This is a genomic window from Mesobacillus sp. LC4 (assembly GCF_053543455.1).
This window is the reverse complement of sequence record NZ_JBGCUB010000001.1, coordinates 634,388-690,108: the sequence shown is the minus strand read 5'-3', so window position 1 is coordinate 690,108 and position 55,721 is coordinate 634,388. Positions and strand designations below refer to the sequence as shown.

67 protein-coding genes, 1 tRNA gene and 2 other annotated features (1 of these 70 cut by a window edge) are annotated in these 55,721 nt (G+C 41.6%); of the genes, 12 read left to right on the top strand and 56 right to left on the bottom strand.

The genetic code is table 11. The features are described 5' to 3' along the window. Positions 1-63: 63 nt before the first annotated feature. The 3 genes from AB5I83_RS03580 to AB5I83_RS03570 form a co-directional block, all read right to left on the bottom strand. A complete protein-coding gene (locus tag AB5I83_RS03580) occupies positions 64-300 on the bottom strand; it encodes a hypothetical protein (RefSeq protein ID WP_167833667.1) in 237 nt (78 codons plus the stop codon). A gap of 174 nt (positions 301-474) precedes the next feature. After that, a complete protein-coding gene (gene mnmH / locus AB5I83_RS03575) occupies positions 475-1,533 on the bottom strand; it encodes a tRNA 2-selenouridine(34) synthase MnmH (protein ID WP_448972864.1) in 1,059 nt (352 codons plus the stop codon). Between the two features lie 140 nt (positions 1,534-1,673). Beyond that, positions 1,674-2,252, bottom strand: coding sequence for a hypothetical protein (locus AB5I83_RS03570; RefSeq protein ID WP_448972862.1), 579 nt, complete (start codon positions 2,250-2,252; stop codon positions 1,674-1,676). A 365-nt stretch (positions 2,253-2,617) separates the two neighbouring features. On the opposite strand from AB5I83_RS03570, the gene AB5I83_RS03565 reads away from it, so the two are divergent. After that, a complete protein-coding gene (locus AB5I83_RS03565) occupies positions 2,618-3,217 on the top strand; it encodes a methyltransferase domain-containing protein (protein WP_448972860.1) in 600 nt (199 codons plus the stop codon). Positions 3,218-3,275: 58 nt separating this feature from the next. Here the strand turns inward: AB5I83_RS03565 and trpA are convergent, their stop codons facing one another. The 8 genes from trpA to AB5I83_RS03525 all read right to left on the bottom strand — a co-directional run bounded on the left by trpA (position 3,276) and on the right by AB5I83_RS03525 (position 10,955). Continuing rightward, the gene (gene trpA / locus AB5I83_RS03560) at positions 3,276-4,061 is read right to left on the bottom strand and encodes a tryptophan synthase subunit alpha (protein WP_448972858.1); all 786 of its coding nucleotides are present in this window, start codon (positions 4,059-4,061) and stop codon (positions 3,276-3,278) included. Then, on the bottom strand, positions 4,058-5,263 hold the full coding sequence (gene trpB / locus AB5I83_RS03555; protein ID WP_448972856.1) for a tryptophan synthase subunit beta: 1,206 nt from the start codon (positions 5,261-5,263) through the stop codon (positions 4,058-4,060). The genes trpA and trpB overlap by 4 nt, the downstream gene beginning before the upstream one ends. A 15-nt stretch (positions 5,264-5,278) precedes the next feature. Continuing rightward, entirely contained in the window at positions 5,279-5,881 is a 603-nt protein-coding gene (locus AB5I83_RS03550; protein WP_448972854.1) for a phosphoribosylanthranilate isomerase, read from the bottom strand. Beyond that, a complete protein-coding gene (trpC, locus tag AB5I83_RS03545) occupies positions 5,871-6,665 on the bottom strand; it encodes an indole-3-glycerol phosphate synthase TrpC (protein WP_448972853.1) in 795 nt (264 codons plus the stop codon). Before trpC ends, AB5I83_RS03550 begins: the two co-directional genes overlap by 11 nt. 1 nt (position 6,666) lies before the next feature. After that, entirely contained in the window at positions 6,667-7,692 is a 1,026-nt protein-coding gene (gene trpD, locus AB5I83_RS03540; protein WP_448972851.1) for an anthranilate phosphoribosyltransferase, read from the bottom strand. After that, positions 7,676-8,278, bottom strand: a complete 603-nt coding sequence (locus tag AB5I83_RS03535) for an anthranilate synthase component II (RefSeq protein WP_448972849.1) — start codon at positions 8,276-8,278, stop codon at positions 7,676-7,678. The genes trpD and AB5I83_RS03535 overlap by 17 nt, the downstream gene beginning before the upstream one ends. Next, a complete protein-coding gene (gene trpE, locus AB5I83_RS03530; protein ID WP_448972847.1) occupies positions 8,262-9,656 on the bottom strand; it encodes an anthranilate synthase component I in 1,395 nt (464 codons plus the stop codon). The genes AB5I83_RS03535 and trpE overlap by 17 nt, the downstream gene beginning before the upstream one ends. 59 nt (positions 9,657-9,715) lie before the next feature. Then, positions 9,716-9,971 (bottom strand) — a binding site (T-box leader). 60 nt (positions 9,972-10,031) lie between these two features. Continuing rightward, positions 10,032-10,281 (bottom strand) — a binding site (T-box leader). A 62-nt stretch (positions 10,282-10,343) separates the two neighbouring features. Continuing rightward, positions 10,344-10,955, bottom strand: a complete 612-nt coding sequence (locus AB5I83_RS03525; RefSeq protein WP_448973898.1) for an MOSC domain-containing protein — start codon at positions 10,953-10,955, stop codon at positions 10,344-10,346. 174 nt (positions 10,956-11,129) lie between these two features. Between AB5I83_RS03525 and AB5I83_RS03520 the strand changes: the two genes are divergently transcribed. After that, positions 11,130-12,398: an MFS transporter gene (locus AB5I83_RS03520; RefSeq protein WP_167833677.1), complete on the top strand. Its 1,269-nt coding sequence runs from the start codon at positions 11,130-11,132 to the stop codon at positions 12,396-12,398. Between the two features lie 29 nt (positions 12,399-12,427). Here the strand turns inward: AB5I83_RS03520 and AB5I83_RS03515 are convergent, their stop codons facing one another. From AB5I83_RS03515 to AB5I83_RS03485, 7 genes are all read right to left on the bottom strand, one after another. After that, positions 12,428-13,198, bottom strand: coding sequence for an alpha/beta fold hydrolase (locus AB5I83_RS03515; protein WP_448972845.1), 771 nt, complete (start codon positions 13,196-13,198; stop codon positions 12,428-12,430). A gap of 243 nt (positions 13,199-13,441) precedes the next feature. Then, positions 13,442-13,531: a putative holin-like toxin gene (locus AB5I83_RS03510; RefSeq protein WP_225649917.1), complete on the bottom strand. Its 90-nt coding sequence runs from the start codon at positions 13,529-13,531 to the stop codon at positions 13,442-13,444. A 159-nt stretch (positions 13,532-13,690) separates the two neighbouring features. Next, positions 13,691-14,491, bottom strand: a complete 801-nt coding sequence (locus tag AB5I83_RS03505; RefSeq protein ID WP_448972843.1) for a DUF2935 domain-containing protein — start codon at positions 14,489-14,491, stop codon at positions 13,691-13,693. Between the two features lie 108 nt (positions 14,492-14,599). Further along, on the bottom strand, positions 14,600-16,459 hold the full coding sequence (locus tag AB5I83_RS03500) for a PTS fructose transporter subunit IIABC (protein ID WP_448972841.1): 1,860 nt from the start codon (positions 16,457-16,459) through the stop codon (positions 14,600-14,602). A 15-nt stretch (positions 16,460-16,474) separates the two neighbouring features. After that, positions 16,475-17,386, bottom strand: a complete 912-nt coding sequence (pfkB, locus tag AB5I83_RS03495; RefSeq protein WP_448972839.1) for a 1-phosphofructokinase — start codon at positions 17,384-17,386, stop codon at positions 16,475-16,477. Then, positions 17,383-18,135, bottom strand: a complete 753-nt coding sequence (locus AB5I83_RS03490) for a DeoR/GlpR family DNA-binding transcription regulator (RefSeq protein ID WP_448972838.1) — start codon at positions 18,133-18,135, stop codon at positions 17,383-17,385. Before AB5I83_RS03490 ends, pfkB begins: the two co-directional genes overlap by 4 nt. A gap of 173 nt (positions 18,136-18,308) precedes the next feature. Beyond that, a complete protein-coding gene (locus tag AB5I83_RS03485) occupies positions 18,309-18,941 on the bottom strand; it encodes a LysE family transporter (RefSeq protein ID WP_448972836.1) in 633 nt (210 codons plus the stop codon). 177 nt (positions 18,942-19,118) lie between these two features. On the opposite strand from AB5I83_RS03485, the gene AB5I83_RS03480 reads away from it, so the two are divergent. Next, positions 19,119-19,202, top strand: a tRNA-Leu gene (locus AB5I83_RS03480). Positions 19,203-19,288: 86 nt separating this feature from the next. Here AB5I83_RS03480 and AB5I83_RS03475 read toward each other — a convergent pair. After that, positions 19,289-19,495, bottom strand: coding sequence for a cold-shock protein (locus tag AB5I83_RS03475; RefSeq protein ID WP_448972834.1), 207 nt, complete (start codon positions 19,493-19,495; stop codon positions 19,289-19,291). A 418-nt stretch (positions 19,496-19,913) separates the two neighbouring features. Here AB5I83_RS03475 and AB5I83_RS03470 point away from each other — a divergent pair, with 418 nt between their 5' ends. Further along, entirely contained in the window at positions 19,914-20,534 is a 621-nt protein-coding gene (locus tag AB5I83_RS03470; RefSeq protein WP_448972832.1) for a LysE family transporter, read from the top strand. 118 nt (positions 20,535-20,652) lie between these two features. Continuing rightward, a complete protein-coding gene (locus AB5I83_RS03465) occupies positions 20,653-20,970 on the top strand; it encodes a DUF6509 family protein (protein ID WP_448972830.1) in 318 nt (105 codons plus the stop codon). A 33-nt stretch (positions 20,971-21,003) separates the two neighbouring features. Here the strand turns inward: AB5I83_RS03465 and AB5I83_RS03460 are convergent, their stop codons facing one another. From AB5I83_RS03460 to ku, 5 genes are all read right to left on the bottom strand, one after another. Next, positions 21,004-21,399 carry a cytosolic protein gene (locus AB5I83_RS03460; protein ID WP_226642069.1) on the bottom strand — a complete coding sequence of 132 codons (396 nt, stop codon included), beginning with the start codon at positions 21,397-21,399 and terminating at the stop codon, positions 21,004-21,006. A gap of 27 nt (positions 21,400-21,426) precedes the next feature. Next, positions 21,427-21,912 carry a metallophosphoesterase family protein gene (locus AB5I83_RS03455; RefSeq protein WP_448972828.1) on the bottom strand — a complete coding sequence of 162 codons (486 nt, stop codon included), beginning with the start codon at positions 21,910-21,912 and terminating at the stop codon, positions 21,427-21,429. A 57-nt stretch (positions 21,913-21,969) separates the two neighbouring features. Then, entirely contained in the window at positions 21,970-22,503 is a 534-nt protein-coding gene (locus AB5I83_RS03450; protein ID WP_448972827.1) for a hypothetical protein, read from the bottom strand. A 152-nt stretch (positions 22,504-22,655) separates the two neighbouring features. Then, positions 22,656-23,552: an NAD-dependent epimerase/dehydratase family protein gene (locus tag AB5I83_RS03445; RefSeq protein WP_448972825.1), complete on the bottom strand. Its 897-nt coding sequence runs from the start codon at positions 23,550-23,552 to the stop codon at positions 22,656-22,658. 117 nt (positions 23,553-23,669) lie between these two features. Continuing rightward, positions 23,670-24,524 carry a non-homologous end joining protein Ku gene (gene ku, locus AB5I83_RS03440; protein WP_448972823.1) on the bottom strand — a complete coding sequence of 285 codons (855 nt, stop codon included), beginning with the start codon at positions 24,522-24,524 and terminating at the stop codon, positions 23,670-23,672. Between the two features lie 137 nt (positions 24,525-24,661). On the opposite strand from ku, the gene AB5I83_RS03435 reads away from it, so the two are divergent. Further along, entirely contained in the window at positions 24,662-26,497 is a 1,836-nt protein-coding gene (locus AB5I83_RS03435; RefSeq protein WP_448972821.1) for a DNA ligase D, read from the top strand. A gap of 25 nt (positions 26,498-26,522) precedes the next feature. Here AB5I83_RS03435 and dapF read toward each other — a convergent pair whose 3' ends face one another. The 9 genes from dapF to AB5I83_RS03390 form a co-directional block, all read right to left on the bottom strand. Then, entirely contained in the window at positions 26,523-27,503 is a 981-nt protein-coding gene (dapF, locus tag AB5I83_RS03430; protein WP_448972819.1) for a diaminopimelate epimerase, read from the bottom strand. Positions 27,504-27,664: 161 nt separating this feature from the next. Further along, positions 27,665-27,949 (bottom strand): hypothetical protein, encoded by a 285-nt coding sequence (locus AB5I83_RS03425; RefSeq protein WP_448973944.1) that lies wholly within the window; start codon positions 27,947-27,949, stop codon positions 27,665-27,667. Beyond that, entirely contained in the window at positions 27,831-28,160 is a 330-nt protein-coding gene (locus AB5I83_RS03420) for a four-helix bundle copper-binding protein (RefSeq protein WP_448972817.1), read from the bottom strand. The genes AB5I83_RS03425 and AB5I83_RS03420 overlap by 119 nt, the downstream gene beginning before the upstream one ends. A gap of 87 nt (positions 28,161-28,247) precedes the next feature. Beyond that, complete coding sequence (locus AB5I83_RS03415; protein ID WP_448972815.1) at positions 28,248-29,039, bottom strand: hypothetical protein; 792 nt, start codon at positions 29,037-29,039, stop codon at positions 28,248-28,250. A 123-nt stretch (positions 29,040-29,162) separates the two neighbouring features. Next, a complete protein-coding gene (locus AB5I83_RS03410; protein WP_448972813.1) occupies positions 29,163-30,551 on the bottom strand; it encodes a S8 family peptidase in 1,389 nt (462 codons plus the stop codon). A 263-nt stretch (positions 30,552-30,814) separates the two neighbouring features. Next, positions 30,815-31,594 (bottom strand): ABC transporter permease, encoded by a 780-nt coding sequence (locus tag AB5I83_RS03405; protein WP_448972811.1) that lies wholly within the window; start codon positions 31,592-31,594, stop codon positions 30,815-30,817. Beyond that, positions 31,591-32,499, bottom strand: a complete 909-nt coding sequence (locus AB5I83_RS03400; protein WP_448972809.1) for an ATP-binding cassette domain-containing protein — start codon at positions 32,497-32,499, stop codon at positions 31,591-31,593. The genes AB5I83_RS03405 and AB5I83_RS03400 overlap by 4 nt, the downstream gene beginning before the upstream one ends. Next, positions 32,499-32,699: a PLD nuclease N-terminal domain-containing protein gene (locus tag AB5I83_RS03395; protein WP_167833698.1), complete on the bottom strand. Its 201-nt coding sequence runs from the start codon at positions 32,697-32,699 to the stop codon at positions 32,499-32,501. Before AB5I83_RS03395 ends, AB5I83_RS03400 begins: the two co-directional genes overlap by 1 nt. Before the next feature lie 156 nt (positions 32,700-32,855). Beyond that, positions 32,856-33,176: a DUF4870 domain-containing protein gene (locus AB5I83_RS03390; protein ID WP_311071106.1), complete on the bottom strand. Its 321-nt coding sequence runs from the start codon at positions 33,174-33,176 to the stop codon at positions 32,856-32,858. A gap of 151 nt (positions 33,177-33,327) precedes the next feature. On the opposite strand from AB5I83_RS03390, the gene AB5I83_RS03385 reads away from it, so the two are divergent. Beyond that, positions 33,328-34,452, top strand: a complete 1,125-nt coding sequence (locus AB5I83_RS03385; RefSeq protein WP_448972807.1) for an amidohydrolase — start codon at positions 33,328-33,330, stop codon at positions 34,450-34,452. A 274-nt stretch (positions 34,453-34,726) separates the two neighbouring features. Beyond that, positions 34,727-35,287, top strand: coding sequence for a GNAT family N-acetyltransferase (locus tag AB5I83_RS03380; RefSeq protein ID WP_226642093.1), 561 nt, complete (start codon positions 34,727-34,729; stop codon positions 35,285-35,287). Between the two features lie 44 nt (positions 35,288-35,331). On the opposite strand, the gene AB5I83_RS03375 is transcribed toward AB5I83_RS03380, so the two are convergent. Both AB5I83_RS03375 and AB5I83_RS03370 read right to left on the bottom strand, forming a co-directional pair. Next, positions 35,332-35,496, bottom strand: a complete 165-nt coding sequence (locus tag AB5I83_RS03375) for a hypothetical protein (protein WP_167833641.1) — start codon at positions 35,494-35,496, stop codon at positions 35,332-35,334. 180 nt (positions 35,497-35,676) lie between these two features. Next, positions 35,677-36,456: an SDR family oxidoreductase gene (locus AB5I83_RS03370; protein ID WP_448972805.1), complete on the bottom strand. Its 780-nt coding sequence runs from the start codon at positions 36,454-36,456 to the stop codon at positions 35,677-35,679. A 171-nt stretch (positions 36,457-36,627) separates the two neighbouring features. Here AB5I83_RS03370 and AB5I83_RS03365 point away from each other — a divergent pair, with 171 nt between their 5' ends. After that, positions 36,628-37,101, top strand: a complete 474-nt coding sequence (locus tag AB5I83_RS03365) for an Hsp20/alpha crystallin family protein (protein ID WP_448972803.1) — start codon at positions 36,628-36,630, stop codon at positions 37,099-37,101. Positions 37,102-37,140: 39 nt separating this feature from the next. Here the strand turns inward: AB5I83_RS03365 and AB5I83_RS03360 are convergent, their stop codons facing one another. The 11 genes from AB5I83_RS03360 to AB5I83_RS03310 all read right to left on the bottom strand — a co-directional run bounded on the left by AB5I83_RS03360 (position 37,141) and on the right by AB5I83_RS03310 (position 44,508). Beyond that, positions 37,141-37,863, bottom strand: coding sequence for a CAP domain-containing protein (locus AB5I83_RS03360; protein ID WP_448972801.1), 723 nt, complete (start codon positions 37,861-37,863; stop codon positions 37,141-37,143). Positions 37,864-38,258: 395 nt separating this feature from the next. Next, positions 38,259-38,729: a FixH family protein gene (locus tag AB5I83_RS03355; protein ID WP_448972799.1), complete on the bottom strand. Its 471-nt coding sequence runs from the start codon at positions 38,727-38,729 to the stop codon at positions 38,259-38,261. An 89-nt stretch (positions 38,730-38,818) separates the two neighbouring features. After that, positions 38,819-40,222, bottom strand: a complete 1,404-nt coding sequence (locus AB5I83_RS03350) for a sensor histidine kinase (protein ID WP_448972797.1) — start codon at positions 40,220-40,222, stop codon at positions 38,819-38,821. Beyond that, a complete protein-coding gene (locus AB5I83_RS03345; protein ID WP_448972795.1) occupies positions 40,219-40,899 on the bottom strand; it encodes a response regulator transcription factor in 681 nt (226 codons plus the stop codon). Before AB5I83_RS03345 ends, AB5I83_RS03350 begins: the two co-directional genes overlap by 4 nt. Before the next feature lie 4 nt (positions 40,900-40,903). Beyond that, positions 40,904-41,869 carry a YncE family protein gene (locus tag AB5I83_RS03340; protein WP_448972793.1) on the bottom strand — a complete coding sequence of 322 codons (966 nt, stop codon included), beginning with the start codon at positions 41,867-41,869 and terminating at the stop codon, positions 40,904-40,906. Positions 41,870-42,036: 167 nt separating this feature from the next. After that, the gene (locus AB5I83_RS03335; protein ID WP_448972791.1) at positions 42,037-42,321 is read right to left on the bottom strand and encodes a hypothetical protein; all 285 of its coding nucleotides are present in this window, start codon (positions 42,319-42,321) and stop codon (positions 42,037-42,039) included. Positions 42,322-42,586: 265 nt separating this feature from the next. Further along, positions 42,587-42,880 (bottom strand): rhodanese-like domain-containing protein, encoded by a 294-nt coding sequence (locus tag AB5I83_RS03330; RefSeq protein WP_448972789.1) that lies wholly within the window; start codon positions 42,878-42,880, stop codon positions 42,587-42,589. Positions 42,881-42,911: 31 nt separating this feature from the next. After that, on the bottom strand, positions 42,912-43,277 hold the full coding sequence (locus AB5I83_RS03325; protein ID WP_226642108.1) for a rhodanese-like domain-containing protein: 366 nt from the start codon (positions 43,275-43,277) through the stop codon (positions 42,912-42,914). A gap of 126 nt (positions 43,278-43,403) precedes the next feature. Further along, positions 43,404-43,667 (bottom strand): metal-sensitive transcriptional regulator, encoded by a 264-nt coding sequence (locus AB5I83_RS03320; protein ID WP_167833712.1) that lies wholly within the window; start codon positions 43,665-43,667, stop codon positions 43,404-43,406. A gap of 11 nt (positions 43,668-43,678) precedes the next feature. Further along, positions 43,679-44,005 (bottom strand): hypothetical protein, encoded by a 327-nt coding sequence (locus AB5I83_RS03315; protein ID WP_448972786.1) that lies wholly within the window; start codon positions 44,003-44,005, stop codon positions 43,679-43,681. Positions 44,006-44,223: 218 nt separating this feature from the next. After that, positions 44,224-44,508 (bottom strand): hypothetical protein, encoded by a 285-nt coding sequence (locus AB5I83_RS03310; RefSeq protein WP_448972784.1) that lies wholly within the window; start codon positions 44,506-44,508, stop codon positions 44,224-44,226. A 110-nt stretch (positions 44,509-44,618) separates the two neighbouring features. Between AB5I83_RS03310 and AB5I83_RS03305 the strand changes: the two genes are divergently transcribed. Continuing rightward, on the top strand, positions 44,619-44,858 hold the full coding sequence (locus tag AB5I83_RS03305) for a hypothetical protein (protein ID WP_023627701.1): 240 nt from the start codon (positions 44,619-44,621) through the stop codon (positions 44,856-44,858). A 59-nt stretch (positions 44,859-44,917) separates the two neighbouring features. On the opposite strand, the gene AB5I83_RS03300 is transcribed toward AB5I83_RS03305, so the two are convergent. From AB5I83_RS03300 to deoD, 7 genes are all read right to left on the bottom strand, one after another. After that, entirely contained in the window at positions 44,918-45,754 is an 837-nt protein-coding gene (locus AB5I83_RS03300) for a hypothetical protein (protein WP_448972782.1), read from the bottom strand. 171 nt (positions 45,755-45,925) lie between these two features. After that, on the bottom strand, positions 45,926-46,840 hold the full coding sequence (locus AB5I83_RS03295; RefSeq protein ID WP_448972780.1) for a CobW family GTP-binding protein: 915 nt from the start codon (positions 46,838-46,840) through the stop codon (positions 45,926-45,928). Between the two features lie 65 nt (positions 46,841-46,905). Beyond that, positions 46,906-48,393, bottom strand: a complete 1,488-nt coding sequence (locus AB5I83_RS03290; RefSeq protein WP_448973896.1) for a lmo1851 family serine protease — start codon at positions 48,391-48,393, stop codon at positions 46,906-46,908. A 196-nt stretch (positions 48,394-48,589) separates the two neighbouring features. Next, entirely contained in the window at positions 48,590-48,796 is a 207-nt protein-coding gene (copZ, locus tag AB5I83_RS03285; RefSeq protein ID WP_167833716.1) for a copper chaperone CopZ, read from the bottom strand. A gap of 27 nt (positions 48,797-48,823) precedes the next feature. Beyond that, on the bottom strand, positions 48,824-51,220 hold the full coding sequence (locus AB5I83_RS03280; protein WP_448973894.1) for a heavy metal translocating P-type ATPase: 2,397 nt from the start codon (positions 51,218-51,220) through the stop codon (positions 48,824-48,826). Between the two features lie 280 nt (positions 51,221-51,500). Continuing rightward, positions 51,501-52,352, bottom strand: coding sequence for a M15 family metallopeptidase (locus AB5I83_RS03275; RefSeq protein WP_448972778.1), 852 nt, complete (start codon positions 52,350-52,352; stop codon positions 51,501-51,503). A 315-nt stretch (positions 52,353-52,667) separates the two neighbouring features. Next, entirely contained in the window at positions 52,668-53,372 is a 705-nt protein-coding gene (gene deoD, locus AB5I83_RS03270; protein WP_167833718.1) for a purine-nucleoside phosphorylase, read from the bottom strand. A gap of 182 nt (positions 53,373-53,554) precedes the next feature. Between deoD and AB5I83_RS03265 the strand changes: the two genes are divergently transcribed. After that, a complete protein-coding gene (locus AB5I83_RS03265) occupies positions 53,555-53,686 on the top strand; it encodes a hypothetical protein (RefSeq protein ID WP_264163720.1) in 132 nt (43 codons plus the stop codon). 49 nt (positions 53,687-53,735) lie between these two features. Here the strand turns inward: AB5I83_RS03265 and AB5I83_RS03260 are convergent, their stop codons facing one another. Together AB5I83_RS03260 and AB5I83_RS03255 are read right to left on the bottom strand one after the other, a co-directional pair. Beyond that, the gene (locus tag AB5I83_RS03260; protein ID WP_167833719.1) at positions 53,736-54,506 is read right to left on the bottom strand and encodes a sporulation protein; all 771 of its coding nucleotides are present in this window, start codon (positions 54,504-54,506) and stop codon (positions 53,736-53,738) included. 403 nt (positions 54,507-54,909) lie between these two features. Further along, positions 54,910-55,083, bottom strand: a complete 174-nt coding sequence (locus AB5I83_RS03255) for a YozD family protein (RefSeq protein ID WP_144479852.1) — start codon at positions 55,081-55,083, stop codon at positions 54,910-54,912. Between the two features lie 136 nt (positions 55,084-55,219). Here AB5I83_RS03255 and AB5I83_RS03250 point away from each other — a divergent pair, with 136 nt between their 5' ends. Further along, a complete protein-coding gene (locus tag AB5I83_RS03250; RefSeq protein WP_448972775.1) occupies positions 55,220-55,390 on the top strand; it encodes a hypothetical protein in 171 nt (56 codons plus the stop codon). On the opposite strand, the gene AB5I83_RS03245 is transcribed toward AB5I83_RS03250, so the two are convergent. Beyond that, positions 55,387-55,721: the 3' end of a hypothetical protein gene (locus AB5I83_RS03245; RefSeq protein ID WP_448972774.1), read on the bottom strand. 364 nt of this gene lie beyond the right edge of the window; only the last 335 of its 699 coding nucleotides appear in the window; its start codon lies off the right edge, out of view — the gene reads right to left on this strand; the stop codon is at positions 55,387-55,389. The genes AB5I83_RS03250 and AB5I83_RS03245 overlap by 4 nt on opposite strands.

The following is a 55,721-nucleotide window of genomic DNA, read 5'->3' as shown; positions in this document are numbered from 1 at the left end:
TTCTTTTAAAAAGGACAACAAAAAAACCGGCTAAACCGGTTTTTAAAATTGATTACTTATCATCTATAAATTCATCAAAGTAGCATACATGTTTTTGGGTGCAAAAAGATTATTTCTCTTTTCAATCTGACTAGGCTCAATCATTTCACTATGTTCTACAGGCATTTCAATATGGCCGCATGTGATGCATTTTTGAAACCTTGTTCCTGCTGTGAAAATGTCTACTCCATCATTGGTAGTGAATCCAACATGTTCCTCGTGCAAAGAAAAACGGTGGTGGCAATTTTTCGATTCGCGCATATTCATCCTCCTGTTTGAAGTGTTCCACACTCTAATTATATATCAAATATTCAGAATTTTGCGTGGTGATTCAAGCCTTCAGAAGCAAAATAATTTTAACTAGATCTATTGTCAAAAGGAAAAGGGAAAGCATTTTAATGCCTTCCCTACTTAATTACCTTTTTATATCGATCTTTAAACCGCTGTTAAGCCAGAAAGTGTTTTCTTTATCTCTTTTTCAATATTTGTGATGACGTTTGGGTCGTCTGCATCAATTTCTGTAAAAGGCCCCTTATATTCAAGCAATGCATGGTTGTAACGTGGATCATAATAATGGACAAGCAAAATCTCAATCAGATTTTTATAATTTTTTTCTTCCATAGCAATCGCCAGGGATGGTGAAATTTCATGATTGATGCGCCTGATCAACTTTGTTACCTTCTCCGCAACTTCTTCTTCGAACCAGGCTTGTCCAATAAATGGATGGACATATTCATTGTAAATCCGATCGACCCTTTCAGGTATGGAGCTTTTCACCAGGTAATGGATTCCGTTCAACTTCTTCCGGAGCATCTCCTCAGGCTGTGCTGCCCGGCCGATCCTTTTGCTCTCCGCTTCGATGATAAAGTAAGCGGAACCTTTAATCTCATTTAGCCTATCGAACAATAAAGCGTCAAAGGTTTTTTGATTGTGCGCCTCTCCCTTGCCAATCATGCCAAATATAGACCCTCTATGGTTTGCCATTTTTTCGAGATCAACAACAGGGTATCCCTTTTCCTGAAGAGCCTGCAATAAATCCGTTTTGCCGGTTCCAGTCATTCCATGCAAGACAATAGCCTTTTCGGGCAGCAACTGGGGAATTCTTTCTAAAATGTATTCCCTGTAAGCTTTATATCCGCCAGCCAGCCGCAATGCGGGTATACCTGCGTATTCAAGGAAGGAGGCTACAGACCTGCTTCGCATCCCGCCTCTCCAACAATGGATCACTGGTTCAGCACCAGTCATTTTAAGGTCCTTTATCTCACCCAGCAAGTGTGGGAGCTTCGGAGAAACGATCTCCATGGCCCTCCATTTAGCTACTTCTTCACCGGAACGCTTATAAATAGTGCCAATTTCTTCTCTTTCCTCATCAGTGAATAATGGTATATTGACCGATCCGGGTATTGCCGAATCACGATGCTCGATTGGCGCCCTTACATCGACTGGTATGAATTCTTTTGAGTTGATTAATTCTTGTACTGATATATCTTTCATTTCTCGATTGACCTCCATGGTCGCATGTTTGAAACTACATCTCTATATTGTACCTAAGAAACGCTAATTTTTCACCATTATAACCTTAAATCAACCTAATCCTATCATTTTAAAAAGAAAAAACTGCAGAAGCTCTGCAGTTAACATGAAAATCTTTTGCCCACGAGTATGCTGACAGCCTGGCAGAATTCTTTCCAGTCCTTTGGAAAAGAATCGAGCCCTCTGCTCTCATAGGTCCTGCCTTTTGTTTTTAACGTTACTGACCAGCTGGTACCATCTACTACGATGCCGTCTGTTTGATAATCTTCTTCCCACTCCCATACCTTCAAAGGATACAGCTTCTTTTTAAAATCCTCGACGCTACCAAATGTCCCTATTTGAAGGTGCTGAGAGGCTTTTGAATCAAGATGCCATTCGAAGTACGTGAAGATGTTCCTTTTAAAATCTATCCTCACCCTCATTTCAGGACCTGGATATCCATGTAGAACAACCGTCATGAGGACCGGTTCTTTATCAGGTCTTATTGAAACGATATCATCTTTTATCAGAAATAATTCTTTGTTGCTGCTTACAAGGGTTTTTATATAGGAAGGTTCTATTAGATCCTGTTTATTGCTAATAATGCTTTGACTTTGTTCACTCATTTCCTGGCAAATCACTGGTATCGTCGCATTTCCCTTTTTACCTAAGATGTCGAGAATCGCTTCATACATTTTCATCTCGTTCAACGTCCTTTATTGAAACTGATTAATTCGTAATTTTAAAAATAATGGTCGAAATGTTTATCTAAAGTATAAACAACAAACATTGCATTGTACTGTAACAAATCGCACGCTTTTACTAAAAAAACAGTTATTAAATCTGACAAATTCAGTCATTTTTTTCGCAGACCTCTCATTTAATGTAGGTTATTGTCTTTTTGTGCGCTTTCCCGAGAAATAATTTTCAGAATAGACTGTCTATATTTCCCGAAGTCACCCCACATTTGATTGATATCAGGACAAAAAAGTTTAAAAATAGAGGATTACTGGTATAAAAGAAAAACCAGGATTTATTCTGTGTAAAAAAACCAGGAGTGACAAATATGATCGATTCAATGGCGAAACAGTTCGAGAAGCCAAAAGGCATACTTGGAAAGCTTGCAGGAACTATCATGTATTTTGAGAACAGGAAAATAAATAAATGGAGTATTAACAAACTTCGAGTGAATAAATTTGATAAAATCCTCGAAATTGGCTTCGGTCCGGGGTACGGAATCATGACTATAATGTCAAATTACCGCGGAATTGAAATGGACGGTATTGACTTATCTCCCAAAATGAAGGAGGAAGCAACAAAGAGGAATAAAGAATGGATTGATACAGGGAAAGTTCATTTGACTGTAGGCGATGTTGTCGACTTCAAACCCGACCATCAATACAATAAGATGATCTCTGTAAACAATTATCCACTTTGGGACCAGCCGCTGACTTCCTTAAGGCATCTATTTCAATTGTTGAAACAAGGAGGGAGAATCGTCCTAACGGTACAGCCTCGTGAAGAAGGGTCGACTGCAAATACAGCCAAGCAGTTGGGAGACCGTATGTGTAGAGATTTACTTGATGCAGGATTCAAAAACCCTGAAGTCTCCTACCTTGACGTAAGACCTGTACTCACAGTTTGTGTCACCGCAGAAAAGATATAGCCGCTGCTTGATGGCAGCGGCGACTATTTTTTTGGCGTTTTTTAACGACCACTGATAATCACTTGTAAGTTTGCAGGCCAACCTCTTCAACGGTTGAAATAAGCTGTTTTATTCCAGCTAAATCATTCTGTGTAAATAAATCAATTATTTTACTTCCCACGATTACTCCATCACAATGCTCGCATACTTCTCTTACTTGTTCTGCGCTCGAAACCCCGAACCCTGCCAATACCGGAACTTTACTGGAACTTTTTACCATACTCAAAAAACCGGCAAGTTCCTTGCTGAAATTGTTACGTGCACCCGTGATTCCTGTTACGGTAACAGCATAAATGAACCCTGTTGACATGGATCCGATTTCTCTTATTCTCTCAACTGGTGTTGTAAGCGTCACTAGCCTGATCAGAGTGATTCCCTTCAACTCAAGCGCTGGGAAAATGAACTCTTCCTCCTCAATCGGAACATCAGGAATGATACAGCCTGAAATGCCAGACTCCGCAGCATCCTCAGCAAACTTTTCAATCCCATATGCTACAATCGGATTCAAATAGGTCATCAGAATAAGTGGGATTGAGACTTTAGTTTTGAAGGTTTGAATAGTCTCGAGTACCTTCCGCAATGTCGTCCCATTTCCTAGCGCACGGATGCCAGCTTTCTGGATAGTAGGTCCATCCGCAACCGGATCAGAAAATGGGATGCCAATTTCTATGGCATCTGCACCACATTCCTGTAAATACAGAATCTTTTCTTCCAGAGTCTCTAGTCCGCCATCCCCAGCCATAATATAAGGAATAAATACTTTTTTCCCTTTCTCAGTAAGAGCTTTTTGAATGTTAACCATCATTTCAGTCCTCCCATTCTGTCCTTTATTGTCTGTACATCCTTATCACCACGGCCAGATAGGCAGACGACAATACTTTCAGTTTTACTCATCCCAGCAGCTAGTTTGACTGCATAAGCAATGGCATGGGCACTTTCTAAAGCAGGAATGATGCCTTCTGTTTTTGAGAGCAGCTGAAAGGCATGAAGTGCTTCATCATCCGTCACCGATTCATATGTGATTCTATTAAGGTCATGCAAATAGCTATGTTCTGGGCCAATGCCAGGATAATCCAAGCCAGCTGAAATCGAGTGTGCTTCCTGTATTTGTCCATCCCCATCCTGGAGAAGGTACATCATCGCGCCATGCAGCACTCCAGGTTTGCCTTTAGACAATGATGCTGCATGCTTGCCAGTCTCCAGGCCCAGTCCCGCTGCTTCAACTCCATAAATAGATACGCTTTGATCATCGATGAACGGGTAAAACAAACCAATTGAATTGCTGCCCCCTCCAATACAAGCAACCAGAGCATCGGGGAGTTTTCCTTCCTTTTCGAAAAATTGCTGTTTTGTTTCTTTGCCGATGACACTTTGAAAATCACGGACCATTTTCGGGAAGGGGTGAGGACCCATGACAGACCCAAGGATATAATGAGTATCAACGACGTTTGTAACCCAGTAGCGAAGAGCTTCATTGACCGCGTCCTTCAATGTTCCGCTTCCGGAATCCACGCTGATTACTTTAGCACCAAGAAGTTCCATCCTAAAAACATTTAATTGCTGACGCCTGATATCCTCCTTGCCCATGAAAATCACACATTCCAAATTCAGCAGGGCACAAACTGTGGCAGTAGCAACTCCATGCTGGCCCGCGCCTGTCTCCGCAACGATCTTCCGTTTGCCCATCCTGACTGCAAGCAGGGCCTGACCGACAGTATTGTTGATTTTGTGGGCACCTGTATGGTTGAGGTCCTCCCGCTTAAGGTAGATTTTTGCTCCACCGGCATGCTCAGTGAGATTTCCTGCCAGGTATAATGGCGTTTCCCTGCCAACGTAATCTTTCATCAATTTTTGCAATTCGGTATGGAACTCCTCGTCTTCCAGAGCCCTGTTGTATTCCTTCTCCAATTCCAGTACCGCCTGCATCAATGTTTCTGGTACGAATCTGCCTCCATATTGTCCGAAATGCCCTTTTTCGTCAGGTAAATTATAAGTTATTGAACTCATCCTGCTCTTCCTCCCTCAATTTTTTGCGTTATGGATAAATCCTTTTATTTTCACTGGATCCTTTTCTCCGTTTGTTTCGACCCCGCTGCTGACATCAACCATCAATGGGTTGACCTTGGTGATTGCTTTGCTAACATTTATAGAATCCAACCCACCTGCGAGGATGACGGTTTTGTTTGACTTTCCTATTGCATTTGCCAGATCCCAATCAAAACTCGAACCGTTTCCTCCCCGGTATACCGTTGGAGGACTGTCAAGAAGGATATAATCTGCTGCTATATCTGAAATTCCCTCCAGGTCTCCCGGTGCCTTAACCGAAACTGCCTTTATTAACGGCAGCCCAATTGCTTGATAGGCATCCGGATCCTCATCACCATGAAGTTGAATATGTGTAAGGGCGGCAGTTTCGGCGATTTGTTTTATTGTTGCTGCATCCTCGTTTACAAAAACTCCTACCTTCCAAACATGTGCGGGTACGTTCGCGATAATCTGCTGTGCCTTCAGGACTGATATTTGCCGTTTACTTTCTGCAAATACAAATCCAAGAGCATCAGCACCGTATTCAACAGCTTGACAAGCTGCTTCAACCGTCTTAATGCCGCAAATCTTAACCTTCATACTGTTCACCTACAACCGGAACAGTGAACTCGCTGAATGTATTTTGGAGATCTGATGAAGTCATAAAAGTTTCTCCTATCAATACTCCGCTGGCACCTGCAGCTGCTGCACGAACTATGTCGTCCCTTGTTTTCATGCCGCTTTCGCTGATCAGCATGGCACCTGCTTTTTTGACAAGAGGTCCTAGTCTTTCGGTGTTTTCCAGATTAACCTCGAATGACTTCAAATCTCGATTGTTGATTCCTATGATTTCAGCTTTTATATGGAGTGCCTTTTCCAGATCTGTTTCGTCATGGATTTCAACGAGGCACTCTAGTCCATTTTCAGAGGCATACTCGTATAGCTCTGAAAGTTTTTCCAGAGGCAATGCAGATGCGATGAGCAAAATGACATCTGCTCCTGCAGAACGGGCCTTGTCTATTTGAATTTGATCAACGATAAAATCCTTGCACAGAATTGGAAGGTTAACTGCTTCTCTTACTTTCGTCAAATCCGTAAAAGTTCCTTTAAAGCCTTTTTCATCGGTTAATACCGATATAGCCGATGCACCTGCTCTGGCATAAAGTACTGCCTGCTGTGCAGGATCCAAAGAAAGATTGATATCTCCTTTCGATGGTGAAGCCCTCTTGAATTCTGAAATGATCGCGACATTGTTTGCCTCTCTTAAGGCTTTTAGCAGCGACCGGGGCTTCGAAGAAGTTTCAGGCATTTCCCTGGCTGACTTCCTCAGCTCTTCCACCTCGACTTTTTTTCTTTCTATGATTGAATCAAGTATTGTTCCCATCTTATCCTACCGCCTTTTTGTTTTGATTGCTGATGCTGATTAAATTCTCCAGCTTGGATAGTGCCCTGCCGGTATCGATGCTTTCCGCTGCCAGATTCACTCCCTGCAAGATTGATTCCGCCTTCCCGGCGGTATAAATTCCAAGACCAGCGTTCAGCAGAACGGTATCTCGGTGTGCGCCTTTTTTCCCTTGAAGGACTTGGAGCAATATGTCCGCGTTATCGCGTGCATCTCCACCCGTGATACTGGTATTATCGTATACTGGCAAGTTCACCTCTTCAGGGCTAAGTGTGATTCGCTTGATATTCCCTTCAGAAACGAGGACCATTTCGTTCTCACCAGCAAGAGACGCTTCATCCATTTCACCAGCTCCATTAATGACGACGGCCCGCTTCCTGTTCAGATTTGCCAGCACAAGAGCAAACTTGTCGAGCAAATCCCTGCGGTATATCCCTAGCAATTGGTAATCAAGTTGAACTGGATTTGTCAGAGGGCCTATTAAATTGAAGATGGTCGGGATCTTCAAATCCCTTCTCACCTTCATGATTTGTTTTAATTTTGGATGGACATGAGGTGCAAATAAAAATGCAATTCCATTTCGTTCAAGAATTTCTTCTGTCGCTTCCGGAGTGAGGTCAAGACTGACACCAAGCACCTCGAGGACATCTGCACTTCCGGTCTTACTAGATACGCTTCTGTTGCCATGCTTCGCAACCGTAATACCGGCCCCTGCAATGACAAAGGCAGAAGTAGTGCTAATGTTGAAGCTTTTGGATCCATCACCTCCTGTGCCGCAATTATCCAGAACATTCGGTATATTTTTCGTAAAGTTCAGCGCATGTTTTCTGATTGCTTTTACCAAACCAGAAACTTCCTCGGCGCTTTCTCCTTTTGACTTAAGTCCAGTCAAGAATGATGCGATTTCAGCATCTGTTGTATCCTGTTTGAAAATTTCCTGGACCGCTTCTTCCATTTCCTGCTCCATCAGTGATTTTCCTTCGACCAGCATTTCAAGATAATGTTTCATAAGTTAAAATCCCCTCTCTGATTTCGGTAAGAAAATTCGATAACAGCTGCTTTCCACACTTCGTGCCAATTGATTCGGGGTGAAACTGAAGTCCGTATAAAGGAAATTGTTTATGCTTGATTGCCATGATTTCCTCGTCATCAACCGCTTCAGCCAGCACCTCAAAATCTTCATTCAGCGTCATCCGATCGATCACTAAAGAGTGATATCGCATAACTTCGGGATGTTTCTCCAGCTCGAGCATTAGTGAAGTACCTGTATGTCGGATCTTGGATTCCTTGCCATGCCTGATTTTCCCAGCTTTGATGATCGAACTGCCAAATGCATGGGCTATCGCCTGATGGCCAAGACATATACCCAAAATTGGGATAGATGGCGCTAATTCTTGGACAACCTCGACACAGATCCCGGCTACTTCTGGCCTTCCAGGACCCGGAGAAAGGACGATAGCTTCAGGGTTCATTTGTAAGATCTCTTGAACCGTTATTTTATCGTTCCGAATCGTTTTCACTTCAGCTCCAAGTTCGCTGAGATACTGGTAAAGGTTATAGGTAAATGAATCGTAATTATCAATCAGCAGAATCATTGGCTGCCTCCCTTAATGCTTTTAATTTATGGTTGGTTTCGTCGAACTCCTTTGAAGGATCAGAGTCATATACAATTCCGGCACCTGCCTGAAGATATCCTTTCCCATCCTTGACAACCAATGTCCTGATCGCGAGGGCAAAATCCATGCTTCCACAAGCAGAGAAGTAACCGACTGCTCCTGAATAAACCCCTCTTTTTTCCTCTTCAAGCTCATTGATGATTTGCATCGCCCGGATTTTTGGGGCTCCGGACACTGTTCCAGCAGGCAGGCAGGCGGCCAATCCGTCAATCGGATGGGCATCAGCCAAGAGCATTCCGCTCACCTCTGATACGAGATGCATGACAAACTGATACCTCTCAACAGCCAGGAATCGATCAACCTTTACTGTGCCAATATCACAGATCCTACCTAGATCGTTCCTTGACAGGTCGACGAGCATCTTGTGTTCGGCTAATTCCTTTTCATCCTTAGTTAATTCCATTTCCAGTTTTATGTCTTCGTCAGCTGTTTTACCTCTTGGCCTTGTTCCTGCAATCGGATTTGTAATCATCGTTCCATCCCTGTACTTCACAAGACTTTCAGGAGATGTACCGGCAACAACATAGTCATCAAAATCAATGAAGTACATATATGGCGAAGGATTTTCCACTCGCAGCTTTCGATAGAACGAAAAGGGATCCCCTTCTGCATCCGCTGAAAGCCTTCTTGATAGGACTACCTGAAAGATTTCTCCATCTTCGATCAGGCTCTTTGCGATCCTGACCGATTTTTCGAACTCCTCCCTGTTTTGCGATGATTTAAAATCTGATAATGAAAATCGACTAATAGGTTGTTTTTTTACTGACAAACTAAGTTCTTCTTTACGTTCCTTTATTTTCTTTACAAGACCTTCATGGCTGTAACCTGGAAAGGGAATGCCAATCAGGTTGACCTTTTGTTTAAGATGATCAAATACGATGACTTCATTGAAGAACATCAAATGCGCTTCTGGCATTTTGAGCGGATCTTCCTTGAGCGGCCCAATTTCTTCATATTCACGGATGAAGTCATAACTTACAAAACCTACCCCTCCTCCTATAAAAGGAATATCCAGCCTTTGTTCTATTTTAGGAAGCATTTTTTTAAGCGCCTCAGAAAATGAGTCAGTTAATCGATCCTTAACTCCATTCCTTACCAGATACGTCACGCCTTTTTCATTCAAAAGCTCGAAAATTGGATCACAACCGATAAAAGAAAATCGCCCTGAGTCATTATGCTTATGAGAACTTTCCAGAAGGAATTTTTTCTTTCCGGAAATCAATTGAAATACAGATATAGGAGTTAATGTATCTCCCTCAATTTCCTCAATCCAAACATCTGCTGCTTTTACATTCATGTGAATCCTCCTCCAAAAAAATAAAAAAGTCCCCTATACATGCACAAAGATTGTGCTGTATAGAGGACGATTACGATTGGACCGCGGTGCCACCTCAAATTGGAGCTTTAGGGCTCCCTCTCTTCAGGTACAGGAAAACAAAAGAAGCTTTCGATATACCCTATCCTTATAACGGAGGAATCCGGGCAGCCCTACTGTACTTTCAGGCTGCCTCTCACAAGGCCATTCAGCAAGTATTTCTGTACCGGTTCACACCATACCCGGCTCTCTGCAACGGAAATCATCCTGCTTACTCTTCTTGCTCATCGAGTTTACATAATATTATTATTTTTAATATAAAACGAACAAAAAGGGCCTCCCATCCTTATTGATTACAATAAGGACGAGAGACCCGTGGTGCCACCTTAATTAGCTGTGTAAAACAGCTCACTTAACAGCATCGAGCATAAAATGCCTAATGCCTGCCTTTTATAACGATAAGGCCATTTCGCCAGATCCTACTGCCCTATGGGGTTCGGTCCGGAAGCTCGGAAGTCCATTCGCTGCAACAGTCACGCTGATTCACACCACCCATCAGCTCTCTGAAGTACCTGATCCAGTTACTACTCTTCGTCATCGCTCAATCATATGTTATTCACTATATTAAAGCGGTAAATGACAAATGTCAAACATAAAAAATAAAATATTTTAATTTTTCTGTTTTAACAGCTTTTCAAGGTTTTCCTTCCACTCTTCTGCCAACTCATCGATATGCATCAGTTCTTCAATGGCGCTATAATTTTTTCGGTCGTGAAAATAAATTTCATTCGCTCTTAGAATCGACATCTTATTTTGTTTTCTCTCCAACAAAATAATTTCTGAATCCTCATAGATCATTCCTTCTTGAAGAACGCGGAAGAAATAGCCGGTATAGCCTGTATCTACGACCCTTTTCAGCAATTGGCCAATTTGGTTGTTTTTTGAGATTTTCGAACAAGGCACCCTGCCCTGCGTCACTTGAATCACAGCTTCACCAAGCTTATATGTATCACCTATATAGATGTCAGCTTCCGTCATACCGGATGCGGATATATTTTCACCAAAGGTAGGAGCTTCGAGATTCTTTCCGAATTCTGCTGACCATTTCGAATAATGTTCCACTGGATAAAAACAGACAGCTCTGTCTGGACCACCATGAAATTCTGTAGCTGCCACACCATCTCCCCTAAATGAATCTTTCGAAAGGAAAGCATGTGCCACCCTTTTTTTCCTGATTGCTGACAGTTCTTTTTTGCCATTCCAATTGATTTCCTCTGGCATCCCGATGTTCAAATACAATATTTGCCCCAAAACCGAACCTCCTTCAAGCCTTTTCAATATTTTATCTTGTCCACAATAAAAACTCCAATAAAATCTTTCCCATAAAAAGACATCAGTTTTTTCAGCGGATTAAGTCCACAATAAAAGTAGTATGAACAAAGGCAGGTTATAATCATGAATTATATTGAAAGCTTGTTTCCTAAATCCGGTGGAGCCTCGGATGAAAAAGATACGAAAAAAGATAATGTCAACAATCAAAAATGGGCAATTGTCTCGATCGCATCCATTCCACTTGTAATGACACTTGGCAATTCGATGCTGATTCCTGTTTTGCCTGTCATGGAAAAGAAAATGGGTATTTCTGCCTTTCAATCAAGTCTTATTATTACTGTCTACTCAATAGTTGCGATATTTTTAATCCCGATAGCAGGGTATTTATCGGATCATATTGGCCGAAAAAAAGTCATCATTCCCAGCCTGATCATCACTGGAATCGGCGGAACGATATCCGGCTGGGCCTCTTGGCAGATGAACGACGGATACTGGATTGTCTTAGTCGGAAGAGCCTTACAGGGCGTCGGGGCAGCCGGGGCTTTTCCGATCGTCTTGCCATTGGTTGGAGATATGTTCAAAAACGATGATGAAGTAAGCGGGGCGCTAGGGGAAATCGAAACAGCTAATACGCTTGGGAAGGTTCTCAGCCCGGTTTTAGGTTCCTTCCTTGCAGGATTCATTTGGTTTATCCCTTTCTTTTCAATCCCTGTTTTCTGTGCCCTTTCGATCATCATGATGGTTTTTCTTGTGAAAAGTCCGAAAAAGAAGGAAAAACCTTTGCCTTTTAAGGATTTCCTTAAGAAAATCAAACTGACTTTCACCGAAAATGGACGCTGGCTTTATGCCATCTTCTTCATTGGCGCCATTGTGATGTTCGTATTGTTTGGAGTGTTGTTTTACCTGTCGGATATTCTCGAGAACAAATATGGAATAAAGGATTTGAAAAAAGGCCTGTTTCTCGCCTTGCCTTTAGGTGCGCTGTGTCTATCATCTTTTATTACCGGAAAAGTAATCAAGAAAAACATGGTCCTGATGAAGTGGATCACGTTCATCAGCTTGGTGTTGCTCGGAATTGCAGTGGCCCTCCTGAGTTTTTCAAGGGAACTTTGGTTTCTTATCTCCATGTTCCTTGTTGCCGGCATCGGTATTGGTGCAAGCCTGCCTCCACTTGACGCACTGATTACTGAGAGTATTGAAAAAGAGGAACGCGGGACCATTACATCCATATACAGTTCTATGAGATTCATCGGAGTTGCAGCAGGACCGCCTGTCATCGCTTTAATGATGAAAAATTCCAATAAACTCATGTTCATTATCCTGACCGTATTGAGCATTGCTGCCGCTCTTGCGACTTTCCTTGCCATTAAACCTGATAAAAAAGAAGCGTAAAACGCATTGAATTTAATCAATGCGTTTTTTCAACGCCTCGCTGTTACAACATCCAAAAATTTATATGCCTCACTATTGAATTCCTGCCACTTCTTAACTGGAACCTGATGGGAGACTTTTGGAATGATCGCTGTACGGAGATCCTCCAGCTCTCTCTCATAGGCCCTTAGGTGCTGGTTGATAAAATCCCGCTCACCATATATAAGCAATAACGGGACTGACAAGTTCTTCAGCCTTCTGATACAAGAATAATTCAATGATTCATGGTAAAAATGGAACCATGTATGCAAATCCGTCTTCAACATATGTTCTATCAGTTCGTTCCTATAGTTTTTATCGAATGTGTGGGCAGTTGCAATCACTTTCGCCAGAGTTTTTGGCGAATTTTTCACAAAATACATGCCCAATATATGCTCATACTTCAAGGCAGGCGATTGTACCTCGGCAAAGCCTCCGCACAGGATCACCGATTCGGTTCGATCCGGGTGGACAAGGGCAAATTCCTGGGCAATGCTGCCCCCGGAGGAATAGCCGCATAAAGTTACTTTTTCCAGGCCTAACGAATCAGCCAGCTTTAGTACTTCTTCTGTATACCCTTGGATTGTAACGTTTTTTTGACAAGCTGATGAGTCCCCGTGGCCGCTTAAGTCAGGAAAAATAAGCTTATAGCGTTCACTCAACGGCTTCTGAAAACGAAATACCTTCCTCCCCATACCAGGGGGATGTAAAAAGATGATCGGATTTCCCTGACCGATTTCATCGTAAAAGAGATCACCATACTCTAATGTGCATCTAGGCATCTGCTGTCACTCCCTATGCATGGTTCATTCAACTTCAATAGTATTGCCAAATGGCAAAACATCTCATGCATACAGCTTTCAGGCCGTGACAATCACAGTCTCGTATGGTATCCTTATAGTAAATAAAAGTAAAGAATGACCGCCGGTGTTGGCCCACCAGCAGTCTCCGCAATAGCCGTTCCCGCTTGAAGTACGGCAAAATAAGCAGCTGGACCTCTCACACTGTCATACAGTGAAGGAGGTCTATTTTTTTTGGCTTAACGTTAGGATAGCGAGGATTAGACTGGCAAATGAAAACATCGCCATGAAGGTTTCGAATACCGTCAAAGGCATCACCCCCTTTCCTCCGGGGCTAGCCGTCCACTTTGAGATTGACTATTGCTCCTCAAGTATAACATAACCTTGTCCAAAATAAGAACATCCGTTCTATTTTGAGACAAAATTAGGGCTAAGATACTAGACGAACTGAATTCTATCTAGTATCTCCCACTTTCATTCTGTCTTCAGTCTAGGCTTCCCTGGATCGCAGTCCGGCTTATTCATCGAGGCTGCTTCAGCGACTTTGGACAAATAATAGCACTCTTCCCTGAACATATGGTCAGCCATCAGCGGAGCAAAGCTGCCCAGTGCCTGCTCAGTCAACTCGAGTTCCTTCAATTCGTCAAGAAACTTCATGAACAGCTGAATTTCAAGCGATACCTCATGATTCATTCTTTGCAAAGCTGGAAATGAACTTAAATTCGTTCGCAGGTATCCCGTCATCTCGACTGCTTTTAAATAAAAATCCTCAAAATGCTTCATGTATTTCTCACTTTTTGCCTTCAAACGTTTTTCAACCTGGTCAAGATTACTTTGGATCGCACCAGCGTGACCTGCCGCATCGAGCAGCCAGACAGTATGGTGATGCAATTCATGGAATACCGGCGGCACTTCTCCCCTTTTTAAATACTCGAGAACTCTGATATATTCCTCTACCTCATTAACCATGTGGTTTACAAAGGTTGGGCCGAAATGGATTTTCACATTGCCTGTCAGCATTTTTTCAATCAGGTCTAGCTTGAATTGCCGAATTTTCTTTGCTTCTTCATCCGCTCTCATACTCAAATGAATGAGGTCAGTTATTTCCACCCTTTGCAGAAGCCTGTCAAAGGTATTAATAAAGTACTTCGCCGTTTCGATCTCCTCCTGCTCTACCGGCGCTAGTGCCTCATGCAGGAATCGCCCATGATCACCAAGAACCTGAAGCCAAAACCGGTGTTCATAAAGGGCAGCAGCCCTGAAATCCCTCTCCATTCCTTTTCCTCCTTCACAAATCACTTCATAAAAGCTTATATGCAAAGGACAGGAAATATTCATATACATTAAAAAAGGCCTGCAGACTTTCAACTGCAGGCCTTAGCTTTATTTTGTAACAGGTTTTTTCAATAGTCCAAGCAAGATTGCTGTGACAACTGAACCGATGAGAATTGCGGCAAGATATAACAGCCACCCTCCCTCGACAAGCGGTACTACGAATAGTCCGCCGTGAGGAGCTCTCAGGCCAATGTTGAACATCATGGTCAATCCACCCGCAACAGCTGATCCAGCCATTACCGAAGGGATAACACGAAGTGGGTCTGCAGCTGCAAACGGGATGGCACCTTCCGTGATGAAAGAGAGTCCCATAATATAGTTTGCCTTTCCTGCATCCTGGTCTTCTTTTGAAAATTTATTTTTAAAGAAAGTTGTTGCCAGTGCAATGCCAAGCGGAGGAACCATACCAGCTGCCATGATCGCAGCCATTGGCTCATAGACACCGTTTGCAAGCAAGCCTGTTCCGAAAACGTAAGCAGCTTTATTCACTGGTCCACCCATGTCGAATGCCATCATTAAGCCGAGGACAATACCGAGCAATACGGCATTCCCAGTTCCCAATCCTGAAAGCCAATCTGTGATTGCCTGATTCAAGGCACCAACTGGTTTGTTAACTAAAAACAGCATGATGAATCCTGTTAAAGCAATACCGAATAATGGATACAAGAGAATTGTCTTAATCCCTTCAAGTGAAGCAGGAAGTCCAGCGAACAATTTCTTCAGACCCAATACCAGGTAGCCAGCAAGGAAACCAGCGACTAAACCGCCAAGGAATCCACCGCCTCCAGTTGCTGCGAGCAAACCACCGACCATACCCGGTGCAAAACCTGGTCTGTCAGCAATACTTAGTGCGATAAAGCCGGCAAGAATCGGCACCAGTAAACCAAATGCACCACTTCCTCCGCCAATGTCCATCAATGCCTTGGCGATTGGGTGATAAGAAGGATCATCTGGATTAAAGGCATTGTAGCCAAACATGAATGAAATAGCGATTAAGATACCGCCGCCAACTACGAATGGAAGCATGTTCGAAACTCCATTCATCAGATGCTTATAAACTCCTCCGCGGCTTTCTTTCTTTTCTGTCGATGCATTGCCTGAGGCCTTGTAGAGTGGAGCGTCCTTTTTGACCGCTTTTTCAATCAAGTCCTTAGGTTTGCGGATTCCATCTGCAACCGGTACATCAATTAAAGGTTTTCCAGCAAAGCGATCCATATCCACCTTTGTGTCAGCGGCAATGATGACTGCTTCGGCGTTTTCAATGTCTTCTTTCGTAAGGACATTTTTCGCTCCGCCTGAGCCATTCGTTTCAACCTTGATATCTATGCCCATTTCGGCTGCTTTTGCTTTTAAGGAATCTGCGGCCATATAAGTATGGGCAATTCCTGTAGGACAGGCAGTGACCGCGACGATGAATTTTTTATTATTTCTTTCAATCTTCTCTTCGCTTTCATCCTGATCGTAGCTGTTAATGATCCCAATGACATCATCAGCAGTCTTTGCTCCGAGGAGCTTTTCGCGGGCATCAGCTTTCATCAAAATGGAAGATAGTCTCGCGAGTGCTTCCAGGTGGGTATTGTTTGCTCCTTCTGGTGCTGCAATCATAAAGAACAGATGTGCGGGCTGTCCGTCTAATGATTCATAATCGATTCCAGCCTCCGACCTGCCGAACACAATTGTCGCTTCCTTTACGACTGATGTTTTCGCGTGAGGAATGGCGATTCCATCCCCTACTCCTGTGGTACTTTGTTGTTCTCGTTTTAGAATTGCTTCTTTAAAAGCATTATGGTCTGTAATTTTCCCAGCCCGCTCAAGCACTCCAACAAGCTCATTTACTGCATCTTGCTTTGATGTGGCACTCATTGATAATAAAATTGTCTCTCTAGTCAGCAGTTCTGTGATTCTCATGTTTTCTCCCCCTTACTAGCTGTTTAGTATTTTTACTTCTGGAAGAAGTTTTTCAACTTTGTCAGGTGTACATAACCCGATTGAAAATGCTGTTGCACTTCCAGATGCAACACTATAGCGGAATGCTTCTTTGATGTCCCTGGATTTTAGATATTGGGCCAGGAAACCAGCCACCATTGAATCTCCGGCACCTACTGAACTCTTGACTTCGCCTTGAGGCACAGTAGACTTATAGGCGTCATGTTCATTGATAAAGACGGCACCTTTCTCTGCCAATGAAACGATGACATTTTTAGCACCCGCTTCGACAAGCTTTTTCCCATAAAAGATGGCTTCATCAGCATCGGTGATTTCCTTGTTGAAGAACTGACCTAATTCATGATGATTCGGCTTGATCAGGAATGGCCTATGACAAAGGATTTCTTTAAGCAGGTCTCCTTCTGCATCCACGATTATTTCTGCTCCTGTGTCCCTGCAAATTTGCACTACTTCTTCATAAATGGAATCAGGCATGCTGGCTGGAATGCTTCCGGCGAGAACCAAGTAATCGCCAGTTCCCAGCTTCATGATCTGTTCCTTCAATGAATCGATAGCATGTGATGAAATCTCCGGGCCACGGGCATTTATTTCTGTTTCTGATCCAGACTTGATCTTAACGTTGATCCGTGTATCACCCTCAACGTTAACGAAACCTGTTTGCACGCCTTCCTTGTTAAGAAACTCCTCGACATACCTGCCGGTGAAGCCTCCAATAAAACCTGTAGCCTTGCTTTCAACTCCAAGGGAGCTCAGTACCCTTGAAACATTGATTCCTTTGCCGCCGGGAAGCTTTGTTTCATTTGAGGTCCTATTCAAGCTGCCGAGCTGGATTTCATCTGCTTCAACGATATAATCGACAGATGGATTAAGAGTCAGTGTGTAAATCATGATGTCACAACCTTTATTGAAGTTTTGCTCGTATATTGTCCTTTATGAGCCTCATCAATGGAATTTGTGATGATTGCAGCTTCATGCAGGTCTGCTATTTTTGCGAAAGTAATCTCAGAGAACTTTGTGTCATCTGCAAGTACAAATGACTCACGAGACAAAGAGATCGCTTTCTGCTTGATCATTGCTTCTTCCTGGTCTGGTGTTGTATATCCAGAATGAGGGTGTATGCCATTCACTCCGAGAAAGCATTTATCGAAACGATACTGCTCAAGGCTTGCGAGTGCTCCTCTTCCGATAATTGCATTCGTTTTCGGCTTGGCATATCCGCCTATCACATACGTTTCTATATTCCTTTCAAGCAGCTGCGGTAAGTGCATAAGACCATTCGTCACTACGACGATTCCATTAACCGGAAGGAAACTGATCATTTCCAAAACAGTGGAACCGGCATCTAGGTAAATACTGTCCCCTTCCTCCACTAGACTTGCTGCATATTGAGCGATTTGTCTTTTTTCCTGGAGGTATTTGGTGGATTTTTCAGTCATGCTGGGTTCCTGGAGTTTCCCCTTCAGCCTGGCTGCTCCGCCATGTACTCTTTTCAGGAACTTCCCTTCCTCGAGGATGGTCAGGTCACGGCGAATGGTTGACTCCGAAGCCTCGGTCACATCAACTAATTCCTGTATTTTCACTATTGTTTTCTCTTTAATCATTTGTAAAATGAGCTGGTGGCGCTCAGGTGTTAACATGAGCCATTCCTCCTATTTGCTTCGTATTATCATCATAATGTAATCGATTTCAAAAATCAATCATTTTCTTTCAAAAACATTCATTAATAATCAAATATAAAACAATTATGAACGTTTTTGATTGTTATCAGAAAATAAAAAACCTCCACGGAGGAGGTTTTTAGGTAGTATGACTATAAAAGTACTGCCTTGATACCCTGATACCCAAAATAAACGCCAAAACCAAGCAATGAAAGGCCTGATAAGATTGAAATAGCCCTCAAGCTACCATAATTCAGGAACCTCCTGAAACCGCTTGTTATCGCTGCTACGAAAAGATCCCACAATGCAAGCCCAAGAAAGATCATGCTGCTATAAATCAATAAGTCTGCCCTTCCATAGTTGCTGGCTGTTTTTGCAAGAACAGAACCATAGATTCCTAGCCAGAAAAGGATGGATAAAGGACTGCTGATCGACATGATAAAACCTGTAAGGAAGCATTTGAGCATTGATTCTTTACCACGACTGAAAGCGAGATCGATTTGATTCGCCTTTATCATACACTCGATTCCCGAGTAAATCAGGACGAATCCGCCAAACAACCAGAGAAATATTTGAATGATCGGCATGTCCAAAAAATTGACAAGACCCAAATAGATTAACAGCATAAAAATAGCATCGGCAATCATGGAACCAGTCCCAACAATCCAGGCATGCCAGAACCCATTTTTGATCCCCTTATCCAACCTGGCTGAATTTACCGGTCCAATCGGAGCTGCCAGCGTTAACCCAAGGAATATGTAACTGACTAGTAAACTGACACTCAAGGCCTCGTCCCCCACATACAAAACTTTGTACATTGTATGTAGAAAATGAAATCCTAATACTACCTGTCCAATTTTTTCAAAAATGGCTATGAGCACCAAAGACCCTATCTTTCTTCAGCTGCATGAAAAGTTTATGATTGAAATTGATCGTTTTTGTGCTATAATCCTTATAGAAACGCGGGTGTGGCGGAATCGGCAGACGCGCTAGATTCAGGTTCTAGTGGTGGCAACACCGTGGAGGTTCAAGTCCTCTCATCCGCATACAGAAAAGGTGCCTATACGATGGGCACTTTTTTTGTGCAAAAAAACAGCCTGGATATCCCATCCAGACTGCCTTAACCACTTCATTATCCAATTAAATTCTGACTATGGTTGTTTACCACTTCAAGAACCTTTGTCGTCTGTTCCATATCACTTTGACATATTGGGCAAGCGGGGATATTGCTGCTTTTAAAATTGTCGCGAACCCAGCAATTGCAATCATCAGAAGTACATACCCATATTTTCGTTTCAGCGGTTACGATCTCTTCAGGCGGTTTTCTTCCAAATGCCATTTCCTCACGCTCCTATAGGTTTAGTTATGGTCCTTTTCAGCTTGCAGGCTTTCATCTATAATCCGGTTTATTCTGGATCACCTAAAAGCAGCAAAATTCCGAAAAGACCTTATCATCGTTCGATTGATAAAAAAATTCATTTATTATAAAAAGCCGGCAAATGAAACTTTTTATAATAAATGAATGATCCGAAAGTTGATATCTATTCCATTTTACCACACTTTCTTATTTTTACCAAAAGTGACACATGAGCAGGTTGCCTGCACAACAGTTACTAGTATATTCTTTTCATTCTAAGATTATTAAGACCGCCATAAAAAAATATTTTATTTCAACAAAAATAGGTTGTACGCACCCAAAAGTCTGAATAGGAATAGTACAAGCAATTACGTTCTGACTATTGGAGGTATTAATAAAAGTGAATGTGTTCCTAGGTTATATTTTCCTCGGATTATCACTGGCGGCCCCGATTGGCCCTGTTAATGCGGCGCAGATGGACAAGGGGATCAAGAGCGGCTTTTTTCAAGCATGGCTCTTTGGTCTTGGTGCGCTGACAGCAGATATTATATACATGCTGACTGTCTACCTGGGTGTGGTCAAATACCTTGAGACGCCATTTATGCAATCCTTTCTCTGGCTGTTCGGATTCTTTGTCTTGATGTATACAGGGATAGAGACTATTATCGGGGCAGGCAAAATCGTAATGGATAGCCGAAGTGGGGAATCCAGTTTCAAGTCCTTTTTATCCGGGTTTATCATGTCCATTTCCAACCCGCTGACCATTTTATTTTGGCTAGGAATCTACGGATCTGTCCTTGCCAAGACTGCTTCCTCATACGGTACAGGCGAGCTGATCATTTACAGCTTCGGCATCATCCTCGGCCTCATTCTCTGGGATATCATCATGGCCGCAATATCCAGCAGCTTCCGTAAGCTGCTTACAACAAAATTACTTACGATCATTTCATTATTATCCGGGGTATCATTAATTGGCTTTGCCCTATTTTTCGGTTATCAGGCATTGAAGATGTTTCTTTGAAATGCGTTAGAAGAGGGCTCTGCTTTTACAGCACTCTTTTGTTTACTGCGAATTTCTTGATTGTTTTTGATGTTTTCGATATATAATAGAGGGGACAAAATTAAAAGGATGAGCATTCATGAATATTACCGGACATACTGTCGAGTTCCTGGAAGATCCATTTGGACTTCTGTCAGGGAGCAGGTATGAGTATTTTTTAGTTATCGAGGTTGACGAAGAGGACGAGCTATACACTGAAAAAGGTTTACTGTTAAAGGTGCTTTTTTTAGTGAACGGCGAAGAGACCAAAATCCTGCAAAACTATTTTATTGAGCAGGAAACAGAAAAGGTTCTAGACTTCGAACTTGAGGAAGATGAAGAAGTGCAAGTACAAAAATATTGTGAGGAAAACTTGCCAGCTGATGAAGAGGAAGAGAACGAAGAGGAGACAAATTAAAAAGAGCAGATTCCTGCTCTTTTTTGTTTATTTCTATGCCCCTACTGTCTTGCCTTCCTCAACGATGTGGTAAAGCAGATGGGCAAGATGCTGAACAGGTCCGAGTTCCCCTTCTTCTTCATTAAGTTCTTCAGTAAATTCAAGGTCATTCAAGTATAATGCTGAAAATTCATAGAAATCCTTTAGTTGAAAGCCATAACAATTCGAAGGCTCTTCATTCTGCTCCTCGTATTGAAGCATTAAATAATACTCTTTGCCATCTTTATCTTCTGCGTCGAAAAACACAAAGAAACCAATATTCGTATCCAAATCAAACAGATGGCGTGTGCCGCCTTCAGTAGCCTGTTCATAATCCTCACTGCTTAATTTCTGAACTTTCATCGTTTCGACTTGGTCTTCAGCGTGAAATTTCACTTCAAAGGTTTTCATTGTTGAATTGCACTCCTATCTATTTTTCTAAAAAAAGACATGCTTTGCCACAATTTCTTCTCCGACAGTCAGGATACCATAAGAGAATTGATTCTGTCTTCTTTTGTCAGTCGGTGATCCTGGGTTAAAAATAATAATACCTTCGACTTCCTTATTAACTGGGATATGTGAATGGCCAAACACGATGCAATCCACCTTATCGGCTGTGAATGTTTCAATTGCCCTTTTCTCGGTTGTTTTACCGTTGCCATGTCCATGGACGACACCTATATGAAAATTGCCTGCCTGAAGGATGTCCTTTGTTTTAAGGAGACTTTTAAGTTCTGGTCCATCCACATTACCAGTGACGCCGATAACCGGGCCAAATCGTTTAAGTTCATTATATAGCTCCACTGTCTGCCAATCTCCAGCATGGATGATGTAATCGCAATCCTGCAGGTCAGCGAGCAGTTTATCTGGCAGACTCTTCGATTTTCTCGGCATATGAGTATCTGAAATGACCACTATTTTCACAGATCAATCCACCCCTTCGCCTGCTAGTCACTGTTATGTTACCCTGGTGAGAATGGATTAACCATTATCAGGGTCTTTATATTCCGTTATATTAAAATAATCGCTCGTATCATTATATCCGTTGAATTCAATATCAAGGTCATGAAAATAACGGTGAAGTTGGAGTAAGGTTTTCTTCTCTTTCTTCCCTTCCTTAATGATTTTTGAGTAACTGGATATCGTAGCGAAATCAGCTTGGAGTGCTGTATTGTCTGTTTCGACAGTCGTCAATACAGAGATGATTTCTGATGCAATCTCCCTCTGCTCCTCCCAATCAACTTTATCGATCCGACCCCAACCGAGAGTATCATTATATTTGGTATGAAATTCATGAATGAAGGCGCCAACCGTAGTATAGTTTTCTTTCTCTGTATCTTCACCGAATACGGCGACATTCCCGCCTCCATTTTTAAGGTTTTCTGCCCCGCTTCTGCTGCTGGCATCTTGATGACTCCTTGTTTCCCACATTGAGTAGCCTGCATATAAACCAAAAGCCAGCAAAAACAGGCTTGCAGGTAAAATCATAAGTTTCCATTTGCTTTTCTTCTCCATCTGTCTGCCCCCTGTAAAAAACTCATCGACATACTCCCCGAATTACCTGTTCTTAATAGTATTTGACACCCATTCCAAAAAACCTTTTATTATTTCCTTACTATAAATTAAGAAAACCCAGATGCAAAAGAATCGCACCCGGGTTTATATCTTTACTTTGAGTCATTCTGCTGAATATAAAACATCGTCAACTGATCCAATAATTGATTCAGTTCGGTAAAATGAAAGCCGAGCTCTGATGCAAGTGACGTGTTGATTGACCAGGAGCCAGGCAATGCATATGGGGAGACAGTGCCGATATCAGTGCTATTCTCCACGATCGCTTTTTTACTGGCCAGTAAGGCCATCTTACCAACCATTTCTCCCAGACTAATATCCCCTGCCGACCCAGGATTGATTGCCCCTTCAAAATTTGATTTCCCGATTTCTAACAAAAACTCAGCCGCTTCATCAGCGTGAATGAAGCTATACCGCAACTCAGGATTCGGTATACCGATTGGCTGTCCTGAAAGGATTTTATCCACATGGAATTTAAGCCGTTCAGTGTAATCATCTTCTGAAACAACGATTGGAAACCGGACAGAAACAACGTCAAAATAACCAAGTTGATGGAATACAGCTTCTGAAGCTCTTTTCGCCTCTTTATAGCCCTCGTAACCAGGGTATTCCTTGCGGCTTTTGTATTCAATGGGATATGTATTTGCATTGAAATTACCTTCTGCATGAAGTGTGCCAAAGTCATAAACAGCTTGCGTAGAAGTAAAAATATAGCGGCTTGCCTTCCCCTTGAGTGCCTCTGATGTGTCCCTCGCCTCCATTGGCGAAAAGCACGATTGATCATACACCAGATCCCAATAATTACCTTCGAATGCTGCGGACATCGTCTCTTTCTTTTCTCGATCAATGACCAGCCGCTTTACATTTTCACCAAAAGGATCGCTTTTAGTTCCTCTCGTGGCGACTGTCACTTCATCTCCATTCTCTATGAGCCTTTGTACCAGTTTTTTCCCAAAATACTGAGTTCCCCCAAGCACAAGAACTTTTCTCATTTAAAAAATCCCCCTTTTCTCTAAAGTATTCTGCTTCAGTTCATGAATCTCCTCTAAAAATAATGCAAACTAAAACCGGCCATATCGTGATGGCCGGTTTTAGTTTGCATATGTTTTTTAAGCCTGTTTCTTTTCTTTTGCCTTTGGTTTCGCAGCGGTCTTTTTCTTTTTTGCTGGAGCTGTGTCTTTCTTCTTTTCTGGTTTCGTACGGTCGATCGAAGCCTGTAGCGCTGCCATAAGGTCCGTAACATTGGAAACTGGCTCTTTTTCTGTAGGTGTGACCATCTCTTTACCGGTACGCTTCGCTTCAATAAGCTCCAATAATGCGGTGCGATAATCATCCTTATATTTTTCAGGTTCAAACTCTGTTGTCAGCTGGTCAATTAGCATGATGGCGGTTTCCAATTCCTTCTCTGTTACTTTGTCTTCGGCTGGTACATTTGGGACATCTACTGTGTTTCTTACTTCATCAGGAAAATGGATGGTCTCCATGACAAGTGTATTATTATAGACTCGTACTACTGCAAGTTGCTCTTTTGCTCTAATGATTATTTTGGCAATTCCGACCTTCTGCGATTCCTGTAGGGCCTTCCTGAGAAGAGAATAGGCTTTTCCGCCGCCCTCATTCGGAGACATGAAGTAGCTTCGCTGAAAATAAATCGGGTCTATTTCAGTCATTTTTACAAAGTCAATAATCTCAACGGCTTTATCTTCATTTTCTTTCCTTAAAGCCTCTAGATCTTCATCCTCAAGGACAACAAACTTACCCTTTGTGTATTCATAAGCTTTCACAAGGTCTTCATTTTTCACTTCAACATCACACACGGGACAGGTTTTCTCATATTTTATTGGCGAGTGGCACTCTTTATGAAGGGTCCTCAGTTTGATGTCCCGATCCTCAGTCGCAGCATGAAGCTTGATTGGGATGTTGACGAGTCCAAAGCTGATGCTCCCTTTCCAGATTGTATGCATGGCATTCTCCACCTTCTCGTTTTATTACTAATTTGCTTAATAATTGTTTTATCATTCGTTAAAACATTTCCCAGCGTACTAGTATCGAGCGAATCAGGAACAATATAAATAGTAATCGGTGTGAAAGGATGGGGAAAATGCTTAAACCAATGCTCCCTACGCTGGCATTTGAAACGCCACAGGGGGATGAATGGCGTTATGAGATTAAATTTGATGGCTTTCGTGCCTTGCTGACATGGGATTCAGAAATTGAATTAACAAGTCGCAATGGGAAACCTCTGCTGCCTCTGTTTCCGGAATTGACGGAGTTCCTGGAGGCCAACATGGAATTGTTTGCACCATATTTGCCTTTGACATTGGACTCAGAGTTGGTATATCTTGAGAACCCTTATAAAGCGAATTTTGGAGCGATCCAAATTAGGGGAAGAATGCGATCTAAGGAAAAAATCAAAACCGAAGCGGAAAGGAATCCATGCAGGCTGATGGTTTTCGACCTTTTGAGGATAAAAGGAAAAAACATTGCACCTGAAAGTTATCAGGACCGGAGACTAAAGCTTCATTCCTTGTTTTCCGAGCTTGGACTGCCACTCAGTCCAAACCAGCAAAAGCCTGCCTTGGTCCAGCTTGTCCCAAGTGAAAGAGAATTGAGTGACATATGGGAGAAAGTTGTCATATATGATGGCGAGGGCATAATTGCCAAACAATATAATAGCAAATGGGAAGAAGGAAAACGAACGGATACGTGGATTAAATCGAAGAACTGGAAGTATGTTTCCTGTTTTGTGACGGCATATGAAAAATCCAATGGATACTTCTATATTTCAGTTTACAAAGATTCAAGAATCCATCAAATCGGACTGGTTATCTTCGGATTCAAACCCGAGGAAAAAAACGCCCTCCATCAAATCATCAAGCAAAATAAAAGTAGTGAAGATAATCAGTTCATCTATGTAGAACCAGGCATCTGCCTTGATGTAAAGTATCTGGAAATTTACGAGGATCAACTCCGCGAGCCTCATTTTCATCAGTTCCGATTCGATCTAAGTCCAGACAGCTGCACTTATGAAAAGTTCGTTTTCCAACAAAAGAATCTGCCTCCGGATATTGAAATCACCCATCCAGATAAGCCGATTTGGGAAGAACCTCCGATTCAAAAGGTGGATTATATCCATTATTTAAGGGAGATTTCTCCCTATATGCTTCCATTCCTGGAGAATCGGCTCTTAACTGTGATCCGTTACCCTCACGGCATGTTTGGCGAAGCCTTTTACCAAAAAAACGTTCCTGATTATGCACCGGATTTTGTCCAAACTTCAAAATCTGAAGGAATTGACTATATTGTCTGCAATAATATGAAAACCTTGCTCTGGCTTGGGAATCAAATCGCCATTGAATTTCATATTCCATTCCAGACCATCAACAGCAAAGGGCCTGATGAGATTGTTTTTGACCTTGATCCTCCATCAAGGGAAGATTTTCATTTGGCGATCAAGGCTGCGCTTCATATAAAAGAGGTTTTGGATGAATTAAAACTGATCAGCTTTATTAAGACTTCAGGAAATAAAGGTCTTCAGGTGTATATACCGCTGCCGGATAACCGTTATAGCTATGATGATACAAGACTGTTCACCTCTTTTATCGCGAACTATCTTGTTTCTAAAGAGCCTGATTACTTTACGATTGAACGTCTGAAGAAAAACAGGGGTAACCGATTATATGTCGACTACATTCAGCATGCTGAAGGCAAAACGATTGTCAGTCCCTATTCCGCGCGAGGAAAATCACATGCTGGTGTCGCCACTCCTTTATTCTGGGAAGAAGTGAACGAGAAGTTAAATATTGAAGAATTCCATTTAGGAACGATCATCCAGCGCATTCAAAAGTTAGGCTGTCCATTCCGCACTTATTTTGCAGCAAAAGCAGAGCAGAACTTCGAACCAGTACTCAATGTTCTGAAGTCAAAAAAATCCTGAGGGAGCTCCTCAGGATTTTCTTCATTTAAAAGCGGCTTAGATACTTTCTAGCATGCTCCTGCAGCTTGCTGTACTGGATTTCCTCGTTAAAATCCTCTTGTTCAAGGATTTCAGTAAGTAGTCCCTCTTTCGAAAAATCAACATCTATTTCTGCTGAGTAAACAAAAGTAGCATTGCCGATCAAGTCGATGGTATAAGTTTCATTTTTCTTATGGACAGCACATTGAACCATCCCGCCATTATTGTAGACATTGATTGGCTGGCCAAGTTCATTTTCCCCCATCAGGCAGGTGACAAGTGTCGAGGCGGACATCGCTGTTCCACAAGCATTCGTATAGCCAACGCCTCTTTCAAAGGTCCTGACAAAGATGCTTCCCTTTTCAAGAAGCCTTATGAAACTGACATTGACGCCGTCAGGAAATAAATCATTAGGATTGTTTACCTTTTCGCTCAATTCTGTCTGCAGATTGGATTCCAATTGTTCCTTGCTTACTACAGTCGTTAGATGCGGGTTAGGCACTGAAAGAGCTGTAAACGTCAATTCCTCCGATAACTGTGGAATCTTTTCCTGAATCAATGTTTCCTGGTCAAGATTCAACGGTAAATCCTTCAGGTCGAAAGTTACCGGAGAGATTTCCACCTGGTAAGTTGGAATATCACTGAAAATTTCTTCATGCTTTTTGACCTTGAGGTTGGCTTTCATCGTTTCGATTACAGCTTCTTCGACATCCAGCTTCTCGCAGACATAGCGTCCAGCACAGCGAAGACCATTGCCGCACATGGATGCCTCCGTACCATCCGAATTAAATATCCGATACTGAGCGTCTGCAACCTTGCTTGGACGGATGAACAGGATTCCATCCGCCCCTAGTGACGACGCCCTATCACACAGCGCCAGCGCAAGGTCACGCCTTTTGAAATCATCAAGTTTATAATTCCGATCCGTTTCATCTATTAATAAAAAGTCATTATGTGATCCATGACACTTAATCAAATCAATAAACATATTTACGCCCCCAAAAACCTTCGTTATATTACAAGATGCCATAAAAGCTCGAATTGTTCAATATTGAAAGTCTTAAGGTTGAGTTTTTCTTTTGGCTGATTTCTGCTTTTAACCGTTGTGATCTTCCCAGGTGGATTTCCGACAATGCAAAGCTCCTGCTTTTACCGTTTTTGGATTCCCGGACGGTTTTCGGGCAATGCAGAGCTCCTGCTTTTACCTCTTTGACCTTGCAGAGCGAATTCCGGGTATTGCAGCATCCTGCATTCATTCGTTCCCAATTCATCACACAAAGAAAAAAGAACCAGCATGGATTGCTGGTTCACCAATTCAGGATGCCATTTTCCTGCATTCTTCCGCACATTTAAAGCAGGCTTCGGCACATTTTTGGCAGTGGTCGTGATCATGCTGCTTGCATTCATTGCCGCAGGCTTCACAAATTTCTGCACACAGGCCGCAAATTTTATTAACGAAGTGGCTATTTGTTTGCATCGCAGTTACTGCCATACCGCAGATTTCGGCACACTCCCTGTCCATTCTGATGCACTCTGCCATCATTTTTACATTCTCTTCTTTTAAACAGGAATCAAAACAAACATTACATGCTTCAATACATTCGATGCATGCCTGGATACAATCTTGGTATCGTTGGCTCTCCATGGTTCAACCTCCTACTAGTTTTATCTATTTGTTAACCTATTGCAGTGGAGGATAAACAAAACTTTCAAAAATGGTACAATTTTCAAACTAATGATCATAATACATATAGCGACTTGCGAGAGCAGCAAATACAGCTAGCCGTTCTGCTTGTCCCATCGAATAGTCAAAGGTTAGTACGGGTGTATTGGCTTCTTTGAAAAACTTTGTCCATTCCAATGGCATCCATCCTCTTTGCAGCCTGGCAGCCGTTTTACCGTCTTCCTGAACAAACTTAAAATCTTGCATCGATCCCGGAATTCTCTCTACCTTCATTTTTTTGCCGCCGCTCAGGAAAGCAAGGCCAATTGTCTCTTTAGTCGCTTTTTTCGGATAAAACACACCAATCACATCTTTATTAGCATTTAGGATCTTAAACCTATTTCGCTCTTGTATCAGGCTGCCTTCTAAATTCCCTTTGGAGTCATAGATTCCGATTCTTTTCATGATTCTTTTATCTATAAAATATGGGATAAACCAGCGGTAGCTTTTAGAAGATAATTCTCTTAATTCACCGGCCAGCATTCCGTCAGGTGTAAAAAACAGTAACCTCACTGCCGGGGCAGGTGCAAAGCCAATCAGCAGATTGTTTTGCTCGAAAAGTTGTTTATTATCATAATGATGAGATGCTACCGCGCTCTCTTCTGATTTGTTCTTATACAAAACATAGCGATTATAGTGGCTGAAAACGAAAAATAAGAATGGTACTGCTACAAGAGTAAGAGGTATGTTCCAGGAAAACAGCAGACTTGACGCCAGAATCACCACAAGAAGACCCGCTGATAGAATAGAACCATTTAAACTTATATAAGCTGTGTGCTGGTAATATTGTTGTATGCTCATATCTATTATCTCCTTGAAGAAATCTACTTCGTCAATTTAATTCTATTAAACAAGGAGACTAATCATTCTACTTTTTTCAAACAGAACAAAACCGGACATTTGACATGTCCGGTTTCAATAGAATTATTTAATGGTCAATGCATTTACTGCATTGATCAATCCATGGCCAGTTTGCTCATCATACCCTGGTTTGAATAGATCTTCTGCTGAGCTTTGGATGATTGACTTTACTTGAGCAGGATTAAGCTGATCCTTGCCATGCTTCGCGATTACGACACCAGCAAGTGCTGCCACTTTTGGAGCTGCCATTGAAGTCCCGCCTTTACCCCCGTAACCATGACCAATGACATTTTTATTAGCATCTAAAATTGGAACTGTGCTCCATGCAAGATAGCTATTATCTCTGCCAGCACCAGTAGCTGGATCATAATTTGGCCCAAGATCGCCGCCTGGTGCCATTACATCAATTTTTCCAACTCCATAGTTAGAATAAAATGCAAGATTCTTCAAAGCGCCGCCAGCCGAAACTCTGATCATTGTCTGGCTGCTAGGACTTCTGTGTGTTGCCCCTTTGTCATCTCCAGATAATTTACCAGGGCTGCTAAGATCGACAGCATTGTTTCCGGCAGAACCAACAACTGTAACACCTTTCTGGATTGCGTACTGAATTGCCCGGTTGAACAATTGTACATCCGCAACGATGTCCTTTGTTGCATACTCAGGATCCTGGAACCAATCATAACCACCAAGAGACATGTTGACGACATCAACATTATCATCAGCGGCTGTCATTAGGGCTTCTGCAATATGAGAAGTTGCTGCACCGCCAGTTGGACCAAATACTCTGTATGAGGCAACCTTTAGGTCTGGTCCCACTCCAAGAGCTTCACCTTTTGCAGCAATGGAACCGGCAACATGCGTACCGTGGCTGTTCTGGTCAATTGGATCATCATAACCAGGAACAAAAGACTTACCGCCTGCGTAATTATCTTTTAAATCAGGGTGATTATAGTCAATTCCAGTATCAATGACACCAACAACGATATCCTCACCATCTGCGGATAATCCTGTTCCACCTGGAAGATTCCATGATTCACCGTCATTTGTTACTTGTTTAATATCCCACATGTATTGGTTATAAAAGTCTGCACCTTCAGTCAGGTCTTCCACTTCTACAGTCTCTCCATCAATCGTTTGTTCAGGGTATACAGTATTTTCCACACCAGCTTCTAAAACAATGGATGACTTTTTGACTTCTTTTAGGAAGTTGGCATTTTTAGAAGTAACCTCTACCGCACCGAGCTTGTCCAATTTATCTTCCACTTGACCGCCGGCTTTTTTAATCGCTTCGGCATAACCAGATGGAAGTCCCTGTTGATCCTTAAAGATTACCAGGTATGTATTCTCTGTATTCGATTCTGCTTCCCCTTTCGTTACACCAGCATTGAAAATGGTAGCCGCCCCCAGAAGGACTGCAAGTGTTCCTGCATAAAGCTTTTTTCTTGTCGACATATTACCCCTCCTTTTTTCTTAATTTTCATTATATTCAAAATCCAAGTTTTAGCAATATAATGAATTCGACACTAAAAACCAGTGTTTATCCAAAAAATAGGTCTAATTTATTATTCGATAATTTAACTTCAAAGGAAAACAAGTTAAAAAATATGTTAAAAGATTCATTTCCGAATTTTAAATTAGTGAATTTTTCGACAAAATGCATCACAAAAACAGTTCTTCCTTCCTAGAAAAAAATTAGACCCGGTCATTGACCGGGCCTAATCAGCAAGCTCTTTTCTTTTAAATACATAGATTGCCATTACAACAAATAACACGCTCATCAATAAAGTCATTCCAGTCGCTGGCCAAATATGTTCAGGCCAGTTTTCGGTAATCAACTTCTCAGAAACATAGGATACTAGCTGTGTCGGACTCCATTCGAGAAGGTGTTGGAAGGAACCACCTAAGATTGTAAAAACGAAGACAGTAACAAGCGCTACCATTCCTGCTGCAACTGGCTGCATGAATATTGCACTGCAAAGGATTACGAAGGATAATACCAGTATGAGCCAAAGTGAATATAGTCCGAATGATTCCATGAATGAGCCGAACGGAATGAATTCAAATAGAACGCCAGTATAATACCAGCTTGCCAACATTCCAAGGAATAATGATAGGAGGATCAGTATAATGGCAGCTGCCCATTTGGAAGTAATATAAGAGGAATAGGACACTGGCTTTACAAGGATCAATTGTGCGACACCACTCTTTCTCTCACCAGCAATTACCCCCATCATCGAGAGGACGATTACCAATATTCCAATCATTTGGTATTGTCCCAAACTCATGATAAATACTTCTTGAGCAGATGGTTCCGGCATTTCAAATACTGCCCCTTCCGGAAGTCCGCCGACGGAATTAAGGATTTCAGGCAAGTAATAGGTGGTTAGTGGATCCATCACCCCAAGCAATATAAAAGTGATTGGCATCCAGACCCATTTGTAGTTTCTTGCCATCTCCAGGAATTCTTTGTTTAATAGAGTGAACCACTGCTTCATTTTTGCACCACCTTCATGAACACATCCTCAAGACTGATAGAACCAATTTCATATTTAGTGAGTGGCCAGTTCTCCCTGGCTGCCTGACTTAGTAACGCCTCTTTTATTTCTTCAAGATCTTCCGTGTAAATACTTGCTTTATTGCCTTCCATTTGAATAGAAATGATGAGTGGATGTTCTGAAAGAGAACTTAAAAAACTTGATGCTTCCTGGCTAAAAGCAAGATCGATTTTTGACTGGTGATATTTTTCCCTGAATTCATCCATTGTCCCAGATTCTATAATTTCACCATTGTGGAGGAACAAAATACTTTCACACACTTCTTCGGCATCATTAAGGATATGAGTAGAAAATAATACAGTCGCTTCCTTCTTTAGCTTCTCCAGCAATTCAAGTACTTCTCGCCTTCCAAATGGGTCCAGGGCGGAAACCGGCTCATCCAGCATAATCAATTTCGGCCTGTGAATGATCGCCTGGGCAATTCCAAGCCGCTGTTTCATGCCGCCAGAAAACTTGCCGATTCTCCTGTTTTTTGCATCCGCAATACCCACAAGCTCGAGCAGTTCTGCTGACCGCTCCTTTGATTCCTTTGCATCCAATCCAGATAGCTTCCCTACATACTCAAGAAATTCCCTCGCTGTCATCCAGTCATGGAAAACAGGATGTTGCGGAAGATAACCAATCAACTGGCGATGGTCCCCTCCCTGCTTTTCACCGACAAAGGAAATCTTACCTTTGCTTGGTTCCAGCAGCCCTGAAAGCATTTTCAGTGTGGTCGTTTTTCCAGCACCATTGGCACCGATCAAAGCGACGCATTTCCCATTTTCCAGTTCAAAATTCAACCCTTTAATCACTCGTAAGTCTTTAAAACTCTTTTCCAAATTTTCCACTGTAACTAAGGGCATTAATGATTTCTCCTTCCAATCACAAAATACAGGATAGGCCCGACGATGTTCACCAATAGTATAACAATGGCCCAAACCCATTTAGGACCGTTTGTTTTTTCAATCTTTATTAAATCAACCACCGCGACAATCAATAAAATCACCTGGATGATCACTATAGGGGCAATTAAAGCCCAATTTATATCAGCGAATAATTCCATTTCAATAACCTCCTCATTTGTTATTACACACATAAGACGACTGAAGAGGAATATCGTTCAAAAAAAAAAATAATTATTTTTTGTTGTTCCACAGTGTAAAATACAGCCAAAAAAATCTCCGGCATATATCTGCCAGAGATTTGTGACTAATGCCTCTTAAAGAAGCCTGAATATGAATGGAATCCGATATTCCTGACCTTCATAGGCTTTTATTGCACCTACAATCGTGAACACCATGGCTAAAATACCAATGACCCACAACATGAAGATCCCAATCAGCAGGATAACTAAAATTCCACTTACTATTCCATAAACAGTATAAGAAATAAAAAAGTTCATATACTCCCTTCCGTGGTAATCAATATAGCTGGAATCATCCTTTTTAACCAGCCAGATAATCAGCGGGCCTAGAAAAGCAGTAAAAAAGCTAATAACATAAATACCTGCTGCAATAAGTCTTTCGTCGTTTTTTGGCATGATCTTTCTCCCCCCAAAACTCTTATAGTAACTTTACGAAGAAGGTGTAAAAAAGTTTCATCAATGGTGTACTTTTTCATTATAATAAAATGAAGAGAAACCTTGACTTCTTGCCAATGAGCAAGAAAATAAATTTAGGATAGGATCGAAAATGAAAAGGATACTGCTGAAGAATGCAAATATAATGCCAATCACTGCTGAGTCAAGCTCAAATTGTGATGTTCTTATAGAAGATGGAAAAATAATTAGAATTGAAGTTAATATTGCAATTGAGCCTGGGATTGAGGTAATCGAATGTAATAATCACTATTTGCTTCCAGGTTTCATCGATGTCCACACTCACCTTGGCCTATATGATGAAGGTACAGGCTGGGCCGGAAATGATGCCAACGAAACGATTGAGCCGATGAGTCCCCATGTCCGGGCGATCGACGGCGTCTACCCACTCGATCCTGCATTTAGCGATGCACTTAAATACGGTATTACCACTGCACATGTTATGCCTGGAAGTGCCAATGTTATAGGTGGGACTACATCTGTCATCAAAACGGCTGGGAAAAACATTAAAAATATGGTTATCCAGGAAACTGCAGGTCTTAAAATTGCGTTAGGAGAAAATCCAAAAAGGATTCACAGTATGGGAAATAAGGACTCCATCACACGTATGGGAATCATGGGAATGTTAAGGGAAGCTTTTTATGAAGCTATGAATGCCGAAAACCCGGAATCTTTAAGGATCAAACCAATCATAAAAGCGCTGAACAGGGAAATCCCTGTTAGGATCCATGCCCACAGAGCTGACGATATCATGTCTGCAATCAGATTTGCTGATGAATTCAATCTCGATTTACGGATTGAGCATTGTACGGAAGGGCACTTGATTGCCGAAGAGCTAGCGGATACTAATTTAAAGGTGTCAGTGGGACCAACTCTTACTCGCAGGTCAAAAGTGGAACTGAAGAATAAGAGCTGGAAAACTTATCAGGAGTTGACTGACCATGGTGTTGAAGTTTCAGTCACAACTGATCATCCATACACTCCAATCCAATATTTGAATCTTTGTGCCGCTATCGCAGTCAGGGAAGGTTTATCCGAACAAAAAGCGCTAGAAGGAATTACGATATTGCCTGCAAGGAACTTAAGAGTTGATGACCGTGTCGGCAGTATTGAGCCTGGTAAAGATGCTGACTTGGTCCTTTGGAGCCAACATCCATTCCACTTCAGCGCTAAGCCCTTATGGACAATGATTGATGGCAAAATCGTGTATCAGCTTTAGTCGAAAAATGATGTAGATTTTTGGCAAAAAAACGCAGAAAAAAAGGTTGAAAAACCTATTTTCTTTTTTGAAAATATCCTGTATTATACTCTTTGGAAATAAAATTTCATAAAGCAAAGTGATTAGGGAAGGCAAATGGTGCGCCACCAGTATCCTGGTTCTAGTGGGTTCGATTCCCACCCCGAAATTTTTTAGCAACTTACAAAAAATTTCGAGGGTGGCCGTGTAGTTACATTCGCACGGGATAGGACTGCCCTGCGTGGAGGGATACAAAATGCTCAAAAAACGCGATCTGCAGGATTGCCATGATTTATTTGAGCTGATGGCGCATCCGGAGGTCTTCCCTTTTGTGCGTCAGAAGGCATATTCATATGATGAATTCGTATTTGTCACAAAACAGACGATAGAATCCGAGGAGCAAGGGGAATTGATTTCCCGTACCATTCTTGATGAGTGGGGAGCCCCAATTGGTACGATCAATCTTTTTGATATCCAGGAAGGAGCTGGGTTCCTGGGAACCTGGCTGGGAAAACCGTTTCATGGTAAAGGGTACAATACATTGGCCAAGGATGCATTCTTCCAGGAATTATTTTATGAACTTGGTATAGAAACTATTTTCATGCGCATACGGAAGGTGAATATCCGCTCCATAAAAGCAGCAGAGAAGCTGCCTTATGTGGTAAAAGCGAATGAGACTCGGAAGAATATTTATGAACAGCTTAATGCTACTGAGGAAATTTACGATTTATATGAAATTCCAAAAGATCAATATACACTTTACCTGAAAAGGTCTGGTGTACAAGAAGAAGAAGCCGCCCAGTTGCTGGAGGCATAATCCCTTCAACAATAAAAACGCCCTGTAAATGAACAGGGCGTTTTCTAATTCAGTAAATCCTGCCCCTTTATTTCTTCATGCTCCGATAAGGCAGCTTCAGACAGGAACACTTCTAGCTCAGCATCCGTTAACGTCTCATAACGTCCATCTTCAAAGAAAACCTGCGTCTGATTTGGATTGATTCTATTCATGTTAAAACCTATTCCCATTCTAATCACCCCACGAAAGTAAACTAAATACTATCAATAGTTAGATAATTCGATACAATTTTCTTTTTATTGATAATAGTTTTCCCATTGTGCTTCGTGTTATTCAAACAAGCTCCTTCACATTAAATGTCACCAGTAAGTGGATCACGGATCAAATAAAAAAACGCCATGATGGCGTTTCTACAAATTCTCCCGAAAAGCTTTTCCAAGCACGTCTTTTCCTCCTGTAACCGGGATGATGCTCCCCGTTATAAAGCTGGAATCATCATTTGCAAGGAAGCTTATAACCCTTGATATATCTTCACCTGTACCTGGTCTGCCTACTGGTACTGAAGAATCTTCGACTTTCAAGGATTGACTGATTGCCCTTTCTTTCCACTCGCCTATTATGTCACCTGGACAAACCATATTGGCTGTGATGCCATTTTCCGCTTCTTCAATCGCAAGTGTTTTCGTCAAAGAAGCCAATCCAGACTTTGCAGCCGCAAATGCAGACCTGTAAATCCACCCGGGAGCCGACTCCACTCTGTCGAAACCGATTGTAATGATTCTTCCCCACTTTCGTTCCCTCATTGAAGGGATAAGTAAATTTGATAAATAGAAAACGGCATTTAAATTGCCATTTATTAAGTAAGTCCATTCATCGACCTGGTAATCGGCCATTTTTTTCCTTTCAGAAATATATGGACCAGCATTATGCACGACTATATCTATGGCAGCGAATTCCTTCAGTGCCTGGGAAACAATCGTCTTACAGTCATCATAGTTAGTGATATCTCCCTGAACACAAATATTCTTTGTGTTGAATACTTCCGATAATTCCTTTGCAAGCTGTTCAGCCTCTATTTTGCTGTTACGATAATTGATGATTATGTTTATTCCTTCGGCAGCAAGCTGCAGTGCTGTCCGCCTCCCTAAACCGGTGGCACCTCCGGTTATCAAAGCAGTTTTATTTTCCACAACTGTACCCCTCATCTTCTTTAGATTACTTATCCCTATAGTAAAAAGAAGCAGGCTGTTTTGCAACTTTTAACGTTTTTCACCTCAGGCATCGTTAGACTTTAACCGCTGGGCCGATACCTGCATATACTATTCATATCGAAGATGGGCTGTTTGAAAGGCGGGATCTAATTGTTTCCTTGGAATCTATTGCCGTTCGACCGAAATACGCAGAAAAAGTTTTTGGAAATGAAGCCAGATGAAATTGAAAATTATGTCCAGCAAATGATGGGCAAGATGCTCCAGCCAAATATGCAAGGGATGTTAAAGCCAGAAGAGTGGCTTAAAGGGATGCAGCAGCAAAGTGCACCGGATTCAGTCCAGCCTGAAACTGGACTAAATGCAGAAATGTTTGAAACTCATGATTTTGTTTTTGTAAGGCTGCCGCTTAAAGATGAGTCCATGTTAAAACAAATGAAACTCTTCTATACTTCAAACCAGGTTATTGTGGAGCACATCCCTGATCTTTCAGATAAACACACCCTCGTACTGCCAGCGACCGTTAAGCGCAAGGGCGCAGGAGCAAACTACCGCGATGGCGTATTGGAATTAAGGCTACAAAAAATGGTTGATATGCAATTTGCGGAAATCGACATATCCAAATAAGCTCAAAAAAAAGAACAGCCGGTTGGCTGCTCTTTTTCTTTATTTTCCAATGAACATTTGTGTCCAATAGTTACCTGTTGCTACATGGCCAACACCGATATGTGTATAGCTTGAGTTCAGGATATTCGCACGGTGACCTGAACTGTTCATCCATGCATTTACTACTTCTTCTGGGGTACGCTGGCCCATAGCGATGTTTTCACCAGCTGAACGATAAGAGATTCCAAACTTCTTCATCATATCGAAAGGTGAACCGTAAGTTGGGCTAGTATGGCTGAAATAACCTTTGCTTTGCATATCTCGGGATTTTTCCCTTGCTACTTTACTTAGTTCTGTATCAAGAGCAAGCGGCTTCAAACCATTCTTTGCTCTCTCTTGATTTGTCAGCTCAACTACTTTTTGCTCGTAGGCACTAACAGCTGAAGATGCAGGTGCAGCAGCTGGCTCTTGAGCAGGGGCTTTAGCCGGCTCCTGAACTGGTGCAGGCGCTGGAGCTTTTACAGGTTCTTGTACTTTTGTTGGTTCTGGAGTTTTAACAGGCTCCTGAACTTTGGTGTCAGCTGGCTGTGCTTGTTTCCAAGAGAATTGATAGTTCTTAAAATACTTTTGTAGAATAGAATTGATTTGCTCATTGCTTAAATTTCCATTTTGGTAATAGTAAACCTTTGATTGTATAGTAGACGCATCTGCTTTATCCATCGCGGGATTAGAAGCGAATAGAGCTGCCGCAGCAAATGCTGTTATAATCATTTTCTTTTTCATTCTTGAATTCCTCCCGAAAATTTAGTTTGTCTCTCTCTTGCACACTAATCATATCATGCGATTTTTGTAATATTTATGGGAGAAACAGGTAAAACTATTATTATATGAATAGAATTTCAATCATTTTTTATTTGATAGACAAAATACCAATGTTTAAAAGACTTTTAACCCAATGGCATTAGCCCTTTCAATCTTCCTTAATTTCACTTTATAGTTTCCTAAGACCAGTTAAACAAAAAAAAGGAAGAATTAAGTGATTGACAACTTTTTGTCCAGATGTCTTTCATGACAATTTTTTCGGCAATATGACAATCATTATTGTATATTACATGCCAATCGACCTTATATAGACAGCAAACGAATGAAAAAAAGCGGCAATCGCCGCTTTTTCCTTTTTAGTGCCCATGCTGATCCTCAGACTCTGAATCTTGGTCATCCATTTTCATTTCAGAGGATTTCCCCTCTTCTTCTGGCTCACTCGGACTGCCCACGATAAATTCGATTTTTGGCATATTATGCATCCTTCTGGCAGTCACATGAGAAATAATATAATAGGTACCTTCTTCCTCAAAGGATTTTTTCAAGCGATAAATTCCGTTTTGATCGTGTTCCACCACAATTTTTTCGTGTTCTTCTGCCTGTGAACGCCAGATTTCAAATTTCACTTCGTCTGCGTCCTCTACTTTTTCTGTTCCATAAGTTATCTTGGCTTCAAACGTGATTTCCTCATTTATTTCGGCTTTTTCAGGATTTGCTGTCAACTCAACTTCTAAAAACTGCGGTTCCTCCTCCACTTCCTGCTGTGAACATCCTGTCATAATCAGCCCTATCCATGCTGCCAATAACACTACCAACAATCGTTTCATTTTATATACCCCTTAATCAATTTTGTGAAATCTTGCTTCTAAAAGAGCTTGCATTGCCTTTGGCAACGCTTAGTTTGATCCCTGAAACGCTATAATTCCACGGCTGGAAAATAGAGAGTAATGCTCGTACCATGTCCTAGCTCACTTGATATTTCCATTTTACCATTATGAAGCTCGACTAATTTATCAACAATCGCCAGACCCAAACCTGTACCTCCGTCAGCTCTGGACCTTGCCTTATTCACTCTATAAAAGCGTTCAGTCAGCTTTTTTATATCCTCTTCTGGTATTCCCGTCCCAGTGTCTTCAATCTCGACTTTACAGCCATAGGCATGCTTTGCAAGTCTGATTGAAATCCTGCCGCCACTCTCCGTATAGCGGATCGCATTGTCAATGAGGTTCTGGAAAATCTGTTCGAGTCTTCCTTCATCACCATTGATAATGATATCCGGATCAAGATTAAGTGTTAGGCTGATCTTCTTTTCATCCAGGGCTGGACCGTACTTGATAATAAAATCTTCGATTAGCTGTGCCAGCGGGAACGGACTTTTCATTAAACTATATTCATCTGCATCCAGTCTTGATAAATCAAGCAAATCTTGAACAAGCTTTACCATTCTACCGGATTCCCTGTTTATTAGCTTTAAATATTTATTTTTCTCATCAGGCTCTTTTATCATCCCTGTTTCCAACGCCTCGCTATAGCCTTTTATATAGCTTATAGGAGTCCTTAATTCATGGGAAACATCTGCAAGGAATTCCCTCTTTTTCTCATCTTCTTTTTGTACAGACTCGGACATATGGTTGAAAGCTTTTGCCAGCTGACCAATTTCATCTTCAGATTTAATATTTACACGTGCAGAATAATCTCCTCCAGATACCCTTTCAGCTGCCTCCTTCATGGCAGCAAGAGGCCTGGTTAGCTTTCTAAGCATTTTAAACCCAAGGAAAGCGGCAATGATAATGAACAGTACTCCGCCAATCAGCCATAAAAAAGAGAAATCGACGGTTAGCTCGGAAATTTTAGCAAGGGGAACATATAAATAAATGATTCCTTCAAGCCGGTTATCGTCAAGAAGAGGAATGGCCACAGCAAGGATCTTTCTTCCAAACCTCTCCTCAAATCCTGATTTCATGACTGGTTCACCATTCAGAAGCTGTTCTCGCTCTTCCTTCCCGATCAAGGTTTCATAATCAATTGAATAAGGGAGGCAGGCGCTTAACTCCTTTGGGTTACTGACAAGGAATACTTCAGATTCCGATTTTTCATTATACCATTCTACCTGCTCCTTCATTTCATCGGTCAATGGACCGCCGGGATAGTCACTCGCCAGGCGGTAACCTTCTTCAATAAGTGAATCTTCAACTATATCGACATATAGTTTTTCATAAAATAGATAGGATAAAAAAAAAGAATACAATACAGTTACCAGTATGGTGGCGGTAACCGTCAGCCACAATTTTTTAAACAGGCTGTCAGAAAAAGAAATCATGTTTCCGGCACCTCGAATTTATACCCTACACCCCAGATGGTTTGAATATAGTCTCCTGTTCCCAGTTTCATCCTCAGCGTCTTAATGTGTGTGTCGACAGTCCTCAAGCTGCCATGGTAATCCATTCCCCAGACAAATTCCAGCAACTGTTCCCTGCTTAGCGCCTGGCCCTGGTGCTGAACAAGAAAAACGAGCAGCTCAAACTCTTTGAGGGTAAGAGGAACATTATTTCCTTCCACGCTGACTCTTCTTCCCTTCTTATCTATGTTGATTTTTCCCAGAGTCACTGAATCTTCATCATTCTTGACAAAAGACGTCCTTCTTAACAATGCATTGATTCTTGCTACAAGCTCTCCCGGACTGAAAGGCTTGACTATATAATCATCTCCCCCAAGCTGGAGCCCTTTTACTTTATCCCACTCTTCTCCTTTAGCTGAAAGGAAGATAATCGGTACCTGCGAAAAAGTCCTGATCTTTCCGCAAACGGCAAAGCCATCCTCAAAAGGCATCATAATATCAAGTATGACCAGGTCAAAGTCTTCTTCCTGCAGCTTTCTCACTCCATCTACCCCGTCTGCGGCATGGACACATTTGAACCCTGAATTTTCAAGATACATTTGCACAAGATTGCGCATATCTTCTTCATCATCTATGATTAAAACTTTTATGGGATTCATCCTGCTATCTCTCCCTCGTTACGATTTGAAATGGACCGTTTCCAACTTCTAGTGTGTTCTCTATGGATAGGCTATCCGGGTCGATTATATATACTTCATTGCTGTCATAACCGGCTACAATGAGTTTGTCCGCAAAAAAATCAATTTCGAACGGATTTGCCCCCACCTTCAATGAGTCCTTCATTCTCCCGTCCTCACCCAATTTATACAGCATATTCGATCCATGGCTCAGGACAAATACATCATCTTCATCCTTCGTGAAATCCACTGGCATGACAGGAGCTGAAATCTCTTTCATTAAACGTCCATTATTCAAATCATAGATGTGAATTGACTCTTCAACTTCCGTTCCTTTCCCATGCCCGCCAATCCAAAGCTCGTCTTTTTCCCTGCACAATAACGCACCTGCTGCAGCAGGATGGATTTTAAATCCAGGAAGCCGCTTCTTATCATTTGTGTCGATAATACTTAACATTTCTTGATTATAGCTGATGGCATAAAGCTTTTCCTCGGCCTCAAGAAGTGTCAGCGGGTCTTTTTCAACCTTTACTTCATCCACTTCCGTTCCTTTGATATTGTAAAACCGGACACTGTCCCTATCCTGGTCGGCGAATGCGATTTCCGCTCCATTCTCTACCAATAGAGCATTCACGATTCCCTTTCCGGTTTTCCACGATTCAATCTTCTTCCCTTTACTCAACGAATACAAATCGGCAGTATCGAGACTCTTGCCATAAAGCAATATCGTATCATTGTCAGGAAGGATCAGCCCTCCGATGTACGGACGGTCAACAGTCCAGTCTGGTAATTTTTCACCTTTTTCCATATCATAAAATGAAATGGTCATTTCTTTGATATTTATTGTCGATATAATGGAAGAACCCTTTGGGATCGATTCAAAAGATTCAAAAGTACACGCCGATAACAAAACAGTGAAAGTTGCTGCAGTGATTATATAAATCCACTTCATAATTTACTCCTTTTCTCTCACAAGTATCTCATATTATTATAGCTCTAATTTGTGATATTTCTATGAAGTTGAACAATACGGCTTAAAAACCAACAAAGTTTCTGAAGATTGTCTTGAATAAAAAAAACTTGCCGACATGAGCGACAAGTCATGAATTAAGTATATTGTCATTGGATGATCATTTCTTTTTTAACAGCGATGTCTTTCAGTTCTTCAGCAAGCACTTCAAGTTCCCATGGGCTATCTGATTCAATTAGGAGTTCATTAGCTTGCAGGGTAATTTTGAAAAAAGAATCATGAAATCCACCAGTGAATTCTATCTGACCATGAGATACTGTACAACGATGATCATTTTGCTCTATCCAGCATCCTTTAATAAGCAAGTCCAGGATCCCTTCGACATGAACAACTTCTCGGACAAGTTCCAACTTCACGGTTCCAATACCAGACATTAGAATCCCCCTTGTTACTAATTGTCGAAATATTCACTTCACTATTAGTGTACGGATTATGTTGAAAACAAGCAAGCATATTTCGACATATCCAGAATCCTTCTCGACCACTAATGTACAAATACCTGTCAGCTTATAAATTGCTAACTCCCCCAGATTTCAAGGTCTCCGTTCCCTTTCATGCTGGGTAATCGCTCGGTCGGGCATTGAAACACGGTTTGTTTCAAAAAAAATAGAGACAGCTATCGCTATCTCTATTGGGGGGTTATTCAGTTGGACCCGTCCATGCCATCATGCCGCCTTGCATGTTGATCACGTTATAACCATAGTAATCCAGGAATTGCGTTGCCCTGGAACTGCGGCCGCCCGAACGGCAGACCATTACGTAAGTCTTGTTCTTGTCTAATTCATTCATCCTGAACTCAAGCAAACCTAATGGAATATGAATCGATCCCGGAATTTTACCTTGAGCTACTTCGCTTACTTCCCGAACATCCAAAACTTCATATTCATTTGAGCCTAATCCATTTTGCACTTCTGTTGGTGTCATCTGACGCATTTCAATTTCCTCCCTATTACTTTATCATTCATTACCAGGCGCTCATTCCGCCCTTTACATTCGTGACATTCTTGAATCCAGCTTTTTTCAATAACTTGCTTGCCTGGCTGCTGCGCATTCCGCTCTGGCAAATGACAACTACATCCTTATCCTGCGAAAGTTCACCGGTACGGTTACCAAGCTGTTGCAATGGAATATTCTTGAACCCTTTAATGTGATTCCCTTTATATTCACCTGGAGTCCTTACGTCAACGTATTGCACTCCAGCCTTTTTTGATTTCATCATATCACCCAATTGTGCTGTGGTGATTTGGTTTACTCCCTTAGTTGGAGCGAAACGACTCCATAAGAAAGCTGCTGCTAGCACAACGATCAATACATTAATTACTACATCCATCCGTAAGCACCTCTTTCTCCTCATTTTAGTAAGTCATGATTTTTTAGTGAGGCAAGCTTGCACACCCCTTATACCCATAAGGGTATTTTAATTGACAAAAATCAACTTGTCAAGAACAGAAACTCTTTATTTTCTGCTCTTCACAAGCAATTCCACTGCATCATTTACTGCCTGGGACGTTTCTCTGCCTTCTTGCAGATCACTGATCAAGCATTGTTCAAGATTCTTGCTGACAACCAAAGCAATCGTGCGGTCAACCGCAGAACGAATAGCTGATAATTGGGTTACGACCGACTTGCATTCCTCCTGTTCTTCGAGCAGGCGGATGCTTCCTCTTACCTGTCCTTCGATCCTCTTCAAGCGATTCACAATTTCTTTATTGTACTCCACCTTGCCACCTCCTACTGTGATGGTCCAGTAATTGTATAGCCTTTAACATGGTAACCATATTTTTTCAGCAATCTTGCACCGAAATTCTTTTCCAGCTCATTTGATGCAATAATGACGATATGCCTGTTAGGAATTTCTTTAATATATCTTTTCAAATATCCGCAAGGAATATTAATTGCGCCATTCACCGGATTTTTAGCAGAATCCTGATAATCTCTAAGATCGACAAAGACTGCATCCTTTTCATATCCCTTGACTGCCGGAAGATTCCTTACCGGAACATAACGGTTGAAAGCTAAGGTAATCAAAAGAAGACTGATGATTAAAGTTGTGAGCAACTACTCTTCACCTCTTGTTATATCTTGTTCATTACTGAACTTACAATATCGATTGTATACCATTAGGGGTATAAAATCAATAGTTGAAGAAATATTTTTTTACGTTTTTTAAAAACAAAAAAAGAAGCAAGAATTCCTTCCTTCTTTGATTAAATATCAATATCGGATCAAGTGCATCAGCATTAAACTGCGTTTTCCGCTTCATACTACTTGATTATTTATTCTTCCGCTCCAGCTTGGATTGCCTCAGCTGTTTCCAAATGAAGGTGGATCAACAACACTTTACTCTCAATTGGCACAGAGGACTCTACTATTCTTTTAGTGGCAAGGAAGTATTTTACCATTAATGGCTTTCTAGCTCTCGGATGTGAATTTTCATCCTTCAGGTCTCTGCTTATCGCTTCTTTTAATATGTCTTCCGGTACCTGGTCGGATTGGAGTTTTCGATTGTTCCAAATAGTCCTATACTCATCAAGTAATTTATCATAATCCACTCCTTGCATCGTGACTCCCCCTGCAGTTAATTAGCCTAATAAAACCCTCATTAGTATATTTACATATTTCAGGCTGATAATGCAAAAAATAAGTTAAATAAATTTAAAGGAGAATAGCTATGAGCAAACCTTACCGATGCCCTAATTGCAAGACCAACAGGACAAGATTCAATATGATATCCCAAGTTCCTCAACCTGTAAAATTGAATCCGCAATCAGGTGAAATTGTAGAGCAATATTCAAATGACCAGCTTGAACCTTTTCACCTGCCATACAAAGGTCCAGAACTGAAAATACAATGTGCAGCCTGTGGACTGGTTGAGGATGAAAAAACCTTTGCCAAATTTGGGGAGAGTTAACGATAATCAAAGGCCATTAAGAACATATATTAAAAAAGCTTGAGATTCCTCAAGCTTTTTTATTTGCCTGTCTTCATGCCTATATCATCAAAAAACTTAACAGCATCTACTCTCCATTGTTCATTTGGCATGTACCTCACAAGATGTACTTTACCTGTAAAATTCTTTCCGCCAGTCCCTTTTAACTGCAGATTAACCTCGACAGGGACAGTTAGACTCAACTGATCTCCAACATCCTCCGCAGGCAAAACTTCCATGCGGGAAATCCTGATATTCTCTATTTTGTACAGGAGGTCCTCCCATTCAAGGACTTGAAGGGAGATTAATGAAACGATGTCACTGTCCTGCTGCTTTAGCCCGGCAATATAGGCGTTGACTAGGTCGTAAGGATCGGTTTGTTCCAGGTATCCTTCGAGCTTGCCCGCTGATTTCAGGATCATCAATTTATGGGAAAGATCCATAAAGTTTGTCCTGTGCGTCGTGCTTCCATAAAAATGGATGCAAAAGTGACCCGGAAAGTTATTTTTCAAGGCACCACCGCCATGTGGCATTCCATGCATTGAGGCTGCAATTTTTCCATCTTCCGAGATCACGATAATTGCCCTCCGCTTCCAGCTCCACTTACCTTTATAAATCTCTTTCATGATTGCCGTATCCTTTGAAGTTAAAGGCTGAACATCCGCATGGTTGCTGCCCGCTCTTCTTTGGACGCGGAACTTCATCCCTGTTTCAAAATCGACAACTGTGAACTTACTGTACCTTGGGAGAATTTCATTCACTTCTTCCCACTTCAGCATTTTGATCTGGTCCCTTTTCGTATTATTCTTGGCTTCTATGTTGTTCCCAGTCATAGCAAGAAAAAAAATGACCATGATCATAAATTTCACTACTGGCATTTATTATCAACTCTTTTTCACTCGGCTTAATCTTGCATTTTACTTTGCTGAATCCCAACAAGGCAGAATCACGCTTCATGAAAGTTTTTGCTTTTTTGCTTCCTGCTATTCAAAACCTCCTTTTAAAGCAAACAAAAAACCCAGCAAAAGCTGGGTAAATTAGTGATAAACTTACTTTTCCAGGTTCATCAGCTGTTCTGCTAAAAGACTCCAGTCTGTTACCTGACCGATGAAAACGAGATTGAGCGGCATCTTCATATACTCCTTCATATATAAAGGCATCCCGTACGAATACTGGAACAGGTCTGGATATTGAGAATGATCAAATAATACATACCCTTTTATCCGATAGATCGAATCGGGAAGCGCCCTCAAAAAGTCTTCAAAACCTTTTTGGCTGATAGGGCCTTTGAATTGATGAACATACGTGCTAAGCCTCAGATCAGCCTGCACATGCGCCCCAGGGCTTTTAGCTTTTTCGGTATATGCCAATCCTTCCAGCAGTTTCATCGGCACTTTGGAATAGGTACTTAAAATGCATTTAGCTTGAGAATTAAGCCCTTGGATATCCAGGTTTATTTTTGCCTGTTGTGCTTCATTGAGAAGATCTGACTTATTAACGATGATGAGGTCAGCATGCTTTACTTGTTCGAGCAAAAGCTGATGCACTTGTGGATCTAATGTCACCCTATTGAACCATTGAGTCCCATCCACTGTTGTAATGATTCCTTTGATCTCAAGCTTGTCCGCAAATAATGGAGATAGGACAGCATCCAAAACCTCAACAGGATGAGCGGCTCCTGTAGTCTCTATATAAATTGCATCGAGATCATGGTCAAATAACAATCCCTGAAGCTGGGATTCGAGTTTGTCCTGGATTGTGCAGCAAATGCACCCTCCCAGTAGCTCTTTCAAGGGAACATCTGTGTCCACAGCATCGGAATCGATCGAAACATTGCCAAGCTCGTTCATCATAACGGCAATTGTCCGTCCGCTCTCTTTTTCATGCTGTAAAATTTGTTTAAGCAGTGTCGTTTTACCTGTGCCAAGGAAACCTGACAAAATGTAAACCTCTGTTTTTTTCATTTTCTTTTCCGCCCATCTTTTCTATGTAATATGGAAAATCTCCAGCAAAAGCTGGAGATCGCCTTTTATTTATTCATTTCCTGCTTTAACACTTCTAGTGCTTTCTGAATCTGCGGGTCGTCATTTTTAATCTGTTCACGCAAAGCATTCATTAATTCAATCGTCGAGCTGCCCTTAAGGATACCCGTTTCCTCAAGTTCTTTTGATTTTTGGAAAGCCATAACAGCTTCCTTAGTTTTCCCATCATAAAAACCATCTTCACGACCTGGATCAAATCCAAGAGCTTTAAGCATTTTTTGTGCAGCCTTGACTTGTTCGGATGCTGTGGATTCCTTCAATTCAGCTTCTGGATCAATGAATGGCAATGATGCATACTCAGGCATTGATACTTCATAGTCCGGCTTAATGCCTTTCTTATGAATCCAATTGCCTTTAGGTGTCAACCATTTTTCTGTCGTGAACTTCATATTCGATCCATCTGAAAAATCTTCCGCTCGCTGGACCGTCCCTTTACCGAATGACTTCTCCCCTACAAGAGGAACTTCAGCAGATTCACTGACTGCTCCTGCCAGGATTTCGGATGCACTGGCACTCCCTTTATCGATGATTACAACCAATGGGAGGTTTTGGTTGTTTTCGTTCTCTGATGCATATTTCTCTACATTTCCGTTGCGGTCTTCAACCTGAAAAAGGATATCACCTTCAGGGACAAAGAGACTGGATATTTTTATGGCTTGATCCAGAAGACCGCCAGGGTTTTGGCGAAGATCAAGAACCAAACCTTGCATTCCTTGTTTTTGAAGATCATTCAAGATATTGACCAGTTCATTTGCTGTGTTTTGTGAGAAATTTGTAATCTGAACTTTCGCAATTCCATCTTCCAGCATTTCACCATAAACCGTTTCAATTGGTATGGTATCTCGGGTTATTGTGACGTCAACCGGTTTTTCTCCACCCTGACGAAGAATCGAAAGCTTTACGTCCGTACCCTTTTCGCCTCTTATTAGAGCCACCGCTTCGGTTGTACTCATTCCTTGCAGACTTTTCCCGTCAACTGACATAATCTTGTCCTCAGGTTGAAGGCCAGCCTTTTCCGCCGGAGAACCCTTTAACGGAGTGACAATGAAGATGAATCCATCTCTCTCCTGGATTTCCGCCCCGATTCCCTCAAAGGAAGAAGATAGGCTCTGATGAAAGTTTTTGGCATCTTCTTGGCTCATATAATCTGAATAAGGATCATCCAATGATTCAAGCATACCATCTATCGCACCATTTATTAGCTTTTCCTGATCGACTTCCTGGAAATAGTCATTTTTCAAAGTATCATATGCATCGTATAGCTTTGCAAATTCTTCTCTTTCCCTAATTACCTGTACCGCTGGCTTGTCCTCGCCAAAAGCAAGGGCAAAGGTAGTGATACCCGCTGTTAAAAAGACTAGAAAAAACAACAGCATTGCAAAGTGGAACTTTTTTATCCGAAGAAAACTATTCTTGGACTCTGTTTCTGCAGCCTTTTCTTGGCCCTTAAGATTTTCGTTGTTTTCTTCATTCATATTTTGCTGATCCAACCCTTTTCACCACTTTCCAATCAAGCTTAAAATCCTTAATGATTATTAGGATAACATTTTTGCAGTGAAATTAACAGAAAAATAGGTATTGCAAAAAGAGGGGTCCCAATACTTGGGACACCCTCTCTTTTTTGGTCGCAGTGAAGAGTCGATTTCGTCTTCACCCAACCAAATTGAATTCTTACTCTACATCGTACCCTTGATCTTCAACTGCAGATTTCATTTTGCTTACTTCTGCTTTTGAAGCATCATATTCGACTTCGGCTTTTCCTTCTGACAGGGAAACAACGACGCTTGCAACTCCGTCTACGCCCATCAATGCATTCTTAACTGCCTTTTCGCAGTGTCCACAAGTCATACCAGATACGTTTAAAGTTGTTTTTTCCATTAGAAATCTTCCTCTCTTATTCTAAATTTATAACTTAATCCGCTTCAAACGAAGGGAGTTAGTCACGACAGAAACAGAACTGAATGCCATAGCAGCACCTGCTACCCAAGGAGCCAGAAGACCTATGGCAGCAATCGGAATTCCCGCTGAGTTGTATGCAAGAGCCCAGAACAGGTTTTGGCGGATATTTTTCATCGTTTTTTTACTTAATGAGATGGCTTTAGGAATCAGTGTCAACTCCCCACCCAGAATCGTGACGTCAGCTGCCTCGATGGCAACATCAGTACCTGTTCCAATGGCGATGCCGATATCAGCCAGGGCTAGTGCAGGTGCGTCATTGATGCCATCTCCGACCATCGCGACTTTCTTGCCTTTCAGCTGAAGCTCTTTGACATGATTCGCCTTTTCTTCTGGCAGGACTTCTGCGATTACATTTTCTACTCCAACCTGTGCCGCAATTGCTTTTGCAGTTCGGCTGTTATCACCAGTAAGCATATATACTTCTATACCCATGGACTTGAGCTCTTCAATCGCGGTTTTCGCTGTTTCTTTTACTGTATCAGCAACCGCGACAATTCCATTCACCTTATTGTCGATCGCGATCATCATCGCAGTTTTCCCTTCAGTCTCCATTTTTTCGAGACGGTCTTCATAGCGTGAGTATTCAATGCCTTCTCTGCTCATTAGCTTCCTGGTCCCGACAAAGACTTTCTCACCGTTGATGGTGGCTGCAATTCCGTGTCCAGGTATCGCAGAAAACTCATCCATTGATATTACCTCTATGTTTCTTGAGTTTCCGTACTCGACAATGGCTTCAGCCAGAGGATGCTCGGAAGCCTTTTCCGCAGATACTAGATATTGCAGGACTTTTTCATCGTCACCGAATATTTCAAGGTCGGTTACGCTTGGTTTCCCTTTAGTAATTGTTCCCGTTTTATCCAGAACAATAGCATTAATTTTGTGTGTGGCTTCTAAGTGCTCTCCACCCTTAAAAAGAATCCCATTTTCTGCACCTTTACCTGTTCCGACCATAATGGAGGTCGGTGTTGCAAGACCGAGTGCACAAGGGCAGGCAATAACAAGTACGGCAATGGCTGTTTCCAAAGCTGAAGCAAAGTCGCCAGGAGTGATAACAAAGTACCAGACAAGGAATGTTACGATCGCGATTGCAACAACAATCGGGACAAAAATTCCAGAAATCTGATCTGCCACACGCTGGATTGGAGCTTTGCTGCCCTGGGCGTCTTCTACTACCTTAATGATTCCTGCAAGAGCGGTATCTTTACCGACCTTTGTTGCAGTCATCGTCAAGGTACCATTTTTATTGATGGTAGCTCCTATCAAGGAATCACCAGCTGCTTTTTCAACAGGAATGGATTCTCCGGTGATCATCGCTTCATCTACAGCGGACTGGCCGGATACAACCTTGCCATCGACCGGAATCTTCTCTCCTGGTTTAACGAGAATGATATCATTTACTTTCACTTCTTCTATTGGCAGTTTAATTTCCTTGCCACCCCTGATGACAGTCGCTTCTTTAGCCTGCAGGCTCAGAAGCTTGGAGATCGCTTCAGTCGTGCGTCCCTTTGCAAGCGCTTCAAACAATTTCCCCACAAGAATCAAAGTAATCAGGACAGCACTTGTCTCGAAATATAAATGCGGCATGTAGGACGGATTTCCAATTGTTTTAATTGCTTCTGCAAGGCTGTAAAAATACGCAGCCGATGTACCTAGCGCAACCAGCACATCCATATTGGCACTCTTGTTCTTGAGTGACTTATAGGCTCCAACATAAAATTGCCCGCCAATCCAGAATTGAACAGGAGTAGCCAATAATAGCTGGAACCACGGATTCATCAATAGATGAGGCATTGGCAGTCCCGTATCCCAGGGTGCGTGGCCAATCATCGTATAAAGAAGCGGAAGTGATAAAAGGATGGATATAAATAATTTTCGTTTCTTAGCATTTATTTCCTCTTCTTTTTGCTGAGCCTTTGCTTCCCTCTGGACCTTCTCTTTAGCATCATAGCCAAGATCCTGGATTTTCGAGATGATTTTCTCGGCTGAAAGGACAGCACTATTAAACTCCACTGAAGCGGACTCTGTTGCAAGGTTAACTGTGGCTGCTTCCATTCCATCCATCTTGTTGAGTACCTTTTCAATCCTAGTTGAACATGCTGCACAGGTCATGCCGAAAACATCTAAATCCATTTTTTCGTTTCTGACACCGTACCCCAGGTCGTTGATTTTATTGAATATATCGTCTGGTTTAATTTTTTCTGATTCGTATGTGACTGAGGCATTTTCCATCGCCAGATTCACGGTTGCATCGACGCCATCCATTTTATTAAGGACCTTCTCAATCCTTGTCGAACAGGAGGCACATGTCATACCCGTTATGTCGACAGTCATTTGTTCTTTCATCATCTACACCCCGTTTCAATCGAAATTTTCATTTCGTCTCTCACACTTACTATACCCCTGTATAGTATATTTATCAACAATAAAGTTTGTGATATTTATTATTTTACCTTTAACCATGAATACTACTGTTAAAAATATCACTATTTATGAGGAGCTGGCAGATGAAGTTTTGACATTTTTTAAAACAAGCCTTTAAAAATCTACCTTTAGTTGAGAAAACAACAAGGTACGAAAAAAAAGTCGTTAGACAAAAAGCCTGGCTTATCGGCCAGGCTCCTCACTAAATTTTCTTCACATTTTCGAAGTACTCTTCCAATGTCCATTCATTTTCGTATATTTCAGTGGCAGCTTTGATGCCAACATACCGAAAATGCCACGGTTCATACATATAGCCTGTCAGGGTTTCTTTACCCTTTGGATATCTTAGGATAAACCCGTATTTATGGGCATTGTGGGTAAGCCACACACCCTCTTTAGTTTTGCCAAACTGTTCATTCAGATTAAAATTATTGGTCTTGCTGGAAATATCCATCGTCAAACCGGTTTGATGTTCACTGCTTCCAGGTCTAGCAACTGCTTGAAGAGCTTTTTCTTCCCCAACCTTATTAACTTCGGCGTTAAAAAGAGTTTCCTGCCTTCCATATGATCGGTACCCTGAAACGGCAGCAAGTTCAATCCCGTCATTCCTCGCACCTGTAAACATTTTTTCCAGGGCTGTTGCAGCTTCTTGCCTCATAAGGCTCTTTTCAAGCTTAGCATCTCCAAAAGAGAATGGGACATTCGGCCGAACTAAATCTCCCGGGATATATTGATCTGGCAACCCAAAAACCTTATTGACAAGTGCCATCGTATTCTGAGGGTTCTGAATGACATTCTTTCCGTCCGTATTCTGTACTACGTTGAAATACGCTGCTTCAAGTGTCAATCCTTCTTCTTCTACAGGCTTGTCCTCGACCTGAGTAGTGTTTTCCGTATTTTGTTGAGATTCTTTTACTTCAGTTGGCTGGTCTTCCTGCACATCTTGTCCAACCAATTTATCTCCCAAATAAGGAATTTTTTCAAGATACGGCTCTACTTGTGAGCAACCTGTCAATAATATCGGCAAAGCGATTATCAGCAATAGTTTTTTCATTTTGTCCACCAATCTTCAACATTTTAAGGCAATAACACCATTCTAACATTTTTCGGCAAACTTTCGAATGGCCTTTTTTCCCATTATTCTTGTTAATCATTATGCCAGTTTTGAGAATATGCAAACTCATTAGGGTTGGTTCTTAGTCATTTCTCCTTCCCTTTGCACTCAAAATGTCCATTAAACGCTGATTCTTAGACATTTCAACTTCCCTCTGCATCCAAAATGTCCATTAAACGCTGGTTGAATTCTAAAATGGTCATTATGTATTTCCATATAAAAACCCTTTCCTCAAAGGAAAGGGTTTACAAATACTTACTCTTTGATTGCTGCTTCGAGTGCAACTTCGATCATGTCATTGAAAGTCGTTTGGCGCTCTTCTGCTGTTGTCTCTTCTCCAGTCAGGATATGGTCGCTGACTGTAAGAATCGAAAGGGCGTTGCGATCGTATTTAGCAGCCAGGGTATAGAGAGCTGTTGTTTCCATTTCGACAGCCAGAATCTGGTACTGTGCCCATTTTTCCAACTCTGCATTATCATTGTAGAACTGGTCTGCAGTGAATACGTTACCAACTTTAAGGTTCAAACCTTTTTCAAGACCGGAATTATACGCTTTGTATAATAAGTCAAAGTTCGCTGTCGGAGCGTAATCTACTCCACCGAATGTAAGTCGGTTCATTTGGGAGTCAGTTGAAGAAGTCATTGCCAGGATGACGTCACGGACTTTAACATCCTTCTGGATTGCACCGCATGTGCCTACGCGAATCAGGTTTTGGACGTTATAGCTGTTCATCAATTCATTGATATAAATAGAAATGGACGGTACACCCATGCCTGTTCCCTGTACAGAAATTCTTTTTCCTTTGTATGTCCCAGTGTAGCCAAACATATTTCTAACTTCGTTATATAACTTTGCATCTTCAAGAAAAGTTTCAGCAATGTATTTCGCCCTTAATGGATCTCCAGGAAGCAATACCGTTTCTGCGATTTCATTTTCTTTAGCACCAATATGTACACTCATTCAATTATCCTCCATCCTATAGGTTGCTACCCCAAAACTATACCACAATATAGTTAAGCAGGAAAATCTTCAATCTCATGACATTTTTGTTAACGGGCATGCTAGAACTAGCTTTACCGAAGCTGAAACAAAAAATTCTTTCATGTACGAATCGAAAAATTTGAGATAAAGGGGATTGACCTATGGGTAAAAAACATCGGAACCGAATCAACTCACCTAAGAAAAACAATCATATTTCTCCTGAAGCAATCGTTGCTGAACAGGAAGCTCACGGCAAAGAATTTTCAGCTAATGGGAGAAAGAAACAGGGATAAATAAAAGACGATGAAGCAGCCATTGGCTTGCTTCATCGTCTTTGTATTTTTAACAGTAGCTTTCAATCGTGTTTTGAAGGTTTTGCTTTAATGACGGCAGGTCGGATGCATGGATATTCATCCTGACATATGTTTCATCCATACCCATTGCTTCCGACAAGAATCCTCCAAGGCCCCGTGCCTTCCGGTCGACCTGCATTAAAACCTCGACCTCGTTCTCACTAATTGGATAGAAAATCACTTCCAATTCATCAAGTCGTCCTCTAAATGGACCTGATGAAGGTACAAATTCAAACTCCTGGATAAACGGCATGTTTCTGCGGAGATGTCTTGGCGCTTGTTCGCACTCAGCCTCCCTCAGTCGGAATCCAAGGTCGCTAACCGCGTTAAAAACCCCGTGCATCAGCTGATTCGGCACTACGGTCAAGAAATCTTTATCGCTAGGGTCTACTGCATTTTTAATATCAAGCCCCGTTGATACCCAAACCTTCGTCCTGCCCATCGATAATGGCATTTCCATTGGGAGCCTGAAAGAGAAAGGAATTTCCTTTGTTTCATTCTCTTTGATGATGAATGACTGCGTTAGCTTGAATCGGTCAATTTGTGCTGTAGCAGTGTATTTTTTGTCATCTGCTTCTTTTATATAAGTTGTATGTAGACTCAAATAGATGTCGTCGATATTCTGCTCAGTGTTTCCCCCACGAATCTCGACAATTCCGCGTACTTCTTCTCCAGGCATCACCCTGTCCTTTTCCAACTTCGTATCGACTTTAGCTGCACCTATGCCGACACTGGCAAAAACCTTATTAAAAAATGACATATCCCTTGCCTCCCTGATTAAACAAAATTCTTTTTCATATAAATGTATACGTTTAAAAATTGAGAGAGTTTCAGCGTGACAGAACTTTTTTTAAAAATTCATCGAATGATGGTTTTTGAGTAGGTATGAGAATTCATAGCAGGAGTATTTCCTGCTATTGTATATAGAAGACGCTTTTGAAGCAGAAATAGACGGATATATTCCAGCTAACTACTATAAATAGGACAAAATTTATCGACTTGGATTAAATAACCGGAAAAACGACTTTTATTTTCAAGAAATTAAGGGTGATTTTTAATTTAAGTGAAATTTTTCCGTTTATTTTTCAAACGCTGTTATTACAATGGTTAAATACAAAAAGACAGATTCTCATTAGAATCTGCCTTAACCGTGCATAACCTGCCTAGTCTATATCTTCTTCTTCATCGATGATACATTTTTCGATCAGATATTCAAAAGTGATATCTGCCATTTCTTCAAGTTCTTCCTCTGTGGGAACGTATCCCCTTTTTACAAGTTCATGAAAGAAAAATTCAGCAATCTCTTCTGTATCGATAATAACCTCAATCTCTTTCACAGATTCGCCCCCCTTTATTCCAAATGTATGTGAAACACGCCTGTTTCATGCCGAGCTCAACCAATTTTCTGAAAATTGTTCTATTGCTTTTGGACAAGCATAGAATGGAATAAATTCAAATCGGGAGTGAACATGTATGGAGAGACTTGGTATCCTTGCAGAAATGTTTGTTGAGGACGTGAACAAGGAAAATAGTATGGTAGTTGAATTGTTCGGCAGTATCGTGAACTTCTTATTTAAAGCAGTTTTAGTGTTGGGAATTCCTTTTCTAGCTTATGTTCTTATTGAATTTGCAGGTTTATTTTAAACATGGCTTTTGCCATCATTGTTAACGAGCGTTGACAGCTTACGAAGAATGACCCTCATGACATGCGCATATTCATCATCTTTGAACCACTTATATAAAATCCGGTAATCATTATAAATATCAAGCAGATGATCGATCGTCATCCTCTTTTGATGGATTTTCCGCAGTTCTTCTTTTTCACCTGCTCGCGGCTGTTGAGACTTCTTATCAAGATTGACCGAAGGCTTCACTTCTTTATTAGCCGAAAACAAAAGACCCAGCTTCTGGATAAACGTATCTGCACTTTCTGAATCCGCAACGAGTGTCAGTTCTTCCTCCCCTGCTTCAAGCC

What these genes read in the sequence shown, in the direction of transcription:
- ku (WP_448972823.1), bottom strand. Translation starts at nt 24,524, where the DNA reads ATGCATACAATCTGGAAAGGGAGCATCAGCTTTGGACTCGTCAACATC.
- AB5I83_RS03475 (WP_448972834.1), bottom strand. Translation starts at nt 19,495, where the DNA reads ATGGCATTTGGAAGAAAACCGCCTGAAGAGATCGTAACCGCTGAAACG.
- AB5I83_RS03435 (WP_448972821.1), top strand. Translation starts at nt 24,662, where the DNA reads ATGCTTAAACCAATGCTCCCTACGCTGGCATTTGAAACGCCACAGGGG.
- AB5I83_RS03355 (WP_448972799.1), bottom strand. Translation starts at nt 38,729, where the DNA reads ATGAAACGATTGTTGGTAGTGTTATTGGCAGCATGGATAGGGCTGATT.
- AB5I83_RS03535 (WP_448972849.1), bottom strand. Translation starts at nt 8,278, where the DNA reads ATGATTCTGCTGATTGATAATTACGATTCATTTACCTATAACCTTTAC.
- mnmH (WP_448972864.1), bottom strand. Translation starts at nt 1,533, where the DNA reads ATGAAAGATATATCAGTACAAGAATTAATCAACTCAAAAGAATTCATA.
- AB5I83_RS03250 (WP_448972775.1), top strand. Translation starts at nt 55,220, where the DNA reads ATGGAGAGACTTGGTATCCTTGCAGAAATGTTTGTTGAGGACGTGAAC.
- trpA (WP_448972858.1), bottom strand. Translation starts at nt 4,061, where the DNA reads ATGATGGTTAACATTCAAAAAGCTCTTACTGAGAAAGGGAAAAAAGTA.
- dapF (WP_448972819.1), bottom strand. Translation starts at nt 27,503, where the DNA reads ATGTTTATTGATTTGATTAAGTGTCATGGATCACATAATGACTTTTTA.
- AB5I83_RS03445 (WP_448972825.1), bottom strand. Translation starts at nt 23,552, where the DNA reads ATGAGAAAAGTTCTTGTGCTTGGGGGAACTCAGTATTTTGGGAAAAAA.
- copZ (WP_167833716.1), bottom strand. Translation starts at nt 48,796, where the DNA reads ATGGAAAAAACAACTTTAAACGTATCTGGTATGACTTGTGGACACTGC.
- AB5I83_RS03525 (WP_448973898.1), bottom strand. Translation starts at nt 10,955, where the DNA reads ATGCCAGAGGAAATCAATTGGAATGGCAAAAAAGAACTGTCAGCAATC.
- AB5I83_RS03300 (WP_448972782.1), bottom strand. Translation starts at nt 45,754, where the DNA reads ATGCCAGTAGTGAAATTTATGATCATGGTCATTTTTTTTCTTGCTATG.
- AB5I83_RS03400 (WP_448972809.1), bottom strand. Translation starts at nt 32,499, where the DNA reads ATGCCCTTAGTTACAGTGGAAAATTTGGAAAAGAGTTTTAAAGACTTA.
- AB5I83_RS03450 (WP_448972827.1), bottom strand. Translation starts at nt 22,503, where the DNA reads ATGGAGAAGAAAAGCAAATGGAAACTTATGATTTTACCTGCAAGCCTG.
- AB5I83_RS03265 (WP_264163720.1), top strand. Translation starts at nt 53,555, where the DNA reads ATGGGTAAAAAACATCGGAACCGAATCAACTCACCTAAGAAAAACAAT.
- deoD (WP_167833718.1), bottom strand. Translation starts at nt 53,372, where the DNA reads ATGAGTGTACATATTGGTGCTAAAGAAAATGAAATCGCAGAAACGGTA.
- AB5I83_RS03510 (WP_225649917.1), bottom strand. Translation starts at nt 13,531, where the DNA reads ATGCCTTTGACGGTATTCGAAACCTTCATGGCGATGTTTTCATTTGCC.
- AB5I83_RS03280 (WP_448973894.1), bottom strand. Translation starts at nt 51,220, where the DNA reads ATGAAAGAACAAATGACTGTCGACATAACGGGTATGACATGTGCCTCC.
- trpB (WP_448972856.1), bottom strand. Translation starts at nt 5,263, where the DNA reads ATGAGTTCAATAACTTATAATTTACCTGACGAAAAAGGGCATTTCGGA.
- AB5I83_RS03465 (WP_448972830.1), top strand. Translation starts at nt 20,653, where the DNA reads ATGAATATTACCGGACATACTGTCGAGTTCCTGGAAGATCCATTTGGA.
- trpD (WP_448972851.1), bottom strand. Translation starts at nt 7,692, where the DNA reads ATGAAACATTATCTTGAAATGCTGGTCGAAGGAAAATCACTGATGGAG.
- AB5I83_RS03500 (WP_448972841.1), bottom strand. Translation starts at nt 16,459, where the DNA reads ATGAGAATCACAGAACTGCTGACTAGAGAGACAATTTTATTATCAATG.
- AB5I83_RS03570 (WP_448972862.1), bottom strand. Translation starts at nt 2,252, where the DNA reads ATGAAAATGTATGAAGCGATTCTCGACATCTTAGGTAAAAAGGGAAAT.
- AB5I83_RS03295 (WP_448972780.1), bottom strand. Translation starts at nt 46,840, where the DNA reads ATGAAAAAAACAGAGGTTTACATTTTGTCAGGTTTCCTTGGCACAGGT.
- AB5I83_RS03550 (WP_448972854.1), bottom strand. Translation starts at nt 5,881, where the DNA reads ATGAAGGTTAAGATTTGCGGCATTAAGACGGTTGAAGCAGCTTGTCAA.
- AB5I83_RS03515 (WP_448972845.1), bottom strand. Translation starts at nt 13,198, where the DNA reads ATGCCTAGATGCACATTAGAGTATGGTGATCTCTTTTACGATGAAATC.
- AB5I83_RS03420 (WP_448972817.1), bottom strand. Translation starts at nt 28,160, where the DNA reads ATGGAGAGCCAACGATACCAAGATTGTATCCAGGCATGCATCGAATGT.
- AB5I83_RS03380 (WP_226642093.1), top strand. Translation starts at nt 34,727, where the DNA reads ATGCTCAAAAAACGCGATCTGCAGGATTGCCATGATTTATTTGAGCTG.
- AB5I83_RS03345 (WP_448972795.1), bottom strand. Translation starts at nt 40,899, where the DNA reads ATGAATCCCATAAAAGTTTTAATCATAGATGATGAAGAAGATATGCGC.
- AB5I83_RS03580 (WP_167833667.1), bottom strand. Translation starts at nt 300, where the DNA reads ATGCGCGAATCGAAAAATTGCCACCACCGTTTTTCTTTGCACGAGGAA.
- pfkB (WP_448972839.1), bottom strand. Translation starts at nt 17,386, where the DNA reads ATGATTTACACACTGACTCTTAATCCATCTGTCGATTATATCGTTGAA.
- AB5I83_RS03350 (WP_448972797.1), bottom strand. Translation starts at nt 40,222, where the DNA reads ATGATTTCTTTTTCTGACAGCCTGTTTAAAAAATTGTGGCTGACGGTT.
- AB5I83_RS03325 (WP_226642108.1), bottom strand. Translation starts at nt 43,277, where the DNA reads ATGGATGTAGTAATTAATGTATTGATCGTTGTGCTAGCAGCAGCTTTC.
- AB5I83_RS03305 (WP_023627701.1), top strand. Translation starts at nt 44,619, where the DNA reads ATGAGCAAACCTTACCGATGCCCTAATTGCAAGACCAACAGGACAAGA.
- AB5I83_RS03340 (WP_448972793.1), bottom strand. Translation starts at nt 41,869, where the DNA reads ATGAAGTGGATTTATATAATCACTGCAGCAACTTTCACTGTTTTGTTA.
- AB5I83_RS03330 (WP_448972789.1), bottom strand. Translation starts at nt 42,880, where the DNA reads ATGCGTCAGATGACACCAACAGAAGTGCAAAATGGATTAGGCTCAAAT.
- AB5I83_RS03410 (WP_448972813.1), bottom strand. Translation starts at nt 30,551, where the DNA reads ATGTCGACAAGAAAAAAGCTTTATGCAGGAACACTTGCAGTCCTTCTG.
- AB5I83_RS03490 (WP_448972838.1), bottom strand. Translation starts at nt 18,135, where the DNA reads ATGTTAACACCTGAGCGCCACCAGCTCATTTTACAAATGATTAAAGAG.
- AB5I83_RS03290 (WP_448973896.1), bottom strand. Translation starts at nt 48,393, where the DNA reads ATGAATGAAGAAAACAACGAAAATCTTAAGGGCCAAGAAAAGGCTGCA.
- AB5I83_RS03520 (WP_167833677.1), top strand. Translation starts at nt 11,130, where the DNA reads ATGAATTATATTGAAAGCTTGTTTCCTAAATCCGGTGGAGCCTCGGAT.
- AB5I83_RS03390 (WP_311071106.1), bottom strand. Translation starts at nt 33,176, where the DNA reads ATGCCAAAAAACGACGAAAGACTTATTGCAGCAGGTATTTATGTTATT.
- AB5I83_RS03395 (WP_167833698.1), bottom strand. Translation starts at nt 32,699, where the DNA reads ATGGAATTATTCGCTGATATAAATTGGGCTTTAATTGCCCCTATAGTG.
- AB5I83_RS03505 (WP_448972843.1), bottom strand. Translation starts at nt 14,491, where the DNA reads ATGGAGAGGGATTTCAGGGCTGCTGCCCTTTATGAACACCGGTTTTGG.
- AB5I83_RS03565 (WP_448972860.1), top strand. Translation starts at nt 2,618, where the DNA reads ATGATCGATTCAATGGCGAAACAGTTCGAGAAGCCAAAAGGCATACTT.
- AB5I83_RS03275 (WP_448972778.1), bottom strand. Translation starts at nt 52,352, where the DNA reads ATGAAAAAACTATTGCTGATAATCGCTTTGCCGATATTATTGACAGGT.
- AB5I83_RS03405 (WP_448972811.1), bottom strand. Translation starts at nt 31,594, where the DNA reads ATGAAGCAGTGGTTCACTCTATTAAACAAAGAATTCCTGGAGATGGCA.
- AB5I83_RS03375 (WP_167833641.1), bottom strand. Translation starts at nt 35,496, where the DNA reads ATGGGAATAGGTTTTAACATGAATAGAATCAATCCAAATCAGACGCAG.
- AB5I83_RS03260 (WP_167833719.1), bottom strand. Translation starts at nt 54,506, where the DNA reads ATGTCATTTTTTAATAAGGTTTTTGCCAGTGTCGGCATAGGTGCAGCT.
- trpC (WP_448972853.1), bottom strand. Translation starts at nt 6,665, where the DNA reads ATGGGAACAATACTTGATTCAATCATAGAAAGAAAAAAAGTCGAGGTG.
- trpE (WP_448972847.1), bottom strand. Translation starts at nt 9,656, where the DNA reads ATGAATGTAAAAGCAGCAGATGTTTGGATTGAGGAAATTGAGGGAGAT.
- AB5I83_RS03460 (WP_226642069.1), bottom strand. Translation starts at nt 21,399, where the DNA reads ATGAAAACCTTTGAAGTGAAATTTCACGCTGAAGACCAAGTCGAAACG.
- AB5I83_RS03335 (WP_448972791.1), bottom strand. Translation starts at nt 42,321, where the DNA reads ATGTCTGGTATTGGAACCGTGAAGTTGGAACTTGTCCGAGAAGTTGTT.
- AB5I83_RS03415 (WP_448972815.1), bottom strand. Translation starts at nt 29,039, where the DNA reads ATGAGCATACAACAATATTACCAGCACACAGCTTATATAAGTTTAAAT.
- AB5I83_RS03310 (WP_448972784.1), bottom strand. Translation starts at nt 44,508, where the DNA reads ATGCAAGGAGTGGATTATGATAAATTACTTGATGAGTATAGGACTATT.
- AB5I83_RS03385 (WP_448972807.1), top strand. Translation starts at nt 33,328, where the DNA reads ATGAAAAGGATACTGCTGAAGAATGCAAATATAATGCCAATCACTGCT.
- AB5I83_RS03360 (WP_448972801.1), bottom strand. Translation starts at nt 37,863, where the DNA reads ATGAAAAAGAAAATGATTATAACAGCATTTGCTGCGGCAGCTCTATTC.